Source organism: Saccharopolyspora sp. NPDC045941, from assembly GCF_056431445.1.
Window position 1 is genome coordinate 1 of record NZ_JBWKKU010000051.1, and the last position, 56392, is coordinate 56392.

A 56392-nucleotide genomic window follows, 5' to 3' on the forward strand; every position below is an offset into this window, starting at 1 on the left:
CGGCAACAACGTCGCGAACTTCGCCGCCAGTGACCGCTCGACCTCTACCGCAACCGCCATACCCCATGATGATCGATATCAAGCTAAAAGATCAAGTTATTTCCCGGCAATCCCTAAGGGATTTTTTCAGAATGGGGCTTGCGTGGCGGTGCGGGTAGCGGCCCCCTGCGGGAATTACAGACGCCGTCTGGACTCCGGGATCCCCGACTTATGTATGACCAATACACGGCGCTGGGGCTGTCCTCGCCAAGAACCCCGACGGGGTGGGCGCTGTCTGAGAACCCGCGGCGGTGCGAGCTGAGTCCCACACTTCATGCGGCGCACGCCGCATTCTGAACCCCTAAGGCGAACCGGGGCCGAACCACGTGGTCAGGGCCTCGCGGAGGCTGCGTCGCTCCTGGGCGTCCGGTTGCGCCGAACTCGACGCCCAGGCGACGTAGCCGTCCGGCCGCAGCAGCATCGCGGTCGGCGAAGTCCCGGCGCGGCCGCTGACCGCCTCCACCCGGTCGGTCCAGCCCGCGAGGTCTTCGGACAGCCCGGCGCCTTCGGTCATGTCCAGCAGGAGCGGCCGGGCGTTCGCGGTCAGCTCGGCGAGCCGGACGCTGCCGGTCCCGGTGTCGATCAGCAGGTCGGGCGCCCACCGGCCGATCAGCGGGTGCGTTGCGCTGGTGCCCATCTCGTAGCGGATGTCCGCGCCCGCCATCATGTCCGCGATGTGCTTGATGTTGCGCGGCTCGTGGAGGAGCTCGCCGAAGAGTTCCCGCAGTGCGGTGGTCTCGCCACCGGGCGCGAGCAGCGCCGACTGGGCCTGGGTGTGCATGACCACTCGCCGGGCCACCGGCCGCCGCTCGGCCTCGTAGCTGTCCAGCAAGCCGGGCGGCGCCCAGCCCTGCAGCTCGGCGGCGAGCTTCCAGCCCAGGTTCGCGGTGTCCTGCAGGCCCAGGTTCAGGCCGGGGCCGCCGATCGCCGAATGCACGTGGGCGGCATCGCCGACCAGCAGCACCCGCCGGTCCCGGTACCGGTCCGCCAGCCGGGTGTTGCCGCCCGTCAACCGGCGCGTGAGGTGCGGGCCGTCGCCTTCCGGCGGCTCCAGCGGCAGGTCCACCCCGAGCACCCGGCGTGCGCTCGCGCGCAGTTCGTCCAGCGTCAGCGCGGTTTCGTCGGCCGCTGCCGAGCCCCACTCCATTGTGGACAAGGCCGTTCGGCCGTCGAGGAACGGTGCGTACGCCAGCACTCCTCGCTCGGTGCGGTGGTGCATGAACGGCGGGATGACGCCGTAGTCGGGGACGTCCAGGCCGCCCGTCGCCGGATCGACCAGCGAGCTCGGAATGCTGACGTGCGCGAGGCGCGAAACGACGTTCTCCTTGGTGACACCGGAGAAACCGATGCCGGAGAGCTTGCGCGTCGGGCTGTGCCCGCCGTCCGCACCGACCAGGTAGCGGGCGCGCAGCCTGTAGTGGCCGTCCGGCCCGGCGACGTCGATGGCGACCGCATCGTCGTCCTGGGCCAGCCCGACGAGTTCGTGCCCCCAGCGGATTTCCACACCGAGCTCGACGGCGCGTTCTTCCAGGACCTGCTCGATGCGGCGTTGCGGCATCTGCATCAGGTACATCGGGTTGTCCTCGATGGCGCTCAGGTCCAGCGGCATCGCGCCGAACACGAACACCGGAGCGGGTTGCGGCGGCTCGGGGCTCCCGCTGAAGCGCTGGTGCAGGCCCCGGCGGTCGAGCATCCGCACCACCTGCCCGACCAGGCCGTTGGCCCGCTGCGCGGTCGCGCGCTCCGGGAGGCGTTCAAGCACCAGCGGCTTCGTTCCGGCCAGGCTCAGCTCGCAGGCCAGCATCAGCCCGTTCGGGCCGGCGCCCGCGATCACGACATCGTCGATCACGAGTTTTCTCCTTGTTGTGGCGGAAAAAGGCATGGTCGATCGACCCGGCGGCGCCGGGTTGTCCGGTTGTGGGGTTGTCAGGGAACGGGCAGTCCGTTGGCGAGCTGCTGGAACGCGTCGCGCAGCACCGGAGCCATCGGGGTGGGCTCTTCGGCGCTCAGCCAGTGCTCGATGGATGCGGCGATCGCGACTCCGACGGCTCCGGCCACCAACCGCGGGTAGATGTCGCGCGCCGGGTCGGTGCCGGTGCGCTCGGCGATGGCGGCGGCGAGCTCGGCCTCGGCCGTGGCGTTGGCCCTGATGAACTCGCCCTGCAGCGCAGGTTCGGAAATCATCAGCCGAACGCCGTCGACCCACTGCCGGTCCGGTTGGTCCTCGCCGGTGCCCTGCCCCAGGGAGAAGCGGGCCATCGCGGCGTTGGTGATGGCCTCCCACAGCGGCTCGGATTCCGGCCGCGCGCGCAGTTCCACCGAGATCTGGCGGGCCCGTTCCAGGTGTCGCGCGGCGATGGCCTCGCCCTTGCCGGCGAAGTAGTTGTTGAAGGTGCGCGGGGATACGCCGACCTCGGCGGCGATGTCCTCGACGCGCACGTTGTCGAATCCCCGCTCCACGGCGAGGCGGATGGCCGCCCAGCTCAGGGCGAGGCGGGTCTCCTGCTTCTTGCGCTCCCGCAAGCCCGGCCGCTCGTGCTCCTCTGCACCCATGACGACCACGCTACTGGAATTTTGCGAGCCACGCAAAAATGCGTGATCGGAAAAAATTGTCGCCAGCGTTCACGAGACGGCGCGGCCGTGTGGGAGCGCCGTTTTCGCGCGAAAACGCCGCCCGGCGAGGTGCCGGGCGGCGGATGGGGCCTGGGACCGCGGATCGGGCAGTCCCAGGACGGTCAGGATCGGACGGCTTCCTCGGTGGGCGCGGGTTCGGCCGCCTCGGCCCTCTTCGTCTGGTCGAACAGCGCGCCCACGCCGATGAACAGCGCCCCGGCGACGAACAGCAGCGAGACTCCCCAGGTGGCGTGCGTGGGCGACGCCGTCACCAGCGCCAGCGCCGCGAGCGGGGCGAGGCCGCCGGAGAAGGCCCCGCCGACCTCCCGGCCGGTGCCGAGGCCGGACACCCGCACCTTGGTGGGGAACTGCTGGGAGAGGAACGCGCCCTGCGCGGCCAGCATCGCGGGCACCACCACGCCGGTGGCGAGGATCAGCGCGATCCAGATGTAGAGGCTCTGACCCGAGTCGAGCAGCCAGAAGAACGGGAACGCCAGCGCCGCCGTGGCGATCGCGCCGGTGACGATCACCTTCTTGGCGCCCACCGAGTCGCAGATGCGGCCCGCGATGGGCACGGTGAGGATCGCGCACGCGCTGGCCAGCGAGATGCCGAACGCGCCGACGTTGGCCGCGACGTCGCGGAACTCGCTGAGGTAGGACAGCGAGAACGTCTTGAAGATGTAGCTGACGCCGTTGTAGCCGATGGTGATCGCCATGACCACGGCCAGGCCGCGCCAGTCCGACTTGATCAGCGAGCGCAGCGGCTTGGCCTTCTTGCGGGCCGAGGTGTCGCGCGCGATCTTCTCGAACTCCGGCGTCTCGGGCATCTGGCGGCGCACCCAGAAGCCGAGCGCGACGAGCAGGAAGCTGGCGATGAACGGGATGCGCCAGCCCCAGTCGTAGAGGAACTCGTTGCCGAAGCTCGTCAGCACCGTCACGGTGAGCGACGAGACGAACAGCCCGATGTTGACGCCCAGTGCCGGCCACGAGCCCAGCCGGCCGCGCGACTTCTCGTCGGCGTGCTCGTAGGCCACCGCGATCGCGCTGCCCAGTTCGGCGCCCGCGCCGAGGCCCTGCAGCAGGCGCAGGACCACCAGCAGGATCGGCGCGGCGATGCCGGCCGAGGAGTAGGTCGGCAGCAGGCCGATCAGCCCGGAGGAGATGCCCATCAGCAGGAACGTCGCCGACAGCACGATCTTGCGCCCGTACTTGTCGCCGAGGATCCCGAAGATGATGCCGCCGAACGGGCGGGCGAGGAAGCCGACCGCGAAGGTCGCCATCGCCGCCAGGGTGGCGGTGGTGGGGTTGCTCGCCGGGAAGAACAGGCGCCCGAACACCAGGGCGGCCATCGAGGCGTAGAGGTAGAAGTCGAACCACTCGAGGGCGGATCCGATCACTACGGCGGGTCCGACGGCCTTGCGGGAGGACGGCTCGGGACGAGCCGTCGCGCCATTGTGCAGCGTCATTGCTTGGGTCCCTCTTGACGGGTGGTCGTCGATGCGTGGTCGATCGCGATGTGTGTTGTTCGGATATAGGAACTGCGGCGAATCTAGGAAGTGAACCGGGTCACTGTCAAGCGGTTCGCCGCGGGTAGTCGCCCGACTCCTGATTTGTGCTGGGTTTCGTCGATCTTCATGCGCTTCGAGGCCGCGATCCGACGGTTGACAGACCGGGTGCCGGTCGATCATCGTGTCCCGATAGCTGGATTAGTTGTTCGTATTTAGGAACAGATCGATCGCGTGGCCGGTCCGCGGCCCGGGTTGGTCGACGTGTCGCCGCTGGTACGGGCACCAGGCACGCCGGAAAGGAAAGCGCCATGCACTTCGAACTGACCCCGGACCAGCAGTCCCTGCGGGCGGGCGCGCGCGAACTGGCGCGCAGCTTCCCCGACGAGTACTGGGCCGAGCGCGACGCGAACAACGAGTTCCCGTGGGACTTCTACAACGCCTTCGCCGAGGGCGGCTGGCTGGGCATCGCCATCCCCGAGGAGTACGGCGGTGGCGGGCTCGGCATCCTCGAAGCGGCGCTGCTGCTGGAAGAGGTGGCCGCCTCGGGCGCCGGGATGAACGGCTGCAGCACCATGCACCTGACGATCTTCGGCCTCAACACGATCGTCAAGCACGGCAGCGAGGAACTGCGCAAGGAGGTCCTCCCGGCGGCGGCCGAGGGTTCGCTGCACGTCTGCTTCGGCGTCACCGAGCCCGACGCGGGCACCGACACGACCCGGATCTCCACGTTCGCCAAGCCCGTGCCCGGCGGCTACGTCATCAACGGCCGCAAGGTGTGGATCACCAAGGCGGGCGACTCGCAGAAGATGGTGCTGATCGCCCGCACCACCCGGCGCGAGGAGGTCGACCGCGCGACCGACGGGATGTCGCTGTTCCTCATCGACATCGACCCCGGGCACGTGCACCTGAGCCCGATCCCCAAGCTGGGCCGCAACGCGGTCTCCTCCTACGAGGTCGTCATCGACGACCTGTTCGTGCCCGAGAGCGCCCGCGTCGGCGCCGAGGGGCAGGGCTTCAAGTACCTGCTCGACGGCCTCAACCCGGAGCGGATCCTGCTGGCCCACGAGGCGCTGGGCATCGGCCGGGCCGCGCTCGACCGCGCGGTGCGCTACGCGAAGGAACGCGTCGTCTTCGACCGGCCCATCGGCCAGAACCAGGGCATCGCGTTCCCGCTCGCCGAGGCGGCGACCCGGCTCGACGCGGCCGAGCTGATGGCCCGCAACGCGGCGTGGCGCTACGACCAGGGCCTGTCCTGCGGGCGGGAGGCGAACATGGCCAAGTGGCTGTGCGCCGACGCCGGCTTCCAGGCGGCCGACCAGGCGATCCAGACCCACGGCGGCATGGGCTACGCCCGCGAGTACCACGTGGAGCGGTACTTCCGGGAGTCGCGCATCCTCCGCCTCGCCCCGGTCAGCCAGGAAATGGTCCTGAACTACGTGTCCAACCACGTCCTCGGCCTACCCAAGTCCTACTGAGAACGCGCCGGGGTCGCCTTGTGCGCAGGAAGTTCCGCAACCACTGATCGAAACGGGGATCTTCGCCCATGACCGCTCCGAACGGCAGCCTCCGCGGCGTTCGCGTCCTCGACCTGTCGCGCATCCTCGCCGGTCCGCTGTGCACCCAGATGCTGGCCGACCACGGCGCCGAGGTGATCAAGGTCGAGCCGCCCGCGGGCGACGACACGCGCACCTGGGGGCCGCCGTTCGTCAGCGAGACCATGAGCGCCTACCACACGGGGATCAACCGCAACAAGAACAACATCTGCCTGGACTTCGCCTCGCCGGGCGGGCAGCGGGTGCTCGACGAACTGCTGCGGGACGCGGACGTCGTGGTGGAGAACTTCAAGGCGGGCACGCTGGCCAAGTGGGGCTTCTCCGACGAGGCGATCGCGGAGCGCTGCCCCCGCCTGATCCACTGCCGCATCACCGGTTTCGGCGTCGACGGGCCGATGGGCGGCATGCCCGGCTACGACGCGATCCTGCAGGCCTACGGCGGGCTGATGAGCATCAACGGCGAACCGTCCGGGCCGCCGCTGCGCGTCGGAGTGCCCATTGTGGACATGGTGACCGGGATCTACGCGTTCTCCGGCGTGCTGCTCGCGCTCCACGACCGGCACGCCACCGGGCGCGGCCAGCTGGTGGACTGCACGCTGCTCGACACCGCGATTTCGTTGCTGCACCCGCATTCCCCGGGCTGGCTGGTCTCCGGGAAGCTCCCGCAGCGCACCGGATCGGCGCACCCCTCCATCGCCCCGTACGACACCTTCGAGGCCGAGGACGGCCAGATCTTCATCGGGGTCGGCAACGACCGCCAGTTCCGCCACTTCGCGGAGCTGCTCGGCATCCCGGACATCGCCGAAGAAGCGCGGTTCGCGACGAACGCCGACCGGGTCCGCAACGTCGCGGAGCTGCGCCCGCTGATCATCGAGCGGATCGCCGTCCACCGCCGCCACGACCTGGCCCGCAGGCTGCTGGACCGCGGCGTGCCGGCGACGCCGGTGCACGACGTGGGCGAAGCGCTGACCGATCCGCAGGTGCTGCACCGGAACATGGTGGTGGAGCGGGACGGCTACCGGGGCACCGGAATCCCGATCAAACTCGGCCGAACGCCCGGCGAGGTCCGCACCGCGCCGCGCGAGAAAGGTGCGGACACCCGCCGGATCCTCGCCTCCCTGGGTTACACGCCCGACCAGATCGCGGAGCTGATCGAGGCCGACATCGCCCGGAGCACCGACGCCTAGTTGACGGCTCAAGCGGCGGTCGCGCGTGCCACCGGGCTAGTCCGCTCGTGCGGTGGCAACGGGTTGGCGGATGTGTTCGAGCGCCTGCCCGAGCGCGGCCCGGTTCTGCGGGTTGAACCACCTCGCTCGTAGGGCCTCGTTGTTGCCTCCGGGGGTTTCGTGTGCTCGACCGAGCTCGGGCAGGTCGGTGCGTTCATCGGCGAGGGCTGCGTTGACGCCCGAGAACATGCTGCGCACGTAGCCCTCCGCCGCGCGGGAATCCACTCGTCAACACCGAGCACGCCCCGTCCTTGGCGCAGGCGCTCGTCATGCTGACCCTGGTCGAGGAATCCCTCGACCATCACCGGCGCATCGCGGACCGGCTCCGGGCGCTGCCGGAGGTCCAGCAGTGCTACGCCCTCTCGGGCCGATGGGACTACGCCGTGCTGCTCACGGCCGCATCGATCCGAGACCTCAGGGACTTGAGCGACGACCTGTTCAAGAGCGACGACAACATCCGGCGGTACGACACGATGTTCGTCCTCGACACGGTGCAGAGCGGCTCCGCGCTGCCGGGCGCGTTCCTGCTCCCTTGACATCTCCGATCCGGAGCGGTGGCGGTTGCGTGAATCAACAACGGGAAATCACGACGAAGATCGCGGTTCGCGACCGGGCTTTTCCGGGGCTAGCCTGGTTCTCGTCTTAGTTCGACTGCCGGTGATCGGTCTTTCGCCGGGGTGCGCCGGAAATTCGGGGGGATGATTCGGAAATGGCAAGGAAGAACAGGATTCTCATCGTCGTCACGAATGTTCCGGAGTACCGGAAGGCCGGGATGCGGACCGGTTTGTGGCTCGGGGAGCTGACGCATTTCTGGGACGTCGCCGAACGGGCCGGTTTCGAGATGGACATAGCGAGTCCGGCGGGCGGGATGGTCCCGCTGGATCCGGAAAGCCTGTCGCACGAAGTCCTGTCCGAACTCGGTACCGAGCGGCACTACCGGGACCGGGAGTTCATGGATCTCCTGGAGGACACGAAGCGGATTTCCGAGGTCGACTTCGACGACTACGACGCGATCTACCTGACCGGCGGGCACGGCGTCATGTTCGACTTCCCGCAGAGCGCCGACCTGGAGGGCCTGATGGCCCGGTTCTACGAGGCGGGCAAGGTGGTCTCCACCGTCTGCCACGGCGCGACGGGCCTGCTCAACGTCCAGCTCTCCAGCGGCGAACCGCTGATCAGGGGCAAGCGCGTCACCGGCTTCTCGTGGCCGGAAGAGGAATTGGCGAATCGCGCCGACGCCGTGCCGTACAACCTCCAGGAAGAACTCGCGAAGCTCGGCGCCGATTACCGCACCGCGGACGAACCGTTCGAGTCCTACGTCGTCGAGGACGGCCGGCTGATCACCGGCCAGAACCCCGGCAGCGCCAAAGCCGTCGGCGAGGCGGTGGTCCGGCAACTGGCCGAGGTGTGACGCCGGGTCGATGCGACTTCCCGGTGACCTCGGTCACCGGGACTTCCGGACCGAATATCACGATTTGACCCGTCATTCCGATTCCGGAAATGATGTGCGTCGTGCCCAGCGCTTATCTGCTGCCGATCAAAACCGCGGTGATCGTCTTCCCGCTGCTCGCCCTGGTGTTGTTCGTGCCCGCGGCGGTGGTGACATACCGCCGGCACGGCGTCATGACCAGTTGGCGGACGTTGTCCTTCTACAGCTTCCTGTTCTACTCGCTCACCGCGTTCTTCATGACCGTCGTGCCGCTGCCCGGCCCGTCGGTCGACGTGTGCGCGAAGTACCCCAGGGTCGCGCATCCGCAGCTGGTGCCCGGCAACACCTTCGCCGACATCTGGAAGGAGGCGGAGGGACAGGTCAGCCTGAGCGCGCTGGTGATCCACAACCCGGCGGTGCTGGAAACCCTGCTCAACCTGCTCCTGCTGCTCCCGCTGGGCGTCTACCTGCGCTTCCACTTCCGGCTGAACTTCGCCGCTGCCGCGGCGATCGGCCTCGGCACCTCGCTGTTCTTCGAGTTCACCCAGTTTTCCGGGCTGTGGGGCGTCTACGAGTGCCCGTACCGGCTGTTCGATGTGGACGATCTCATCGTCAACACCGGCGGAGCCATGATCGGCTGGGCCATCGCGGGGCCGCTGACCCGCTGGCTGCCGACCCTGGACAACCTGGACGACGCGGCGCTGGCACGACGTCCGGTGCCGCTGGGCAGGCGGTTCCTCGCGCTGCTGATCGACCTGTGCGCGCTGCCGTTCGTCATGCTGTTCACCACCCTGCTCTGCGTGGTGGTCTTCGACTCGTCCAGCTGGCTGCTCGGCATGGTGCTGGCCGTGGCGCTCTGGTTCGTGCTGCTGCCCTGGTGGCTGGGCGGCACGCCGGGCAAGAGGCTGCTGCTGCTCAAGCTGGTCGGCCCGGACGGGAAGCGGCCCGAGCTGTGGCGGCTGCTGCTGCGGGCCGCGGTGCTGGCCATCCCGATGCTGCCGATCCCGGTGGTCACGAGCTTGGCGGTGCTGGTCACCGCGGCGGCGTTGTTCCGCGTGATGGGGGCCGGCCTGGACCGCTTGTCCGAGGTGCCGTCGCTGGCGCTGGACCTGATCAGCGGGGATCACGTGGTGGAAGTGCTGGTGGCCGCCGCGATATTCGGGCTGGTCTGCCTGCTGCCCGTGGTGTTCTTCATCGCCCTGTGGCGCCACCCCGAGCACCACGGCCTGCACGAGCGGTTCTCTGGGGTGAGCAACGTCGCCATGCCGCACAAGCGCGCACGCACTCCGCAGCCCGCCTCCGACGCCGACGCCGACGCCGACACCGGTGCTGACACCGGCGCCGAGAAGACCACGACGATCGAGCGCTGACGCCCGGCGTCAGCCGTCGGCGGCGGTTTGGTGCCGGCGCGATGGCGGGTAGGCCGAGGTCGGGACTCACGTGTGGTGGGGAGGGATCGGCATGGCTGAGCGGATGCCCGCCCGGCGCGGCGAACGCCGGGAGTGGGGTGGGGCGCCGGATGCGTGGCAGGAGCCGTTCCGCGAGCTGGAGGAGCTCTGGGACCGCATGGGGCAGCTCTTCGATCCCGGGTGGGCCATGACGCGGACCGGCGTCGCGTGGCAGCCGATGGTCGACGTGGAGGAGACCGAGAACGCCTACTTGTTCGATGTGGATCTGCCCGGCGTGGCGCGGGACGATATCACGGTCGAGGTCCGCGGCCAGGAGTTGTGGATCACGGGCGAGCTGAAGGAGAAGGAGCGCACGGGGGTGCTGCGGCGCAAGATGCGGCGCACCGGGAGCTTCTCGTTCCGCGGCAGCCTGCCCGGCGAGGTCGACGCGGACGAGATCGAGGCCAACCTCGTGGACGGCGTGCTCTCGGTGAAGGTGCCCAAGAGCAAGGAGAGCACCTCGCGCCGCATCGAGATCAAGTGACCCGGCGTCTACATCGGACTGATTCCTTCCGGACACCGCAACGTTCTGGCTCCACGAGGATTCTGCGGGCCACCGCTCGCCGCCGAGTTTCGCTTGAGGATCGCGAGTCCTGCGCGGACATCCGACCGGTCATGCCTCCATGTGGTGCGGGTCGGGCTGCGCGGACGCGGCGGGAGGCGTCGAGCGGCGGGGCATCAGCAGCAGCGCGATCAGCGAGATGACCGCGCAGAGCACGATGTACCAGCTGATCCCGGTGCTGGAGCCGGTGGACTGCAGGAGCGTCGCGGCGATCAGCGGTGCGGGGCCGCCCGCGATGACCGAGGCGAGCTGGTAGCCGAGGCCGGCGCCGCTGTAGCGGATGTTGGTGCCGAAGCTCTCCGCGATCAGCGCCGCCTGCGGGCCGTACATGACGGCGTGGACGATCAGGGACACGACGATCGCCAGCAGCACCAGGCCCGAGGACCTGGTGTCCAGCAGGGCGAAGTACGGGAAGGCGTACAGGCCGGCGCACACGATGCCGATGCCGTAGACGAGCCGGCGGCCGAAGAGGTCCGACAGGTGGCCGAACAGCGGAACGCTGATCAGGCCGACCGCGGCCGCGACCAGCGTGGCGTTGAGCAGCTCGCTGCGCGGCATTTCCAGGTGCTTCGTGCCGTAGGTCAGCACGAACGTGATGAACAGGTAGAACGGCGCCTGCTCGGCCAGCCGCACGAACGCGGAGGTGAGGATCTCCCTCGGGTGCTTCCGGATCGCGGCCCACACCGGCTGCCGCTCGACCGCCTGCTGTCGCTTGACCTCGGCGAAGTCGGGGCTCTCCAGCACCCGCAGCCGCACCCACAGACCGACCGCGATCAGGACGACGCTGAGCAGGAACGGCACCCGCCAGCCCCAGGTCTCGAACGCGTCGCCGGTCGCCGCGCTGGACACCCCCACCGCGGCGGTGGACAGCAGCAGCCCGAGCGGCACGCCGACGTGCGGCAGGCTCGCCATCAGGCCGCGGCGGGACGCGGAGCCCCATTCCATGGACATCAGCACCGAACCGCCCCACTCGCCGCCGACGCCGATGCCCTGCGCGATGCGCAGCACGACCAGCAGCACGGGTGCGACGAAGCCCAGCGTGGCGTACCCGGGCAGCACGCCGATGAGCACCGTGGCGATGCCCATGACCAGCAGCGTGGTGACCAGGGTGGCCTTGCGGCCGATCCGGTCGCCGTAGTGCCCGAAGATCGCGGCGCCGACCGGGCGCGCGGCGAAGCCCACGAACAAGGTGCTGAACGATTCGAGCACGCCGGCGCTGGGGGAACTGCCCGGGAAGAAGATCTTGGGGAACACCAGGGCGGCGACGGTCCCGTAGAGGAAGAAGTCGTACCACTCGATCGTCGTGCCGACCGTGCTGGCGATGACGGCGCGGCGGCGGTGCGTCCGATAGGAATCGGTGCCCTTCGACATGGCGAGCCTCCATTGGCCGAGCCACTCAACCAACTTTGGATCGAAAGCCTGCAATCCCGCACCCGGACTGTCAAGCACGCCGAAGACCCGTATCCGACTCGTTGCGATCGGGTGCACCGCGGCCTCCGCGTCCCCGCACCGGCGGCGCGGAGGTGCACGAGTGTCCTCAGCGGATCAGTGGCGCGTCAGCTCCCGGCCAGGCGTTCGCGGAGCCCGGCCAGCTGCTCCTGGAGGGTGCGGGGCACCTTTTCGCCGATGGTGGCGAACCACTCTTCGATCAGCGGGAGTTCGGCCCGCCACTCCGCCGCGTCGACCGCGAGCGCCGCTTCGACGTCGGCCGGGTCGGTGGAGAGCCCGGTCAGGTCGAGGTCGGCCGCCGCCGGGACCAGGCCGATCGGGGTCTCCGCGGCGTTCGCGGTGCCCTCGACGCGGCCGACGATCCACGCCAGGACCCGCGAGTTCTCCCGGAACCCCGGCCACAGGAAGCGGCGGTCCGCGCCGCGGCGGAACCAGTTGACGTGGAAGATCTTGGGCAGCTTCGCCGGCTCGGCCCGTGCGCCGGTGGTCAGCCAGTGCCCGAAGTAGTCGCCGGCGTGGTAGCCCATGAACGGCAGCATCGCCATCGGGTCACGGCGGACGACGCCGACCTCGCCGGTGGCGGCGGCGGTGGTCTCCGAGGACAGGGTGGCGCCCATGAACACCCCGTGCGTCCAGTCGCGCGACTCGGTGACCAGCGGAATCGTGGTGGCCCGGCGGCCGCCGAAGAGGATCGCCGAGATCGGCACGCCCGCGGGGTCGTTCCACTCCGGGGCGACGATCGGGCACTGCTCGATGGGGGTGCAGAACCGGGAGTTGGGGTGGGCGGCCGGCTCGCCGCCGCCCGGCGTCCAGTCGCGGCGCCGCCAGTCGGTCAGGTGCGCCGGGGGCTGCTCGGTCATGCCTTCCCACCAGACGTCGCCGTCGTCGGTGAGCGCGACGTTGGTGAAGATGGTGTTGCCCTGCTCGATGGTCCGCATGGCCACCGGATTGGTGTGGTAGCCGGTGCCCGGGGCGACGCCGAAGAACCCGAACTCGGGGTTGACCGCGCGGAGCCGGCCGTCGTCGTCGAAGCGCATCCAGGCGATGTCGTCGCCGAGCGTTTCGGCCGTCCAGCCGGGCACGGTGGGCTGCAGCATCGCCAGGTTCGTCTTGCCGCACGCGCTGGGGAACGCTGCGGCGATGTAGTGGACGGTGCCGTGCGGCGACGTCAGCTTGAGGATGAGCATGTGCTCGGCCAGCCAGCCCTCGTCGCGGGCCATGGCCGAGGCGATGCGCAGCGAGTAGCACTTCTTGCCCAGCAGCGAGTTCCCGCCGTAGCCGGAGCCGAAGCTCCAGATCGTCCGCTCCTCGGGGAAGTGGCTGATGTACTTCGTCGGGTTGCAGGGCCACGGCACGTCGGCCCGGCCCGGGTCCAGCGGCGCCCCGACGGAGTGCAGGGCCTTGACGAACTCGCGTTCGCCGCCGTCGCGACCGATGAACTTCTCCAGCGCCCCGGTGCCCATCCGGGTCATCACGCGCATCGAGAGCACCACGTAGGCGGAGTCGGTGATCTCCACGCCCAGCTTGGGGGCCTCGGCGTCCAGCGGGCCCATGCAGTACGGGATCACGTACAGGGTGCGACCGCGCATGCAGCCCCGGTAGAGCTCCGCCATGGTCGACTTCATCGCCGCCGGGTCCATCCAGTTGTTGGTCGGCCCGGCGTCCTCCTCGCGCCGCGAGCAGATGAAGGTGCGGTCCTCCACGCGCGCGACGTCGCCGGGGTCGGAGGCGGCCCAGAACGAGTTCGGCTTCGCCGCCAACCGCACCAGGGTGCCTGCCGCGACGAGCTCGGTGGTCAGCCGGCGCCACTCCTCGTCGCTGCCGTCGCACCACACCACCTGCTGCGGGGTCGTCAGTTCGGCCACTTCCCGCACCCACGCCACGAGGGCCCGGTGGGTGGTCGGTGCCTGGTCCAGGCCGGGGATCGCGGTGGTGGTCATCGTGATTCTCCTTGCGGCGGCGCGATAGTGCACTGTGGACGATGGCGCCCGCCGTCGGTGCCCAGATCGTCCAGCGGTCGACGCCACCGGTTCCGGGCCTTCGCGGTCATCGTCCCCACAGCTCGTCGAAGCTCCGCGGAACGGCGCTTTCATCATCTGCGCGCTCGACGAACATCGCAAATGCTTCCGGTCGCACCCGCGTTCGCCTCGCCCGCCGCAGCCGTCACGGTCGTGCGGCTGATCGTTTCCCCTTGCGTGGCAATGCGTTTCCGCTCGTCGGATCGGCTTACGAAAGCCGCTGCGGCAGAGCTATCCTGCATCTGCAATGGGATCCACGCGACGGGGAGGTGTCGGGTGGCCCAGGCGAGGTCGGAGCATGCCGGTTGCGCGAGGCAACCGGTGTCGAAGGCCCTGCGGCATTTCCCGGCCGTCCCGTTCGTCCGGCGCGCCTTCGCGCCTTCCGGGAACTTATCGACGGCGGTCGATCCTGCGCTGGGGGTCCGCCACCGTGAACCGGGTGCACGGGCGTTGCCTCGGTGCTAGGAGGTGAATGCGATGGCGACCGCCTCAGGGGAGCTGTCGGCACTGGTGAGCGAACTCGGGTTGGACAAGCAGAACGGCGCGTCGCTGGGGCGGCTGGTCGCCCACGGCGGCCTCGGGCACGCCGAGGAGGACTCCGAAGGCCGCATGCACGCGCGGGTCCGGATCCCGGTCGACGAACTGATCTGGGACCCGTCGATCCTCGTGCTGCCGCACGGCGGCGACCTCGAACTGGAGCTCGTCAACGACGACCAGAACACGCACTGCGCGCTGCTGCCGAGCAACGGCGACCGGCAGTTCATCTGGTTGCCGGTCCAGTCGCGCGGCACGGCGAGCATCAACCTCGACGGCCCGGGCTACTACTGGTACACGTCCCCCATCGGCAACGACGAAGGCCGCGGCCTGGTCGGCGTGATCGCCGTTCTCGGCGACGTTCCGGAGCACGCCCGCCTCGACCGCCCGGCCCAGCCACGACCCTAGGAAGGAGCGGGTGATGGCGGAATACGTGCAGGCAGGGCATGCCGTGAGCCAGGCGTCGCTGAGCGGCCTGGCCGGGACTGCGCCGCCGGTGGTCCAGAACGTCACGTACGAACGCATTCTCGAGGCCCGCTCGGAGCCGCAGAACTGGATCACCTACTACGGCGCCTACGACGGCCAGCGGTACAGCCCGCTGGACCAGATCAACGCGGAGAACGTCCGGCGCCTCGTGCCGGCCTGGGTGTTCCAGTCCGGCTCCGCCGGGATGCACGCGGGCGCGTCGACCTACTCCTTCGAGGCCGCCCCGATCGTCGTGGACGGTGTCATGTTCGTCTCCGGCTGGGACGGCTGGGCCTGGGCGCTGGACGCCCGGACCGGGGAGGAGCTGTGGCGGTACAAGCACGAGGTCCCGTACGACACGTCGCTGTGCTGCGGCAACGTGAACCGCGGGGTCGCGGTCGCGAAGGGGAAGGTCTTCTTGGTGACCCCGAACGCCCACCTGCTCGCGCTCGACGCCACCAACGGCAGGTGCGTCTGGGACGCGACGTACGGCGACGTGCGGGCGGGGGAGAGCGCGACGCTCGCCCCGCTGGTGGTGAAGGACCTGGTCGTCGTCGGCAGCTCCGGCGGCGAGTTCGGCGTGCGCGGCCACATCGACGCCTTCGAGCTGGAGACCGGGCGGCACGTCTGGCGGACCTACACGGTGCCGAAACCGGGCGAGCCGGGCTCCGAGACCTGGCCGGACGGCCCGGCCTGGACGCGCGGCGGCGGGAACTGCTGGGTCACCGGCAGCTACGACCCGGAGCTGAACCTCATGTACTGGGGTACCGGCAACCCGGCGCCGGACTTCGACGGTGCCGTCCGCGAGGGCGACAACCTCTACACCGACAGCGTCATCGCGGTGAACCCGGACAACGGCGAAATCCGCTGGCACTACCAGTACAACCCGCACGACCTGTGGGACTACGACAGCACGATGGAGCACATCCTGTTCGAGCTGGACGACCGGAAGCTGATGGCCCACTTCGACAAGAACGGGTACTTCTTCGTCCTCGACCGCACGAACGGCGAACTGGTCCGGGTGGCGCCGTTCGTGGATCGGATCACCTGGGGCGAGATCGAACCCGACGGCAAGGTGACCCCCAAGATCTACCCGGACGAGGAGGGGGTGGAGGTCCGCTTCTGGCCGGGACCGGCCGGCGGCAAGGAATGGACGCACGCGGCCTACAGCCCGCGGACGGGGCTGTTCTACGTGCCGGTGCAGGACGTCGGAGCCCTGGTCACGCGGCGGCGCAGGGAGTTCAAGGAGAGCATCCCCTACTGGGGCGCGAGCGTCACGGTGGATTCCGGTGACATGGCGGGCTCGGTGTCGGCCTTCGACCCGGCCACCGGCCGGGAGGCGTGGCGCTGGCGCAACGAGGTGCCCATGTGCGGATCCGTGCTGGCCACCGCCGGTGACGTGGTGTTCGCCGGGGAACCGACCGGGGAGTTCAACGCGTTCGACGCGCGCAGTGGCGAGCTGCTGTGGCAGTTCCAGACGGGCAGCGGCCACCACAGCAACCCGACGACCTACAGCGTCGACGGCAGGCAGTTCGTCGCGGTGCCGGTCGGCTGGGGCGCGTGGGTCGAGGGATTCCTGCCGGGGATGCTGGGAGCTCCGCACGGCGACGCCCTCTTCGCCTTCGCACTGCCGCAGGACTAGGGAGAGTGTTTCGAAATTGTTTTGCGTAGCGGTGCGGGTAGCGGCCCCCCTGCGGGAATTACCGCTGCCCCCTCGCTGTGGGATCCCCGACATCATGAATGCCAATTCACCACGTCGGGGCTGTCCTCGCGAGGAGACATCTGAGGACCCGCGGCGGTGCGAGTTGAGTCCCGCACCGCAAGCGGCTACCGCCGCTTCTAAGACACGACCAAGCTGCCCGGAGTGGTAACGCCGTGACCGCTGACGTCGACGGCTTCACCGCCGCGCTGCGCGCCCAGGCGCAGCGCTACCACGACCAGCACCCGTTCCACATCAGGATGAACGCGGGTCTGCTGGGGCGGCAGCAGATCCGGGGATGGGTGGCGAACCGCTTCTACTACCAGGAGAACATTCCCCGCAAGGACGCCGCCATCCTCGCCAACTGCCCTGACCGCGAGGTCCGGCGCCGCTGGGTCCGGCGCATCCTCGACCACGACGGCACGGCGGGCGGGGAAGGCGGCATCGAGGCGTGGCTGCGCCTGGCCGAGGCGGTGGGGCTGAGCCGCGAGGAGGTGCGATCCGAGCGTCATCTCGTCCCCGGGGTGCGGTTCGCGGTGGACGCGTACGTCACCTTCGCCCGCACGCGGCCGTGGACCGAGGCGGTGGCGTCCTCACTGACCGAGCTCTTCGCGCCCGATCTGATGTCCGAGCGCCTCGCCGCGTTCGAGCGCTGCTACCCCTGGATCGACCGCGACGGCCTCGGCTACTTCCGCGACCGCCTGACCCAGGCCCCTCGCGACGCCGAGCACGCCCTGCGGGTGGTGGTCGAACGCTGCCGGTCCGCCGACGAGCAGGCGCGCGCCGTGGCGGCGCTTTCGTTCAAGTGCGACGTGCTCTGGAGCATCCTCGACGCCATCGACCACGCCTACCCGGACTGACCGTCACGACTCGACCGGAATGCCGCCGAACACGGCGAAGCTGACGGCCCAGTAGGCGGCGTAGCAACCGAGCAGCGCGAAACCGTGCCACCGCTTCAACCGGCCGGTGTGCAGGAAGTACGCGGCGAGGACGGTCATGGCGACGAGTACCGGCAGGTGCCACCGGAGCACGTCCGGGCCGACCGTGATGCTGCCGCCCGAGAGCACGATGACGCCGAGCTTCGCCGTGACCGAGAAGACGAGGCTCCCGATGACGTTCCCGATCCCGATCGCCGGCACGCCCTTGCGGATCGGCTCCACGGTGAGGAAGACGTCCTCGATGGTCAGCACGAAAGTGACGATGGTCGCGCCGAACACGGTGCCCGCGATCCCGTAGTCCTGGAGGATGTCCTTGGTACCGGTGCTCATCGCCGCGGCGCCGACGACGAGCCCGGCGAGAGCGAGCACCGCCAGCCCGAGGTTGGCCCAGCCGGGCCGTTCGCGGGCCGCGGCGAACGGGATCTCGGCGGAGAAGGATTCCCCGCTCGGCCGGGCGTTTCCCTCCGCCGTTTCGCCGCACACCTCGGTGTTGCGGAACGTCGGTGTTTCCCGCCGGAATTCCTGCACGAGGATGTAGCCGAGGAACAGCGCGAAGAGCCCGAGCAGCAGCACTCCCTGGACGGCCGTGAGCGGCGCGGTCAGCGCGAACGCGGCCAGCACCAGCGGCGCGGCCGCGAAGATGGCGAGGTAGTCGAGGGGGACGCGCACTGCGGCGGGAGTGATGATCGCGGCGAGCGCGAGCACGATTCCGGTGAACGAGATCGCGGTCCCGAGCACGAGCCCGAGCGACACCTCTTCGAGGTCTTCGAGGTTCAGCGCGACGCCGAGGACGATGTCGTCGAACTCGATGCCGGTGAAGACGACGGCGAGGAAGAACACCGAGATGCTGAGCAGGGAAGCGGCGCCGGCGAGGTACCCGATGAGCTTCTCGGCGCTGCAGATCAACAGCACCGCCCCGGCGACGAAGAGGAATGTCGAGGCCATGACGGAAAGCGCCTCCTGCCACCGCTGCGCAACACCCAGTCCACCACGCCCGACGACACCCCGAAAGTCGAGCGGACTCGAACTGCCGGTCGAGGAGCGCAAACGTTTCCGCGGGCAGAAGGTCGTGAGCGGTTTGGAGCTCTACAGCAGACCAAAGCACTCACGACCTCGGGGCCAGGCCGTGCCGGACTTCGGCGGCTCGAACCCCGCGAGATCCGGAGTGGGCGGTCTTCGACCGTGTGTGCGGTTCCCGGACGACGACATCGTCCATTGTGGAGTTCGAAGTGCGCTTGCCGCGTAGATCTCCGGCTTCGGCGCGGCGATAGGGCGCTGGGATCCGGGTACTCCCAGGGCGATGGGTTGTCGACGACAGGGAGCATCCGATGGGCACCGCGCACCGCATTCCCGGCTACACCTACGGCGAGCCGCAGGTCGAGCACTCGCCGGTCACGATCGCCGAGCTGGACGCGCTGAAGGAGACGCTGTTGTGGACCGACTCGGACGACGAGGCGCTGCGCATGGCCGGTGACGTCCTCGCCGACCAGGTCGGCGACGTCGTGGCCACCTGGTACGACTACGTCGCCGCGCATCCGCACCTGGTCGCCTACTTCGGGCCTCCCGGCGGCGCGCCGGACTCGGAGTACCTGGAGCGGGTCCGCGCGCGGTTCGAGCAGTGGATCCTCGACACCTGCAGGCGCCCGTACGACGGCGTCTGGCTCGACTACCAGCAAGAGATCGCGCTGCGCCACACCCCGGCGAAGAAGGACCAGACCGACCACGTCGATGCGGTCGACCGGGTGCCGCTTCACTACATCATCGCCTTCATCTACCCGATCACGGCAACGATCCGGCCGTTCTTGAGCGCGAAGGGGCACGGCGAAGAAGACGTCGAACGCATGTACCAGGCCTGGTTCAAGGCAGTGACGCTGCAGGTCGCGTTGTGGAGCCGCCCGTACGCGCGCGAAGGCGACTGGTGAACCTCAGGATCTTCCTGAGCCTGCACGTGCTGATCGCCCGCCGCCGAGTAGGTCCGGCCACCACGCGCGGGCTCGAGCAACGCGGTGCTGACGGCCAATTTCATCGGCGTGGCCCTCGCTGAAGGGCACTGGCCGCCGGCCGAGCGCGGCACCGGAGCGTCATCCCGCGGGGGCGTGGCCGGGCGGGGCGATGATGTAGGCGATGCCGCCGGGGGCGTCGGCGACCTTGCCGGCGGCGTCGCGGCGTTTCGTGCGTTGCCAGACGTTCTCGAACTGGGCGCGGGGGTAGATCGTGCGGACCGCCGAGTTGTCGGAGGAGGCGGGATCGTTGGCGATGACGTCCCCGTCGGCGGTGAACCCGACGATGACCATGATGTGGCCGTCGGTGTCGTAGCCGGCGCCGTCGAGCTCGTCGGCGCGGAAGGATTGCGACGTGATCACGGGAATGCCGTTGCGGATGTACCGTTCCGCGTCGGCCAGCGAGGGCAGCCGGGTGATGTGCGCCTCCAGCCCGTAGGTGGCCGCGTACGCGGTGTTGAACGGCCAGTTCCCGGTGCCGTCGTAGGCGTAGTCGTAGGTGTGGCGCGCGGCGTGCTCGACGGCGGGATCGGGGTGCTGCGGATCGACCCAGGCCAGTTCCTGCGCGGACGGTCGCCTTCCCCAGTACTCGATGACCATCTCCGTCGACGTGGGGCTGCACCACGCCTCGCCGCCACCGCCGTACTGCGGATAGTGTCCACTGTGGATGTTCTGGGAATAGCGCGGCACCGGGAGTTCGACGCCCCAGGCGCCGCCGGGCCCGGAGGTGGGTACCTCGAACCGGTCCGGGACCGCCGACGCCATCGCGCCGACCATCGACAGCTCCGGCGAGGCCGGAGAGCCGGTAGCGCGGTACAGCGTGGCGCGGAGCTGGTACTCGGACAGCGTCGTCCCAGGGCCGGCGGTGAAGGTGTCGACGTTGACGGTGCCGTCGGCGTCGGACTGGCCGTCGACGCTCGTGCGGTGGATGTCGGCATCGCCGGACGCCCACCGGCCCAGCACGTACCAGCCGGTTTGCGCGCCCGTGCCGGTCCGGCCCCGCATCTCCACCTGCAGCCAGGTCCCGGGCGGGGTGGCCGCGTTCCAGGACGCGACCAGTTGGGTCGCCGCGAAGCCGATGCGGTGCGGCGGGGACGTCCACCGCGCGTACTCGTACTCGCGCGTCGTGCCCCCTTCGGCGGCGGGATGCCCGACGCTGCCGATCGGCTGATCGATGCGGATGCCCGCCCCGTCGCCGCGGATGCCTTCGGCGTTGCCGGACTGGAAGTCCGCCGCGGAACGCCACCGGTGGAAGTCGATGGCGGACCGCTCGTCGACCGGCGCGGGTTGCGAGCAGGAGACCGCGGTCGACGCCAGCACCCCGACGAGCCAGATCTTTCCCGGATTTCGCATCGGACACCTCAAATCGGCACCGCCCGCGCGGTTCGCCCCGATCCTCCGGAGTGTAGGTTTCCGGCCCGGTGTCGACCATGAGACTTTCGGTGGTGGGGCGAACGCGGAGCGTGATCGCGGTTTGTTAGGGTGCGAACCGCCGGTGAGGGCGGGATAGGCCGGAAAGCGCACCTGGGGATTCTTGAGCCCGCTAGTCCGGGCCCCGGCCGAATCCGACTGCTGTCGTCAACGGTGCTCAACCGTGTCGGTGTGGGGTTGCGGCGACATGGCCTGGGAAGTGCTGGGGAGAGCGACGAGCGCCGTTCGCGGAACTGACCAGCGGAATCATCGTCACCACCGTCGTGCGGAACGTCCTTGTCCTGCCCGGAGAACAGGGGCGGAAGGCGCTTGCGCGCGATGCGGCGGAGACGAGATCTCCAATCCCTGCCACGACGCGGAATTCCGGAATCGAAGAGATGGAGCTGCCGGCCTGGCCGGGACGGCGCAGGCGCGGCTGCGGAGGTGGGTTCGATGGACGCGATGGATTACGACGTAGTGGTGATCGGGGGCGGCGCGGCCGGTTTGACCGGTGGGATGGTGCTCGCGCGGTCCCGTCGGCGGGTGGCCGTCGTCGATGGCGGTGAGCCCCGCAATGCACCGGCCGATCACCTGCACGGGTTCCTGTCGCGGGACGGCATGGCCGCGGCGGAGCTGTACTCGGTCGGCCGCGACGAGGTGGCGCGCTACGGGGGAGAAGTCATCGGCGACCAGGTGCAGGGCGTCGAACGCGGTGCGGAGCGCGGATTCGTGGTGCGCACCTCCGACGGGCGGGAACTGACGACCCGGGCGGTCCTGATGGCCACCGGCCTGCGGGACGAACTGCCCGACATCCCGGGGCTTCGCGAGCGGTGGGGCCACGACGTGCTGCATTGTCCGTACTGCCACGGTTACGAGGTGCGGGATCTGCCGCTGGGAGTCGTCGGCGGCGAGAACCGGCCGTTCACCGTGCACCAGGCGCAATTGGTGCGGCAGTGGTCGTCCGACGTGGTGTTCTTCCCGAACCGGATCGTCCTGGCGGACGAGGAACGCGAGCGGTTGGCGGCCCGTGGCGTGCGGGTCGTGGAGGGTGACGTGGCGGGTGTTCTCGCCGACGACAACGGCGTGTGGGGCGTGGAGCTGGCCGATGGCGAGGTCGTGCCGCGGGCGGTGGTGTTCGTCGGTCCCCGGTTCGTGCCGCAGGACGGGTTGCTGAAGGGCTTGGGCTGCGAGCTGGGGGAGAACGGCTGGGTCTCCGTCGATCCCTCCGGGCGCACGAGCGTGCCGGGGGTGTGGGCGGCGGGCAACGTCATCGACAACCCGGCCCAACTGCTCAACGCCGCCGGCGCGGGCACGACCGCCGCCATCGCGCTGAACCACTACCTGCTGGCGGAGGACGTCGAACGGGCCGTCGCGGAGCACCGTTCGAACCGTCCGTGACGAACCGGTTCTCGGCCGGGGAGTGATCGAGGATTGCCGGGCCGCGTGCCGGAAATCGGTGCGCCGGCCCGCAATTCCGCCGCGAGGCGGAGATCGCATCGCCGGAGATCGGCAAATATGAGTCGGTTTTGCAATGAGGTTTTTCCATCCTCGTTTTGCGTGGCGGTGCGGGTGGCGGAACCTCAGCGCCCGCCTGGCTGTGGGTGCCCTGACTGATGTATGCCCAATACACGGCGTCAGGGCCGTCCTCGCCAGGCGAACGCTGAGAACCCGCGGCGGTGCAAGCGTCGTAGGTGGGCTATGCGCCTGCGGCGCATGCGACACCTCATCGACGTTTCACCTTTGCGGCCCGCGGCTGCGGGCGGATCAGGATGAAAAACGCTCAATTGTTGCCGGCCTGCCGGGTGTTACTCGATGGAGGCTTGTTCGGCGAATCAGGTTGCTGCTCGATTACCGCCTGGATACACATGGATCCGGCGGAAATCGAGAAAAGGGCAGCATGGACGACTTCTTGTCAGCTACCGAAGAACTCCTGGCCGGCGGCGTCGAACCCGCCGGAGTGGCCGCGCTCTTCTCCGGCGAGCCCCCGGACATGACCGAGCTGCGAGAGCGAGTGGCCGAGCGCTGGGGCCCGTTCTCCCGGCTGCGCCGGGTGCTTCCCGCCCAGGAGAGCCGCCTGCGACGCCGGCGCTGGACCGCGCTCGACAGGTTCGACCCGCGGCAGCAGGTCGTCGAAGGTGACGACCTGGAACTCGAAGCCCTCCTCGGCTCCCTCGTGGTCCAGCCGCTGCCGCGGGACATCCCGCCCTGGCGGCTGCACCTGGTGCGCCGGCCGTCGGGCGACGGATTCGCCCTGGTCCTGATCGCGCACCACGCGGTGCTCGACATGGAATCCTGCAAGATCCTCTTCTGCCACCTGCTGGACGGCCCCGCGCCCCGCGCTCGGGCCAGAACCGGCGCCCCGCCCGAATCGCCGTCCTTCCGGCGAACCGCGATGACCACCTTGCGCAACGTGCTGGTCGGCGGGCGAAGCCTGCCCGCCGCCGATGCCGAACCGGAGCTGGCCTGCGCGTCGGTCGATGCGGGACAACTGCGAGCCGTTCGCAGTGCGCTGCCAGGCGAAGGCGTGACCCCGACGGAAGTCCTGCTCGCCGGCGCGACCGGTGCCGTCCGCAGCGTGTTCGGCCGGCCGTACAACTGGCCGGGCAAGCCGGGCGAGTTGTACGCCGTGGTGCCCAAGAACCGCCGAACCGGGCAGAACGCGCAGGAACTCGGCAACATCCTCACGGGCGTGCGCGTCCCGCTGCCCGTCGCGGAGGACCGCCCGGAAGTGCGCCTGGCAGCGTGCCGGGGAGTGCTCGGTCGCGCGGACTCCGTGGACGGGGCCGCGCGGCTGCTCGACGCCGCGCTGACCCTCGGGCCCTGGGCGCTCCGCGCCGCCACCGCGCTCCTCACCTCGGCCAACTTCGCGTCGGTGCAATGCACCACGCTCCGGTGGACACCTGGCGCTTGGGCCCTCGGCGGAGCGCCCCTGCGACGCGTGGTCGCGATGCCGGACATTCCCGCGCCGGGGGCGATCAGCGTTTCCCTCGTGGGCTTCGCCGACTCCCTGAGCCTCAGCGTGCTCAGCAACACCCGCCCCGGCGACGCCCGGTCGCTGGCGGACGCCGTCGAGCGGGAGATCGCGCTGCTGGCCGACATCGCGGCGCGGGTCGGACCGGACAGGTGAGCGGAAACCCTTCGGAACAGGAGTTGGACATGCGGAACGAGGCTGCCCTGCACGAAATCCTGCAGGGACTCGGCGTGGCGGACGAGGAGATCCAGGCGGACACGCGACTGCAAGCGGATCTGGGCCTCGACTCCACCGAGATCACCGCGCTCGAACTGGAGCTGGAGCGCCGGTTCGGCGTGCGGATCGACCTGTGGAGCGCGACGGACTTCTCCGTGTCCGACCTCGACGTCCTCATCGAAGGGCGTTGAAGTGCCCGGCATTCCGGAAGAACGCGCACGCAGCTATCGCGAGGCCGGGTGGTGGCGGCCCGAGACCGTGCACGAACTCGCTCTGCGCCATGGGAAAGGCCTTCCGCACAAGTGCGCGCTGGTGTCCGGCGACCGGCGGATGACCTACGGGGAGCTGGCAGCCTCCGTCGATCGCGCGGCCGGAGGGCTCTCGGTGCGAGGTTTGCGGCGCGGCGACACGGTTGCGGTGCAACTGCCCAACGGCATCGAGTTCGTCGTACTCCTGCTCGCCCTGCTGCGGATCGGCGCGCTGCCGATGCTCCTCCTCCCGACGCTGCGGTCGTACGAGGTCGAGCGCATCCAGAAGTTGACCGGCAGCCGCGCAATGGCCCTGCCGCACCGGACGCGGCGGTTCGACCACCTCGCGATGGTCCGAGAACTCCGCCCTCGGCACCCGAACCTCGAGATGCTGCTGCTCACGGGCGAAGAACCGCCGTCCGGAAGCGACATCGTCGACCTGTCCGATCTGTGCAGCCCAAGCGCTTCCGGCTGCGACGCGGCACCCATCGACCGGCCACGGCAGCAGCACGCGGCTGTGCTGCTGCTCTCCAGCGGGACTTCCGGGCCGCCCAAGGTGATCGCCCGCACGCACGAGTCCCTCGGCCACATCATCCGGACCACCTCGGCGGTGACCCGGATCGACGCGAGCACCGTGTACCTCGCGGTCATGCCCGTCGCGCACGGGTTCGCCTTGTCCTGCCCGGGAATTCTGGGCGTCCTCACCGCCGGCGGGACGGTCGTGCTCGACAGCGCGGAGCACCCGCGCCGTGCGCTGCGCCTGATCGAGCAGGAGCGGGTGACCCATTTCGCCGCGGTGCCGGGGTTGCTCGGTCAGTGGTTGGCGGTGCTCGACGGGGAGCGCTTCGACACCTCAAGTCTCGTCGCGGCCCAGATCGGGGGCGCCAAGCTGGAACCCGATGCGGCGGAGCGGGCGCGTTCGGTGCTGGGGCCCGTCGTGCAGCAGGTCTACGGCATGACGGAAGGCTTGATCAACGCGACCAGGCTCGACGATCCGGCGGACGTGGTGTCATCCACGCAGGGGCGGCCGGTCTCGGCCGCAGAGGAGGTGCTGGTCGTCGACGACGGGGGCGCACCCGTTCCGCCCGGGCAGCCCGGGCAGCTGCTGACGCGAGGCCCGGCGACGATCGGCGGCTACTACCGGGACGCGGCGGCCACCGAAAACGCTTTCACCGCAGACGGTTTCTACCGGACCGGCGACCTCGTCCGGCAGCTTCCGAGCGGTGATCTCCAAGTCGTCGGGCGGATCAAGAACGTGATCAACCGCGGCGGCGAGAAGATCTGCGCCGAGGAGCTGGAACAGCTCGTCCGGGAGCTGGACAACGTCGCCGAGGTCGCGGCCGTCGCCGGCCCGCACCCGATGCACGGCGAGATCGTGTGCCTCTACGTGGTGCCGGCCGGCGACGTGGTCCCGGAACTGCGGGAGGTGCGCCTGCACCTGGAATCCCGCGGGGTGGCCCGGTACAAGATGCCGGAGCGGCTGGAGCTCGTCGACGCGATGCCGTTGATCGGGATGGGCAAGCTCGACCGCGCCGCGCTGCGCGAAGCCGCGGCGGCGCGGTCATAGCCCGTTCGCGGCGGTGATCTCCAGGAGCTGGAAGGTGACCGGGGCGTTCCCGGCCCGGTTCGTCGCCCGCTGCATCTCGGTGGCGCGCAGGCCCATCAGCGACGCGAGGGCTCGCAGCCGGGCGATGTCACCGAGGCTGTTGAAGCCCAGGAAAAGCCGCCCTTTCTCGGTCAGCCGCGCCAGTCCTTCCCGGAGGTAGCGGTCGTGCGCGGCGTAGCCGGCGTCGAAGATCGCCCGCTGCGTGGGAATGGTGTAGTCGAAATCCGCCGGTGCCGGGACCACATTGGAGTTCCAGAACACCACGTCGAAGCGCTCGTCGGGGTCCAAGGCGTCGAAGATGTCGCCGCCGAGCACCCGGACCCGGTCCGCCACTCCGTGGCGGGCGGCGTTCAGCTCGGTGTTGCGCACCGCCGCCGGGACGATGTCCACTGCGGACACCGAGGAGCAGCCGCGCAAGGCCGCGTTCACCGCGACCACCCCTGTGCCACAACCTATTTCGAGGAAGCTGCCGTCGTTCGGGTAAGGTAGCCATCGGGCGAACAGCTCGGTGGACGCGGTGTGGATCGGCGCGAAGACCCCCGGCAGAAGATCCCACCGGAGCCCGATCAGGTCGAACTCCGCCGGCCGGCCTTCGAGTTCGCCGTGCCGCTGCACCAGCCGCATGCCCACGTCGAACGATGATTGCTGAACGACCCCGGGCACCCGGGGCAATTCTCCCGTGGACATCTGGGAATTCTCCTAACGCACTACGGCGATTGCGATTGTTTTTTGCGTTCTTGCCCGGATCGGGCAGGAGAGGTCGGGTGGTACTCATCCTTGAGCACCACCCGCCCCGCTTCAATCATCCGAGAGCATGAAAATCGTTCCCAGCTGGCGGATTCGAGCCGCCACGCGTCGCGATCAGGAGGTGTGCGCGAGGATCGCCCGGGCGAGGGATTCGTGCACCCGCGACGGCAACGTGTGGCCCATGCCCTCGACCAGCAGCAGCTCGGCGCCCGGGATCTCCTCGGCGATCAGCGCGCCGTGGCCCGGCTTCACCGGTTCGTGGGTGCCCTCGATGACCAGCGTCGGGGCCTCGATCCGGGCGAGCACACCGACCGGTTCGAAGGCGGAATCGGTCATCGCGGCGTGCCGGTGGTTGGCGACCGTCGCGGGATCGCGGTCCCGGTCGAAGATGCGCTCCTCCAACCGCCGCTGCTCGTCCTCGTCGAACGGGATCGCCGGGCCGTGCAGCACCCGCGCGGTCTCGATCGCGAAGTCGATCTGCGACCGCCGGTCGGGCGCGGGCGGGTTCACCGCGGCCTTGCCGAAGTGCTCGACGAACTCCCGGGTGGGACGGGGGAGCTCGCCCGGTTGCGGGTCCTCGCCCATCAGGGCGCGCACCAGCGTGACGCCTTCCCCGCGGCCGAGCGGCGAGGACCCGATCACGGTGAGGGACAGCACCCGCTCCGGCCGCTCGGCCGCGATCCACTGGCCGAGCAGTCCGCCGGCGGAATGACCGACGATGTGCGCCCGGTCGATCCCGTACGCGTCGAGCACCGCCAGGACGTCGTCCTTGATGTCGGCCCAGGTGTAGGGATCGGCCTCGAAGTCGATGGCGCTGGACTTCCCGGTGTCGCGGTGGTCGTACCGGATGACCCGGCGCCCCGCCGCGGTGAGCCGGCCGACGAGCCCGTCCGGCCAGAGCACGCCCTGCGACATCGAGCCCATCACCAGCAGCACCGGCGGGTGGCCCGGATCGCCGAACTCCTCGGTCCACAGCTCGACGTTCCCGTTGGTGATCATGCGTTCGGTCATGCGCAGCTCCTTCGCGTTCTCGGTGAGGAGAAGCTTGGTCCAGCGCGCCACCGGTGCCATCCGTAGGACCACTGGGCACGTGCCGGCCAGTACCGGGATCGGCTCACCGGGCGGCGTTGACCAGGCGCGATAGCTCCGTGCGGGAGGCGACGCCGAGCTTCGGGTAGACCTTGTAGAGGTGGTATTCGACGGTGCGCGGGCTCAGGAAGAGCCGGGCCGCCACCTCCTTGTTGGACACGCCGTCCGCGACCAACCGCGCGATGCGCAGCTCCTGCGGGGTGAGCGTGCTCAGAGCGTCGGACTCGTGCCGGGCAGCGGACTCACCGGCGGCGCGCAGCTCACCATGCGCGCGAACTGCCCACGGTTCGGCGCCGAGCCGCTGGAAGGTCTCCAGTGCGGTGCGCAGCGGCAAGCGCGCATCGCCTCCCCGATGCGCGCGGCGCAGGCGTTCCCCGTAGAGGAGCGAGGTCCGGGCCTCCTCGAACGGCGAACCGCCGTCCCCCGCGTGCAGGCGCAGCGCCTCCTCGTACAGCGGAAGTCCCTCGTCAGCGCCCTCGGTGACGAGCGCACGGCAGCGGGCGAGCAGCGCCTGCGACTCCGAAGTGCGCGCGTTCGCCATCCAGCGCTCGTACGCCTCCAGCGCGGTGCGTGCGGCAGTCGGCTCGCCGCAACCGATCGCGGCCTCGACGCGGTCAGGAGTCGAGCGCAGGGTCGTGACCGGATGCCCCGCCCCAGGCCCGGCGCCCGCCATCGACTCGAAACGGCCGTGCGCCGCCGCGAAACGCCCCAGACCGAGGTCGAGGAGTCCCAAGGCGTAGGCCGCGACGCTCGCCTGCAGCCCGACCCGGTGCGGGATCGCGATGGCCAGGGCCTCCCGGGCGTAGCGCTCGCAGTCGGCTTCCCGGCCCCGGACGGCCGCGACAACCGCGAGGTTGGCCAGGTGACCGGCGGTGGAGTTGGTGTACCCGGCGTCGCGCGCGAGCGCGAGCCCTTCCTCGGAGATCGCGGCGCCGAGGGCGAAGCGGCCGCTGATGCGCTCGGCCCGGGCCACGAACTCCAGGACCACCGGCAGCTGCCCGGTCATGCCGGAGACGCGGGCCACCTGCCCGGCGCGGATGATGTACTCGGCCGCGCTGTCGATCTCGCCCAGCTCACCGGCCGCGACGGAGGCCCGCAACAGCCGGTCCGCACGGCCGAGCCCATCGGTGCCCGCGAGCGCGCCGCGCAGCAGCGGCACGCCCCGCTCGGCGTCGCCGGTGTGCATCGCCGCCACGCCGACGAGGATGGCCCGCAAGAACGGATCGGTGTCCTGATAGGACTCCGCGAACCGGCCGATCTGCACGGTCGCGGCGACGTCACCGACGTTGGCAGCGGCCTCGGCGGCATCGCCGAGCATCTGAAGAGCGCGGGCGGGATCAGCGTCCTTGGCACGCTGCGCGCCTTCGGTGAACACGCGCTGCGCCGCGGCGGCATCGCCCGAGCTGAGCTCGAAACGGCCGTGCAGCTGTGCGAGTTCGGCGAGCAGGCGCGGGTCGTCGGTCAGCTCGCGAGCTTCGGCCAGGCAGCTCTCCGCCCGCCCCGGCAGCCCGCCCAGCCAGGCCGCCGTCGCCGCATCGGTGAGCCGCCGGGCCCGCACCGGAGGTTCGGGCGTGAGCTCCGCCGACCGCGCCAGCGCGGCCGCCGCGTCGGCGAAACCGCCCCGCGCCCTTGCCCTTTCGCCTGCCTCGGCGAGCCGGTCGGCGACCTGCGCGTCCCGCCCGGCCGTCGCGGTGGCCCGGTGCCAAGCCTGCCGATCGAGCTCCCCGGCCTCCGCCAACGCCTCCGCCAGCGCCGCGTGCACGGCCTGCCGCTGCGCGAAGGTCGCCGCCGCGTACACGGCGGACCGGACGAGCGGATGCCGGAACCGGACCGATGAGCCCTCGACGGTGATCAGCCCGGCGGTCTCGGCCGCCTCCAGCGCGGCCGTCGACTCGTTGCCGAGCCGGGCCGCCGCACCTAGCACCCAGCCGAGCTCGCCGGAACCTTCGGCGGCCGCGACCAGGAGCACGAGCCGCGTCGACTCGGGCAGTTCCGCCACCTGGCTGCCGAACAGCTCGACCCCGGCGCCGACCGGCAGCGGATCGGGGAGCGGCACCCGCCCGGCGAGCTGGTCGGGCGTCAGCGCCCCGGCCACCTCCCGAAGCGCCAGCGGATTGCCGCCGGTCAACGCGACCAGGCGCTCTTCCACGGTCGCCGAGGGAACAGCGGCGGAACACCCGGCGAGCAGCTCGCCGGAGCTCTCCTCGTCGAGGCCGCCGACGCGCAGTTCGGGGATGTCGCGCACGATCGGTCCAGCGCTGTCGCGGACGGCGATCAGCACCGCCACGCCGTGGGTGTGCAGCCGCCGGACCGCGAAGAGGATCGCGTCGGCCGACGCCCGGTCGAACCACTGGAAGTCGTCGATGAGGCAGAGCAGGCCGCCGTCGGCGGCGGCCTCGGCCAGCAGCGAGAGAACTCCGGCGGAGACGAGGAACCGTGCGTCCTCCGCGGGCGGAGCCGCCAGTCCCAGCGCGCCCCGGACGGCATCGCGCTGCGGCTCGGGCAAGGCACCCAGCAGATCGGTCACCGGAAGCAGCAGCTGGTGCAGGGCGGCGAAGGCCAGATCGGCCTCCGGCTCGGCCCCGGTGGCCCGGAGCACGCGCAACGGCGCAGCGGCCGCGTAGTCCAGCAAGGCCGACTTCCCGGCGCCGGCCTCGCCGCGCAGGACCAGAGCCCGGCCGGTGCCGCCCCGAGCCGCGCTGGTCAGCTCGTCGATAGCGGCCTGCTCCACCGCGCGCCCGTACAACATGAGGCGATTTTCCAGCAGGTGACCGACCCGACGATCCGGAGGTACCAGGATGCGGACACGGCGACGCCGCTCGACCCCACCGGCCGACTGCGCTCGGCTCCAGCCCGGCACGAGCAAGATCGCTATCGTTCGTCCAGGGGGCTGCGCGCCTCGGAACTCCCAGCCATGCTCCTCCTCGGATCGGACGTCTCCCCGTTGCCCCAGCGGGGCGGCATCTACGAGGAGAAGAAGCTGATCTCCGTCCTGAACTCGATGAACGTCCCAGGATGGCGAGCGGGCAAACCGGACTTCCTGCTCACCGAAGACGACGAGGAGCAGCGATGTCCGGTCTGGCATCGGGCGGCTCCGGGATGAGCTTGCCCTGAGCCTTGTCGAGCCCGCACCCTCAGCCGTACCTCTTGCCGGTTCGTCGCTCGTAGTCGGTCAGCTGCACCGCTACGGGCCACATGCTTCGGTCGAGAGCCCCCAGGAGCTGGTTCTCCAGGAGGGGAGGGCGTTCGAGCGGCGCGAAGACGGCCTCCCACGCCGGTGTGAAGTAGATGAGCCCCCGGATCCGTGATGCGACGACCGGCCGTCCGGCGTAGTCGGGCAGCGATGGCGGCTTCCAGCTGGTGCCGGTCTCCCGTCGCACCGTCTCGGCCTGCTCCCGCAGTCCGGCTGCCACGACCTCCCTGCACCGGTCGTACTCGTGCTGCGGCATGGTCACGAGGAGCAGCAGCCGCTGGGGCGGCAGACTCCGCATCGCCTCACCCAGTTCCCACAGCGTCCCCGCTCCGCGACCGAGTACGAGGACCACGAGGCTCGCGCCTCGCATCACCTCCCGCACCGGCTCCTGCCAGCCGTCGAAGGGCAGGTACATGCGCGGAACTCCGACGTGCGGTGCTCGTTCTCCCGGCCGTCCCACGCTCACCGGGAGCCCGGCCCACGCGAGCGCGTCGGCGAGCCGCTCCTCCTCCGGATCGCCGGTTGTGAAGAAGCCGCGCACCAGCGAGCCCGGCCGGGGAATCCGGTGCAGCCGAGCCAACTTCGCGTCGTCCTCGAACGATCGGAGGTACAGCGCGTACGAACCCGCCACCAGGTCCTCCGGCGAGGAGATGATGCGCTGGACGTGCCGGCCGCCCACGCGGAGCAGACCGTTGCCTCCCGCCATCAGCGCTATCCCGAGAACCAACGGGAAGACGGAGACCAACGGCGACGCCCCTTGGCCCGCAACGAGTTCCCACGTGTACCGCAGACCGATCACGATCCCGGCGCAGCCCAAGCCGCAGGCTCCCAGCCCACCTGCGGCCATCAACCCGATGCCCGTTCGGCGCGTATGCCGGGGCATGGCGCGGTTCAGCGCAGCAAGGCTCTCCGTGCGCTGGGGGAACCCGTGCTCGTCCCGGTACGCGCTGATTCGGGACAGCATGATCTGGCCCATCCAGCGGAGGTTCTCGCCCCGCTCGAACACGAGCATCCCGGCGGCTCCGATCAGAGAACCGACGAGAAGAGGCGCAGGGTCGACCCCGAAGCCAAGATCTCGTGGATCGCTGGGAAGAGCGGTCAGCACGTACAGCTCCGCTGCAACCGTTGCGGCCGCTCCCACGAGACACCTCAGCCAGCCTCCCCAAAACGCGAGGATTCCCGGCTGCCAACGATCTGCGGGCAGGGGGTAAGCGGCCCACCCCGTCGCGCGCACTCGGTTCTCGCGGGCGGCGATCGACCGGGTGAATGCGGTGGCACGGGCCATCAGCCTGACCACACCGCTGGTGACGAGCAGCACGGTGAGGAGGTAGAGCACGACGGCCCCCGGGACGAGCAGCGCGATCAGCACGGCGCCGACGAGGCGTACCGCGCGCGAGCCGACGAGCGGCTTGGCGCCCGTTACCGCGAAGGCGAGCACGAACATCGCGGGGATCACCGAGTGGGTGACGACAGGCCAGTCCCGGGAGCTGGTCATCACCACCGTGAACACGCTCTTCCCGAGGTCGATCTCGGCGAAGGTCAGCTCACCTCGGTGCTGTTGCCAGCCCAGCACGGTCACCAGGACGAGAATCGCCGAGCCCAACAGGAGTGCTCGACGCGCGAGGAGCAGCAGCAGGTGCCGCCCCCTGAACAGCTCGCCGTGCACCAGATGCATCGAACTCGGATCGTCACCCGCATGAGCCCCGAGCCGCGCGAACACCTTCCACTGCGACCGCACTTCGAGGACGGCGAAGGGGACGAGGAAGGCGCTGATCACCAACGAGGCCAGCACGACCGCGGGCCCGTACGACGGCCACACCTCGTACGCCCACCGGAATAGCGCGGCGACCAGATCCCGCACCTGGCCCCCTAGTCGCTTCCCGAGCACGATCGTGGTGACGTCAACAAGGTACGCCGAGCACAACCGCAGCGGAACCTGTTGCTCGGCAAACGCATTCAGCCGCAGCGTGTGCAGGCGGAAGACCGGCCGTCCTGGCCGTACCTCCTCATCCGGGCTCGCGATGCTGCCGCGACAACGGCGCTGCCCCAGGTCTTCAGCGGAATGCCGGGTGTTCGCGAGGTCAAGACCGCCACATCGGGATAAGGGTCGCTTCAGCATGGTTCGCGGGTGCGCCTGGGGCGCTGATTTCGCGCGAAACCGCCACCGGTGTCAGGGCATTCTGAAACGACCTGCAAGAGTCGCTCGCCCCAAGGCGTTTCCCGCAACGGTTGCGGCCACTTGGCGGGGCGTCGGCCCGATGACCAGGTCCCTGCGGCGGATCGACGCGATCCGGCGCTGCTGCCAGGCTTGTCGGGGCATCGCGATCCAGGGGAGTGGTTCCTATGCGCCGGGCGCCCGGATGGCTGGTCGTGTTGTGCGCTGCCGTGGTCGTCGGCAGCACGGCGAGCGCCACGGCGAGCGAGGATTCGGGTAGCGGTCGAGGAGACTGGCCGAGCTGGCAGGGCGATCTCGCCGGGTCGCGGTTCAGCCGCGCGGAGCACCGGATCACGCCGGACACCGTCGGTGGGCTGAAGCTCAAGTGGGCGTTCGCGTATCCGAAAACCGAGGCGTGGGTGAAGAGCCAGCCCGCCGTGGTCGGCGATGATGTGTTCTTCGGCGGGCCGGACCAGCAGTTCTACGCGGTCGATGCCCGCAGCGGACAGCTGAAGTGGCGGTTCGACCTGACCTCGGTGGCCCCGGGGCCGGTGGACGGGGTCGCGTTCAACGGGGCGACCGGACCGGCCGTCGCCGAGGGCAAGGTCTTCTTCGGCGACAGCCGGGGCTACGCGTACGCGCTGGACCAGCACACCGGGAAGCTGATCTGGGCGGTGGACACCGAAGACCACCCGCGCGGTTGGCACACCGGTTCGCCGCTGTACTACCAGGGCCGGATCTACCTCGGTGCCGCCAGCGCCGAGCACGGCGTCGGCCCGGACTACCCGTGCTGCACCTTCCGCGGGCACATCGACTCGCTCGACGCCGCGACCGGGGCGCTGATGTGGCGCTACCACACCGTTCCCGAACCGCAGGCCGTCGGAACCTGGCCCAGCGGCGCGACCCGTTACGAGCCCTCCGGGGCGGGTGTGTGGGGTTCGCCGGTGATCGACGAGACGACCGGCACGCTGTACGTGGGCACCGGGCAGAACTACTCGGGGAACGGCGGCGACTTCGACACCCTGCTCGCATTGGACGCCCTCGACGGCGAACTGAGGTGGAAGCAGCAGGTCACCGACGCGGACAGTTGGCGGGATCTGTGCAACGTCCCCGATTCGGAGGGCTACTGCCCCGGCCTGAAGGACAACACGGCACTGGACTTCGACCTGGGCGCGGCGCCGAACCTCTTCCCGGTGCAGGGGCGGATGCTGGTGGGCGTCGGCCAGAAGAGCGGCGTCTACCACGCCTTCGACGCGCAGACCGGTGAGGTGCGCTGGCGGCGGCAGTTGTCGGTCCCCTCGCCGCTCGGCGGGGCCACCGGCATCCAGTGGGGAAGCAGCTACGATGGTCAAAACCTCTACTTGGCAACCTATTTCGCCGAACCCGGCACTCTGAACGCCCTGGACCCGGCCACCGGAGAGGTCGTGTGGACAACGCCCAACCCGGCCAACGGCTGCGATTGGGGCGGCGCGGCGGCGTATCCCGACCAGTGCGTGCTGGCGCACACGCCGGCCGTAACGTCCAGCCCGGGACTTGTCTACGAAGGCAGCACCGACGGCAAGATGCGGGTGTACGAGGCAGGCACGGGCGAAGTGCTGTGGGAGTACGACACCGTCCGGGATTTCGTCGGTGCCAATGGGTTGATCGGACGCGGAGGCTCGGTCTCCGGCAACGGTGGCGCGGTCGTCGCCAACGGAACGCTCTACGTCCAGGCCGGGTACTACCCGATGTACCCCAGCGACCACGGCAACGTGCTACTGGCATTCGACGTGCCCTAGATCCCGCTCCGCCGATGCATGCCGACCGCGAGCCGCAGCCCGGGAATCGAGGCATCGGAACTCCTCGCGGAGTAGGTGGGTGAGCCTCCCACAACGTCGATTGCGGAAGTGGCACAGTCCGCACCGTGTCGTTGGGTGATCTGCCGGACTGGTTGCCGGCCTGGTGCGTGGACCAGTTGGGCGACGAGCCGGTCGGTGTTCTGTTCGAGGTGCGGTCGATCTCGGCGGTGTTCGGACTGCGGTTGGCCGGCGAGCGTGACGTCGTGGTGAAGGCGCGGGAGGACGACGGCCGCGCCGCGTCGTGCGTTGCCGCGCAGGCCCGGTTGGCGGAACGGGGATTTCCGTGCGCCCGGCCGCTCACGCCCGCGGTCGGCATCGGTGCGCTGGCCGTTCACGCCGAGGATTCCCGGCCCGGCGGTGAAATGCTGCGCGGCGATTCGGAGGGCGTCGCCGTGCGCTACGCGGCGGTGTTCACCCGGCTGATGGCCGAGCTGGCCACCGTGACCGTCGCGCCGCCGCTGCCGAACCCGCGCTGGGTGCGTTGGGACCACGCTGATTCCGGGCTGTGGCCCGCGATCGAGTTCCTCGATGAGCGAGATCAGAGCGCCGTGCCCGCGTACGTCGTCGACGCGGCCGAGCGGGCCCGCAAGCGGATGCTGGCCACCGACCTGCCGTGCGTGCTGGGCCACGCCGATTTCGAAGCGCAGAACCTCCGCTGGCGCGACGGCCACGTGTGGGCCGTGCACGACTGGGACAGCCTGGCGTGGCAGCCGGAGGCGGCGCTGGTGGGCGCGGCGTCCGGGGCGTTCGCCAATGCCTCGCCGCCGACCCTGGCCCCGATCGAGAGCTCCGCCGCGTTCCTGGCGGCTTACCAGGACCTCCAGGGGCGCCGGTTCACCGCGGAGGAGCAGGAGATCGCGTGGGCGGCCAGCCTGTGGCCGGCAGCGCACAACGCCCGCTGGGAGGCCCTGCACGGCGACGCGCCGGTGTGTTGTGACGCCGTCCGCGCCCAGTCCGCGGAACGCCTCCGCCGAGCGAAGGCCTGATCACGCCGAGCTCGTGGTGTTCCGTGCAGCCCGGTCGCGGAAAGCATCGTGCCGCTCAGCCGCGGTGTGCTGTGATGTGGCTGCCAGTGGCCGATGAGGGGAGCGGGAATGCGCTGGGGCGAGTCCAACGCCAACGGCAGGCGGGCGTGCGAGGAGTGCGGGCACGCGCGCAGCGAGCACAGCACGCAGGGCTGCATGGCGGACGTGCCGTTCACCAGGGTCGACGGTGTGGGCCGGGTGGACTGCCCGTGCGGGCTGCACTGGACGAACGACTACACCAGCGTGGTGGAGTGGCCCTGCAGCTGCGGGCACCGCAAGCACGGCGGCGAGTGCCGGTACCCGGGCTGCCGATGCGGCCACGAACGGCCGGTGTGGCAGATCGACCCCGGCCAGGGGATATGACGGCGCCATGGCGCCAGGTTCGCACGGGGGCGTTCGCCGTTTCGGGTGATCACTTCGGACTTCTGCGGCGGTCGCGGCGAATCACGAAGTAGCGCGGTGGACGAGCAACCCGCGCCCAGCGGCTGAGCCGGACGCTGCAGATCTGGCAACCCGGAATCGTCACCGTGCGGTTGAAACCTGCGCGTAGCTCCCGCGGGGACAAGCCGCACCGACCGGCTCGGAAGCCGTCGAAACCGCATTGACGAGATTTCGGTTCTGGCGCTTGCCAACGGCGCATTCTCGAAGTCGGGAAGTATCAAGGCGTTCTTCGCATCGGTCGTAGGTCGTTCCGCGCCGTGCCTTCGTTCCGTTTGAGGATCGATGCCTTGGGGGTCCACTTGCCCGCTCGTCCGTAGGTGTTCCGAGGGCGGCCGTGTCGGACGCGGTGGGTTCGGCGTCGGCAGTGCGCCGCCGGCGCGGAGCCCGGACTTCGGGGATCTGAAGTCTGCGCGCCGGACGCTTTTCCACTCGCTGCTCGTACTGGTGAACGAGTGCTTGGTGGGTTACGCTTCAGCTCCTTCCGCGATTCAATAGGGTTATTCCGGATTGCGGAATTCGTTGGGCTCAATTCTGTCGCCGGCTGTCTGCGGACGGCCCTCGTCATGCGACGACGCATCGGAGGTAGCGCTGTGGAAACGGCATCCGGCCGGTCTCAACGATCACCCGACGGCAAGGTCACGTTCTCCGATCAGATCGAGAACGCTTACGACCGAATCGGCGTCACCAGTGCGCACAAGCAGATCTTGGTCATGGTCCTCCTTGGCATCTGGTTCGACGCCCTGGAGCAGAACGCGGTCGGCCTCACCGGTCCGGTGTTGAAGGAGTCCTGGGGACTCGGTGGGGCCGAGATCGGCTCCCTCAACACGATGACCTTCACCGCGACCGCCCTGGGGCGGCTGGTCACGGGCGTGATCATCGACCGGTTGGGCCGGCGGACCATGCTGATGGTCAACCTGATCATCTTCGCCTGCGGTTCGTTGCTGTGCGCCCTGGCGCCGAACTACGCGGTGCTGGCGGCGGGCCGCTTCATCGTCGGTTTCGGGCTCGGCGGTGAGATCTCGGTGGCGGTCATCATGATGGCGGAGTTCTTCGCCGCCCGGCACCGCGGCACCGCGGTCGGACTGATCAACGTGACCGCGGCCGGTCTCGGGAACATGCTGGCGCCGCTCTTCGGCATCCTGGTGTTCGCGGTCTTCGATGGCCCGGACAAGTGGCGCTGGATCTTCGGCCTGCTGTTCCTGCCGGCCATCCTGATCATGTTCTTCCGTCGCTACGTCCCGGAGACTCCCCGGTTCCTGGCCGCCAGCGGGCGGATCGACGAAGCCAACATCGTGATCAACCGGCTGGCCCGGGGCCGGCTGAGCGGGCCGATCGAGAACCCGGAGCAGTTCCTGACCCAGACCGGCGCGCAGGAGCCGGGGCAGCAGCCTCGCGCGGACTGGCGCGCCGTGCTGCGGGGCCGGCTGCTGCGCCGCACGTTGCTGCTCACCGTGGCCGTGTGCATGTCCTACGCCGCACAGATCTCGATGCTGACCCTGATGCCCACGATCCTGGTGGCCACTGGCTACGACCTCACCTCCAGCCTGGGCTTCACCCTGCTGATGCAGTCCGGTTCGCTGGCCGGCGCGATCGTCGCGGCACTCGCCGCCAGCCGGCTGCCCCGCAAGAAGGTGCTCACCGGCGGTGCCGTCCTCGGCTGCCTGGCCGGTCTGTCGATCGCCCTGTTCTCCAGCAGCATCGTGCTGGTGCTCGTTTTCGGCTTCCTGTTCAACTTCGCGTTGATCATCCTGAACACCACGATCTGGTTGTTCGCCCCGGAGCTCTACCCGACCCGGGTTCGGGGCATCGGAACCTCGATCATCCTGGCGATGGGATCGCTGTCCGGCGGCCTGTTCCCCCTGGTGTCCGGCTTCGTCTTCGACGCCAGCGGCCTGACCGGCATGTTCGCGATGCTGGCCGCGCTGTTCGTGGTTCTCGGCATCGCGGTCCAGTTCCCGCCGGAGACCTTCGGCAAGCCGATGGAGGAGGACGAGCAGATTGTCCACGCCTGAGACCGCACGGATACTCCTGGTCAATCCGAACACCAACCGGGCCACCACCGAGATGATGCGCGCGCTCGCCGCGAGATCGCTGCGCGGCAGCGGGCTCGGCGTGGACGGGATCACGGCGGCAGCCGGCCCGTCGATGATCGTCGACCCGGTGGCGTTGAAGGAGTCCGAGAGCCACGTTCGTGATGCCGTGATGCGGGCGCTGGATGCCGCCGAGGGGGAAGGGCGCCGGTATCTCGCCGTGATCGTCGCCGCGATCGGGGACCCGGGCCGCAGTCGGCTCGACGAGGAGCTCGACCTGCCGGTCGTCGGTATCGGCCAGGCCGCCATCCGCGCCGCGGGCCAAGCGGGACGCCGGTTCGGCATGGCCACCAGCACGCCCCTGCTGGTGGACTCCCTCGCCGCTCAGGTCGCAGAACACGGGATGTCCGAGGGGTTCACGGGGGTCCGGTTGACCGAGTCGGAGCCACTCGTGCTGGCGGCCGACCCCGAGCGGCAGTTCGCCGAACTGGCCGCGGCGGTCGACCAGTGCACGGCGGCGGACGGCGCCGACGCGGTGATCATCGCGGGTGGGCCGCTCAGCGAGACGGCCCGCCGGATCGCCGACTCCCGCACCTGCGAGATCGTGGAACCCATCCCGAGCGCAGCCGGGCAGGTGTTGCAGGAGCTGGGACTGCCCGGGGTCTGAACGGGCCTGGCTAACCGCGGTTGAGCGGAGGCGGTCGTCTCCCGCCGTTCTTCGGCAGGGGACGACCGCCTCCTCGCTCGCCGGTTCGGGGCCGAGTCATCAAGCGTCCCGCCGCTCCTGGTTCGAGCAATGTGGCGCACCCGCCGGTGGCAGACCTAGATGGACAGTCCTGTTCGGACTATTCGGGTGCGTGATCCGGTGGGGTGAGGTTGATCGGCTCCCGGTGGTGCGATGGGCACCGCGCTGCTCAACACCGTTGCTGCCATCGCCACCGCCGGCTACCTCCACGACCACGGACCCGTCGACCACATGGCCGCGACGGTCGAGGGATACACGACGGCGATCGCGGTGGGGGCGGCGATTCTCGCCGCAACAGCGATCCTCACGGCAGTGACCATGCCGGGTCAACTTCGGACCGCTGCGCCGCGACCGAGGTGAAACCACGATCAGCGGAGTTCACCCGCGGCGAGCCGCCCGCGCACTTGTTGGTGCGCGTGCGGCTCGTTGCGTTGTTCCACCGCCCCTGCGCCCTCGACGGAGCGCAAGCGGAACAATCGCAGGACTCACCATGTCGAGCCCTGTTGACGTCCTGGACGGGGGAGGAGCCCAGGACGTACCGCGAGGATGGAACGTCACTTAGATCCTCGCTTGGGGGAAGCTAGACCTGTCGGGGGTAAATTGCACATTTGCGTTACCCACGACGGTGGTGGTATTGAGGCCGGCTTCGAGCTTCCGCCAAGTCCGTCAGGACGCAGAATCCATCCTCGCTCATCTTGACCGGGCGGTGCTCTCCGCGAACTGCGACGCCTGCTCGACGCCGAAGGTGTCGCCGAAGGAACTCGGCACCACGCTCACCGGTCGAGGCCTCCCGGTCGGTTCGCCTGGCCGCAACTGTCGCGCGGCAACTTCGACCGGGCCCGCAATCGGGGCCGTGCGAGGTTTTGCTTCAACAGTCGAACACCGACCAGCAGATGTCGTTGCGCAACCTCTGGTCATCGAGTACGAGCTCGCGGATCGACTCCGGGAGCTGATCGCGCTGCCACTGGCACTCGAGTCGCCCTGCGGCCTCGCTCAGGCCTTCTGGCGCCGCTGCACGGGCAGCTTTGATCGCGTAGGCGGCCGCGCCGAGCTCGTGCGCGGCGACGTGGGCGACGACCCCGGCCTGACCGGCGGCGTACGCGGCATGCCGTGCGGCCCCGCGCAGGTCTCTGGCTGCCCCCATCGCATGGCCGCCCGCCGCGCGAGCCTGCATCATCTTGACCTCGCCGCGCACCCAGGCCCGGGCGTGCTCGATCGCCTCGCGCGGTCGCGGGTCCCCAGGCCGGGCCGACTCGAAGAGGTCGAGGACGTGCTCTGCGCACGAGGCAGCCCATAGAGCGAGGAGATGGTGATCCGCATCGGTGAGAGTCCCGCCCCGGCGGATCGTCACGAAGCGAGGGTCCCGGACCTTCGGGAGGATCATGCCTTGCGCTCCTTCCTGCGCGCATCGGCGCGACTCCCAGCGGTGTGCCCTGGCGGCCGGTCAGCCGCCTGGCGCAGGGAACGATCCAGAGCGCTCATCAGCTGGGCGATGCGATTTCTGCCGATCGCCGCGGGCGGGTAGCGGCGGAGCACGTCGATGAGCGCCGGTGTCGCACGCTGCCGCGACTGTTCCAGCAGGGCATCCCCGATCGCGGGGTCACCGCCCGCCTCCAGCTCCCCGATGCGCGCAGCGCTCGCGGAGGCTCGCAGGATGTGGCCGATCTGACTGGCCTGGGCGATGGGGTGCAGGTATGCGGCCGATGCGGCGTCGCCGGCGGATCGCGCGGCCAGTCGCGCGGCTTCGGACGGTGCGGACCGGGCGGCTCGATGAGCGTCGAGGGAAGCGATGCGCTGCAATTTCGTCCTGTTCGCACCGTTGATGAACGCCCAGGCCGCGTCGATCGCCGCCCGGGGGCGCGGGTCGTCGGGAACGGCTTGCTCAAAGACCGGCAGGACGTCCTCTGCGTGCCGGACCACGTAACGCGCGACGACGCGCAGCTCGTCCATCGTCAGGTCGAAGTCCCCGGACACGGTGTGCGTGCTCTGTGCCATGCCCCTGAATCATATCCTTGAAAGCCCGGTGGAAACTCTGCGACGAATCCTCCACGAACATGCGCCGGAAACCCTCAACCGGAGATCACCTGATCCCGGCTTTCGCCGATGGGTGCCCTCGCTCGAAGTCAACCGAGGGCTCTGGTACGCGGTGGCGCGCACCAGCGGATGCCGGAACGACACGCGTCCTTCGGCGAAGTGCGCCAGGTGTGCGCGTTCGGCGGGCTCCAGGTCCGAAATGGACACTCCGAGTCGCCGGGCCGCGGCGAACACGACGGCCGGGTCGTCGGAGTCGTCGGCGGCGGCTATCGCGAGCAGCTTCTGCGTGGATGCGGGCAGGGCGGTGATCCGATGGGAGAAGGTCTGCTGATCCTGCCGATGTGCCCATGATCCGGTAACCAGCCGTGTTGCGGGCAATTCCAGTAGAGCCAACGCAACCCGTGCGTCGGAAGGGGAACGAGCGTGGGCAAACGGCTCGGCGGGCGAATGTTGATAAGCCGCATCCATCAATGACGCATTGGGGCAGGGCGCGGAAGCCGGTGCTGCGCGGACCGGCGGAGGAGTAGGGGATTTCTTCAGGGACCAGCGTGAATCCTTCACCTGCCAGGGGGCAAACGCGCATTGTTCGCCTTCGACCAGGTCCGTAGCGTTCCGATATCGAGCTGGCGGTGTGCGCGGTCACCCGCGCATCCGCAGCGGATCCGCGAAGGAGCTGCGCGACCGCGGTCGACCAGAAGGAGAGCGGCCATGCCGTTGGAGCACTCGCATTCCCCCGCACCAAGTTCGCCCGTCCCGGAACCGTCCATGGTGGACACCCTCGCCCGGCGCCGGATGCGACTGGTGGCCGTGTTGTCCGTGTTGATCTGCGTGGTGTTCTTCCCGCTGCCGGTGCTCGGTCAGTTCACCGGCGCGCTCGACGGCTTGACCGGCGGGGGACTGACCTGGGCCTGGATCTACGCCTTCGCGCAGTTCCCCGCCGCACTCGCCGTCGCCGCGTGGTACGCCGCGCGGGCACAGCGGCTCGACCAGGCCGTGGAGCTCGTCCGGGAGGGCCGGTCGTGAACATCTACACCGCCACGATCTTCACGGCCCTGGTCGTGCTCACCCTGGTCATCACCTACGTCGCGGCGCGGCGAAGCAAGTCGGCCGCCGACCACTTCGTCGCCGGCGGCCAGCTCACCGGCAGGCAGAACGGTGTGGCCATCGCGGGCGACTACATCTCGGCGGCGTCGTTCCTCGGGGTCACCGGGGCGATCGCGCTCACCGGGTTCAACGGCTTCTACCTCGCGGTGTTCGTCCCGGTCGCTTACGTGCTCGCACTGCTCCTGGTCGCCGAACCGCTGCGCAACCTGGGGCGTTTCACCTTGGCCGACGTGTTGGCCGCTCGCTTCGGCGGCAGGGACGTCCGGGCCGTCATGGCCACCAGCACGGTGGTGGTGAGCACCCTCTACCTCGTGTCGCAGTTCGTCGGAGCCGCCCTGCTCGTGCGGTTGCTGTTCGGCCTGGACTACACCGTCGCCGTGCTTCTCATCGGTGGCCTCACCACCGTGTACACGATGCTCGGCGGCATGCTCGCCACCAGCTGGATCCAGATCGTGAAGACCACCCTCATGATGGGCTGCGCCGTCGCGCTGTTCGTGCTCGTCCTGGTCCGCTACGGCGGCAATCCGCTGGGGGTCTTCCAGGACGCGCTGGACACCTTCGGCGCCGCGGCGGTCGCGCCGAACCGCAGTTCCGCCCTCGCCGGTTTCGACCAGCTGTCCCAGGTGTTCGGCCTGGTGTTCGGGGTGCTCGGGCTGCCGCACGTGATGATCCGGTTCCTCACCGTGCCGGATGCCCGCGCCGCGCGGTCGTCGGCGATCACGGCGATCTGGGTGTTCACCGTCTTCTACCTGATGATCCCGGTGATCGGCTACGGCGCCGCCAAGCTCGTCGGGCGGGACGAGATCACGGCGCAGAGCCCCGCGGGCAACCTGGCGGTGGCGCAGCTGGCCGAAACGTTGGGCGGTGGCCTCCTGCTGGCACTGGTCGCCGCTGTCTCCTTCGTGACCATCCTCGCCGTGCTGTCCGGCCTGGTGATCGCCACGTCCGGGGCGATCGCGCACGACCTCTACACCCAGGTGATCAAGCGGGGTGCGGTGAGCCCGCGCGGCCAGCTGACCTCGGCGCGCATCGCGACGCTCGCGACCTCCGCGACCGGTGTGGTCCTCGCTCTGGCGGCGGAGAAGCAGAACGTGGCGTTCCTCGCGTCGCTGGCGTTCGCCGTCGCCGCCAGCGCGAACCTGCCGGCGTTGTTGCTGACCATCTACTGGCGACGGATGACCGCCCGCGCGGTGCTGTCCGGCATGGTCGTCGGGCTCGTGGCGTCGGTCGCGATCATCTTGCTCAGCCCGGCCGTGCACGGGCCGTCCGCGCCCCTCGGGTTCAGCAATCCCGCACTGGTGACGGTTCCGCTGAGCCTGCTCGTCTCGGTCGTCGTGGCCCTGGCCGCGCCTGCCCGGGGTGAAACGGCGGCCCGCGACCGGGCCACGTTCGGCGCGCTGCGCACGAAGGCTCTGACCGGTCGCAGCCCTGCGGACCTTCCTGCGGCCACCGGGCAACCGACCTGAGGCGCGCATGGCCGAAGGGATAGCGGGGCCACGCAGCTTGCTGCGGCGGGGGTGGGAGTCCAGCGGCCGGCAACTCGGTTGCGAGGGAGTTCTCGCCGATACCGTCATCATCATGTGAACCGCAGGGAGTGGGGAGTTTCATGACCAGCGATGCCACTGTCGCCGCCTTGACGCGGCGGATCGAGGAACTGGAGGCCGAGTCGGAGATTCGCCGCCTCCAGGCCCGCTACATGTTCCTGTGCGACACGCCGAACCCGGAGTTCGGCGTGCGCGACGACGCGCACCGCATCGATCTGATCATGGAGCTCTACAGCGACGATGCGGTCTGGGAAGGCGTGGGCGAGTACTACGACGGCCAGTTCGGGCGGGCCGAGGGCGCCTCGGCGATCCGTGCGCACTTCGAGCGGTTCTGGAGCGAGGAGCGGGCCCCCGCGTTGGTGCTGAACGCCCACTACCTGACTTCGGAGCAGATCCACGTCGACGGGCACGAGGCGACCGGCCAGTGGATCCACGTGCAGCCGTGGCTGTTCTCCGACGGGAAGGCCCTGCTGCGGTCGAGCCGCCTGAACAACTCCTTCCGAAAGGTCTCCGGGACCTGGAAGATCACCCGTACGCGCACCGAGAACGTGTTCGTCGCGCCGCTGGCACCCGGCTGGGCGAGCGACTACCCGTCGACATCGGTGCTGATGAAACCGTAAGGGAGGCGGTGGCGGTCATGACAGCCTCGGACCCCGTGGTCCACATCGTCGACGACGACGAGGACCTGCGGCAGTCGCTGATCTTCCTGCTCGAAAGCGTGGGAATCCAGGCGCTGAGCTACCCGGACGCGAGCTCGTTCCTGGCCGAGTTCGACCCGGACGAATCGGCGGTGGTCATCGTCGACATCCGGATGCCCGGGGTCAGCGGCTTCGAGCTGCAGGAGCGGCTGCTGCAGCTGGGCTATCCGGCGCCCGTCATCTTCTGCTCGGCGCACGGCGACATCCCGATGTCGGTGCGGGCGATGTCGCAGGGCGCGGTCGATTTCCTGGAGAAGCCCTACCAGCCGCAGAAGATGCTGGAGATCGTGCAGAAACAGCTGCTGGAGGCGAAACGGCGGTTCGCCGATCACACCTGCCGTCGTGACGTCCTCCGGCGGCTGGACGTGCTGACGCAACGCGAACGAGAGGTGCTTCGGCTGGTCATCGACGGGTTGCCCAGCCAGCTCATCGCCCGCCGGCTGGGCACCAGCGTCAAGACCGTGGACGTCCACCGCGCCCGGATCAAGGCCAAGACCGAAGCGGACACGCTCGGCGCCCTGGTGCGGGACATCCTGCTGCACCAGATCACCGTCTGAGGCCTGTTTCCGGGCTCGTTTCGCGTGGCGGTGCGGGTGGCGGCCCTGCGGAAGTCACGGCCCTCGCCTGGACTCCGTCCTCCGCAATTTCCATTGAAATCGAAGGTTCGATTTCAATGGAAATTGCGGACCCCCCGATGCGCGGAGCCGGGGACTGGCCTCGCGGCCGACTCACGGGCGCAGGGCGGCTTCGACCCAGCAGCCGGTCGCGAGGAGCGCGGACTCGTTCCGCGCGGGCCCGACGAGCTGGAGGCCCAGGGGGAGCCGGGTCGCGCTGCGCAGCCCCGGCACCGCCACCACGGGCAGTCCGAATGCCTGCCAGGCCCGGCTGAGCACCGGGTCACCGGTGGCTGCGAGACCAGCGGGTGCCATCCCCGGGGCGGCCGGACCCAGCACCGCGTCGTACGAACCAAGCACGGCCGACACCTGGGCGCCCGCGTCGGCCACCGTCTGGAGTGCGGCCTGGTAGTCGCCGTCCCGGGTGGTCGCTCCGGTCTGGAGGAGCTGCGCCAGCGGTCGGCTCAGCCGAGATGCCTGCGCCAGTTCCGCGGCGCGTTCCCGGGCCGCCTCGTAAGCCATCACCACCGGGTGCGCGGCGGTCGCCTCGGCAACCAGCGCTTCCGCCGGGAAGGCGTCGACCACCGCACCCCGGGCGCGAAGCCGCCGCGCGGCGCCGGACAACGCGGCCGCCATCTCGGGACCGACCACGCCGAGTGGCTCGGCGGTCCACAGCAGCAGGCGCGGCGGGCGGCCGGGGAGCAGCCCGCCGTCCGGTTCACCGGTGAGCGCCGACCAGGCCAGCGCCAGATCGGACGCGGTCGCGGCGTACGCGCCGTGGCTGTCCAGGCTCGGGCTCAGCCCGGTGACCCCTTCCACGGGGAACCGGCCGCGGGTCATCACGAGGGAGGCGACACCGCAGTACGACGCCGGCCGGGTCACCGAGCCCGCGGTCTGGGATCCGAGCGCCAACGGCACCTGGCCGGACGCGACCGCGGCGGCGGACCCGCTCGACGAGCCGCCAGGGGTGTGACCGGGCGCGGCCGGGTTCCGGGTGGGACCGGGCGCGAAGAAGGCGAATTCGGTGGTGACGGTCTTGCCGATCGGCACCGCGCCGGCCCGGCGCCATTCGGCGACGATCGCCGCGTCGGCCTCGGCGGGCGGGGCTTGCGCGCGCAACTCCGAGCCGCACCGGGTCGGAAGTCCGGCGACGTCGATGATGTCCTTCACGCCGAGCGGCACGCCGCCGAGCGCACCTGCGGCGGAGGCGAGATCGGGTGCGGGGTCCGGCGTCACCCACGCGCGCAGATCGGACTCGGTCTCGGCGATGCGGGCACGGCTGCGAGCGAGCGCTTCGGCGGGGGTGGTCGTTCCGGCGGCGAGTTGACCGGCGAGCTCGCGCAGGGACCACGGCCGCCACACCGGGGTGCTCACGCCTCGGCCCAGGCCGCGTCGGCCACCCAGTAGTCCATGCCGCTCGCGCTGACGCCGTGGCGCCATTCCGAGGTCCGCCGCAACAACGGCTCGACCGCTGCGGTGACGGTGTCGGCCGCCTCCGGGCCGTCCGCGTGCACCTGCCAGTGGACCCAGTTCAGTTCGCGTCCCTCGGCGTCGTGGACGAACAGGTCGACGTGGCGCCAACCATAGCCGTGGGTGTCGTTGTAGCAGGTCAGCGTCATGGTGTCGCCGGCGGCTGACGGTCGGTTCACGGGTGGTCTCCTCCTCATGCGCTCAGCGGCGCGGCGTCCAGGCTGTGGAACCGGCGCTGGAAGTAGACCAACGCGCCGCTGTCCTGCTTGGTGCGGACCTTCTCGACCTCGACGAACAGCACCGAATGAGAGCCCAGGGTGCGTTCGGACACGATCCGGCCGATGACGGAGGCGATCGCGTTGCGGAGCACCGGAACGCCATCGACGTCGAGGTCCCACGGGCCGTCGGCGAACCGCTCTGCGGTGGGGACCTTGGTCGCGCCCGCGAAGTGCATCGCCAAGTCGTCCTGGTCGGCGCCGAGCACGTTGACGCAGATCCGGCCGTTGGCCACGAGGATGTCGTGCGAACGGCTGGACCGGTTGACGCAGACCAGCACGGTCGGCGGCGAGTCGGTGACCGAACAGGCGGCGCTGACGGTCATCCCGGCCCGGCCGCGCGGGCCGTCGGTCGTGATCACGTTCACCGCGGCGGACAGATTCGCCATCGCGGCGCGGAACTCGCGCTGGGTGCGGGTCGGCTCTGACACGATTCCTCCTGTGACGGACGCGGGCGGGAGGCTTGCTCTGCTCCGACGGTACGTCCGCGATCACGGGCGGAATATCGAGACTTCCACCGGCCGGCCTGAGGATTTCCCCTACGCCGGCGGGTGGTGTTCCCGGGCGAGCGGCAACGTGAAGCCGAAACGGGAGCCGCCCTCGTCGCGGCGCTGCGCCCAAATGGTCCCGTGCTGGCGCGTGATGATCCGGTAGCTGAGCGCAAGTCCGACGCCGCTGCCGTGTTCCTTGGACGTGAAGGATTCCTCGAAAGGGTCGTGCGGCAGGCCGCGGCCCTGATCGTCGACGGTGAGGACCCCGGCGTCGTCGTCGATGCGCGTCGTGATGGTGATCCGCCGCCGGTCGGGGTCGCAGGCGGCCATCTCGTCGATGGCGTTGAAGCAGAGGTTGAGCACGACCTGCCCGGTGAGCACGCGTTCGCACCGGACGGCCACCGGTTCCGGATGGCGGCGCACCGCCACCTGCACGCCCAGCGGGGCCGCGCGGAGCCGGACGAAGTGCAGGCACTGCTCGACCACGTCGTTGAGGTCGACGACCTGCTCGACGTGTTCGAGGTGACCGACGAAGGCGCGGACGGCATTGACGATCGTGCTGGCCCGTTCGATCTGCTTCTCCGCGCTGTCGAGCCCGAAAGCCAGCCGCGCAGCGGACTCGGACGGCAACTCGCCCGAGTTCCCCAGCGCCTGGCTGCGGGCCCGCACCCCGGCGAGGTAGTTGCCCGCCGCGGCGAGCGGCTGACCGAGTTCGTGGGCGATCGCCATCGCCATGTCGCCCATCGCGTTGTAGCGCGCCAGGTAGTTCTCCCGGTGCAGTTCGCGTTCCCGGCGAGCCTCCTCCTGCACGCGGTCGGAGACGTCGTGCAGGATCATCAGCAGGGCTTCGTCGTCGGTGTCCTTCAGGCGTTCCAGGCTTCCTTCCAGCCACACCGGCTCACCGGCGTCGCGGGGGATTTCGAGCCTGATCGCGGTCACCGGCTCCGCCCGCGCGGCCACCTCGTCCCAAGTGGACGCGCGGCCGTCCGACCACAGCCGGCCGTACTGCGTGAGCGGGCCGAGCGGCTCGGTCGGGCGCGCGCCGATGAGCGCGACCGCGGTGTCGGTGGCGAACCGGAGGGCGCCGGTGGCGTCGAGCATCAGCGCGATCGTCGAGGTGTGGTGCGCCAGCGCGTCGATGTAGGACGTCGTCAGCCGCAGTTCGCGCTCGATCTCCTGTTCCCGTTCGATGTCGCGGAACTGCACCATCACCGCGGGTCCTTGGGCCAGTTCGACCCGTACGGCGACCGCTTCGCTGGGAATCACCCGGCCCGACTTGGCGCGGTAGTGCCATTCGATGCGACTGGCGCCCTTGTCGACCGCTTCCTGCAGCCAGGCGCGTCCGAGCACCCGGTCGTACTGCTGCGCCGAGCTGCTCATGTCGTTGGCCTTGAGCGGGCGCAGCTCGGTGACGCTCCAGCCGAGCATCTCGCACGCGGCGGGGTTGGCCCACAAGATGTTCTTGGTGGCCGCGTCGTGGATGAGCACGCACATCCGGCTGGCGTTCAGCATCGCCACGAAGTCGTTCGCGGCGAGCTCGGGGGCGCGCGGGTCGACCTGCATGAGGCCAGCGTAGTTCGGTCCGAGGCCGGGGACTGCTGAAGAAATCCCCTAGACCGACGCCGGGCACTACCAATACCGCGAGCAAATCCCGCTTCCTACCGTCGGATGCAGGCCGGAACGATGAGGAGGACCAATGGTGCACACCCAGGAGGCGGCCCCAGGGGCGACACCCCGTTTCGCGGATGCCGCCGTCACCTTCGACGACGTTCTGGCAGAGCTCGCGCGGCGGCGGGCGGAGTTCCGCGAGCAGCGCTACGTGCCGAAGGACTTCGTCGATCGGCTCAAGCGGACCGGGCTCTACCGCGCCGCCACCCCGGCCAGGTTCGGCGGCGAGCCGCTGCCGCCGGCGGAGTTCCTGGACCGGATCGAGCGGATCTCCGTGGTCGACGGTTCCACCGGCTGGGTCGCCAGCTTCGGCTCCGCGCTGATCTACTTCGCCGCACTTCCGGTGGAAACGCAGGCGAAGATCTACCGGGACGGCCCGGACGTCGCCTTCGCCGGCGGGCTGTTCCCGATCCAGGCGGCCGAGCCCACCGACCGCGGGTTCCGGGTCGACGGACACTGGAAGTTCGCCAGCGGCTGCATGGGCGCCGACATCCTCGGCGTCGGCATCCCCGGCGACGAGTCCACCGCCGGCAAGCCGCGGACCGCGCTGCTGCGCCCGGACCAGGTCGAGATCGTCCAGAACTGGGACGTGGCCGGCATGCGCGGCACCGGCTCGTTCGACCTGGTCGTCCGCGACGTCGAGGTCCCCCGGGAATGGACGTTCATCCGCGGCGGAGAGCCCACAGTGGACGAGCCGCTCTACCGCTATCCGACGATCGCCTACGCCGCGCAGGTTCTGGCCGTGGTCGGCGCCGGTGTGGCGCGGGCTGCTCTCGACCACGCCGAGGAGGTCGGCAGCGGATACGCCGGCGTGACCGGCGCGCCGAAGCTGGCCGACCGGCCCTACTACCGCGCGGAGGTCGCCGCCGCCGAGGCCGCGCTCCGCTCGGCCCGGGCGTGGTTCTACGAGCTCAGCAACGAGGTCTGGGAGACCGTGGTCGCCGGCGATCCCGCCACCGACGAGCAGAACGCGCATCTCCGCCTCACCTCGGCGCATCTGGCCAGGACCGCGTCGGAGGTGGTCGGCAGGCTCGTCGAGATCTCCGGCACGGCACCGATCTACCGCGACCATCCGCTGCAGCTGTTGCTCGGCGACGCCTTGGTGCCCAAGCAGCACGCCTTCCTCGGGCCCGCGATGTACGACGCGGCCGGCGCCGTCCTCATGGGACTACCGCCCACGACGCCCGGTTTCCGCTGAAAAGTGATTTCTTCAATGGACTTGCGCGGCGGTGCGGGTAGCGGCCCCCCTGCGGGAATTACAGACGCCGTCTGGACTCCGGGATCCCCGACTTATGTATGACCAATACACGGCGCTGGGGCTGTCCTCGCCAAGAACCCCGACGGGGTGGGCGCTGTCTGAGAACCCGCGGCGGTGCGAGCTGAGTCCCACACCGCATGCGGCTGCCGCCGCATTTTGAACGGACCCTGAGCCGACCACCGACGACAGGAGACGAGCATGACCGCGCAGCCGCTTCGCGTGCTGTTCTGCATCGGCATCAACCAGAACTTCTTCGACCTGCCCTCCGGCGGCATCACCTCCGGTGATGTCTGGCAGGCGTTCGTGTCCATGATGGACCAGCTCAAGGCGCTGCCCGGGGTGAGCTTCATCGGCGACATCGACGACGACTCGCACCTGGTCGGCCCGTCCGACGGCTGGCCGTGGACCTGCTACATCCTCGCCGACGTCGACACCCAGGACACGGTCAAGGCCGCCTGCAACCTCTTCCGCACCACCCCGGTGGGCAGCAGCGAGTTCAAGCTCTGGCGGTTCGCCAAGATCGAGGCCCGCATCGGCCGTGCCCTCACCGTCCGCGACGACGTCGAGCTTCCCGACTGATCCCCGGAAAGGTTCCAGACCCATGACCGAGAACGTCTTCGACGTCGCGCCCGCCGACCTGGTCTCCGGCGATCGCGTCGCCGGCCGCCTCTACACCGACCCCCAGATCTTCGAGCAGGAGATGACCCGGATCTTCGAGCGCACCTGGGTCTGGGTCGCCCACGAAAGCGAGGTGCCGAAGCCGGGCAGCTTCAAGTCGACCTACGTCGGCCGCCAGCCGGTGATCGTGACCCGCGACCGCAAGGGCGACATCCACACGTTGCTCAACCGGTGCCGCCACCGCGGCGCGAGCCTGTGCGAGAAACCGAAGGGGCAGGCCAACGGCTTCACCTGCCCGTACCACGCCTGGTCCTACGGCCTGGACGGGAAGTTGCGCGGCATTCCCTATCCCGACGGCTACGAAGGCGTCGTGGACAAGACCGAGCTGTCGCTGAAGAAGCTGCGCACCGAGTCCTACGGCGGCATGGTGTTCGCGACCTTCGACGACGGCATCGAGCCGCTCGACGAGTTCCTCGGCGACGCCAGGCTGTGGATCGACCGGTTCATGAAGCAGGGCGGCGGTTACCCGATCAAGGTGCTCGGCAAGCACCAGTTCAGGTTCAAGGGCAACTGGAAGATCCAGCTGGAGAACACCACCGACGGCTACCACTTCCCGATCGTGCACCGGTCGTGGATGGCGTCGGTGGATGCCGAGACCGCCGACATGATGTCGTTCATGACCGACCCCGAGGCCATCACCCACGACCTCGGCCAGGGCCACAGTGTGATGCAGATGGTGCCCGAGCACTCCGATCTCGACGCGGACGACGGCAGCGAGCCGCTGCAGGCCCGGTTCGGCCACCTCGTCGAGGAGCTGTCGAAGACCCTCGACGCCGCTCAGGTGCGCAAGCTGATCCGCGCCATGCACGGCACCGGCTTCAACCTGAACCTCTTCCCGAACGTGTCGATGTCGGCGGCGTTCTTCCGCGTGCTGCGCCCGGTCGCGGTGGACGAGACGGTGATCGAGCACATCGCCATCGGCCCGGACGGACCGCCCGAAGTGGACATCGTCAACCGGGAAAGGCTGCGCATCCACGAGCACTTCCAGGGCCCGTTCGGCTTCGGCACCCCGGACGACGCCGAGGGCTGGGACCGCGTCCAGCGCGGCGCGCAGGGCGCCCCCGAGATGCCGATCATGGTCAATCGCGGCCTCTCCCGGGAGAAACCGAGCCCGGAAGGCTGGCCCACCTCCCACGTCACCGATGAGACCGGCATGCGCGCGGCCTACGACCAGTGGAAGCAGATGATGAGCGATGACTGACGCGACGCCCACGCTCGCCCTGATCCCGACGACCGATCCGCGGGTGGCCCGGGCGATCGACCTGGTTTGGCGCGAGGCCGACCTGCTCGACCGCGAGGAGTACCAGGACTGGAACGAACTGTTCGCCGAGGACGGGATTTACGTCATCCCGATCGAGCCGGACACCGAGGACTTCGCCAGCACGCTCAACATGGTCTACGACGACGCCCGGATGCGGCAGATGCGCGTGACCCGGATGACCGAGGGCTACGCGATCGCGGCCGTGGACGCCGCTCGCACGGTGCGCACGGTGTCGCGGTTCGTGCCGGAATCGGTCTCCGACGAGGAAGTCGTGCTGCGCTCGGCGCAAGTGCTCGTCGCCTACAAGCGCGGTGATCACGACATCTGGGCCGCCGACCTGGAGCACCGGATCCGCCTCTCGACCGACGGCCCGGCGGCCGACCGGATCGCGCTGAAGGTGGTGCGGCTCGTGGACAGCGAAGCTGCCGTTCCCGCTACGGGATTCCTGCTGTGACCGCCGGGCAGCTCGCGGTCGTCACCGGTGGTGGCAACGGGCTCGGCGCGGCCATCGTGCGCCGGCTGCACGCGAACGGCTACCGCATCGCGATCGCCGACCTCGAGGGCTCCGCCGCGGCGATCCTCGCGGAAGAACTCGACGGCTCGGGCACCACGGCGAGGGGGTACGCGGTCGACGTGAGCGAACGAGCGGCCCTGGAACGGCTGCTCGCGGACGTGCTGGCCGATTTCGGCGCGGTGCACGTCCTGGTCAACAACGCGGCCCGGACCCAGGCCAAGCCGCTGCTGGAGATCACGCCCGCCGACCTCGACTCCGTCATGGCGGTGAACTTCTCGGGCACGTTCCACGCCTGCCAGGTCTTCGGCTCCCACTTGGCGGAACGGGGCTACGGCCGAATCGTGAACATGGCCTCGCTGGCCGCGCAGAACGGCGGCACCGCGACCGGCGGCCACTACGCCTCGTCCAAGGGCGCGATCCTGTCCGCGACGAAGGCATTCGCCCGCGAGCTCGCCCCGCGCGGAGTCACGGTCAACGCGGTCTCGCCCGGGCCGCAGGACACGCCGATGGTGCACTCGATCGTCGGCGAGGACAACCTCGAGAACTACCTCACGAACATTCCGGTCGGCCGGCTCGGCGACCCGGCCTTCATCGCCGAGATGGTCGCCCTGCTCGCCTCTCCGGGCGCCGCCACCGTCACAGGCGCTTGCTGGGACGCCAACGGCGGCCTCTACCTGCGCTGACGACGGGAGCGACGATGACGAACATCCTGGTCCGGGTCGCGGAGATCACCGAGGAGACCGCCGAAATCCGCACGCTGCGACTGGTCCGAGACGACGGCGAGCCGCTGGGGCCGTACGAGGCCGGCGCGCACATCGACGTCGCGGGCCCGACCGGATTGGTCCGGCAGTATTCGCTCTGCGGCCCGCCCAGCGAAGTGTCGTCGCTGCTCATCGCGGTCAAACGCGAGCCGGAGTCCCGGGGCGGTTCGGAGGCGCTGCACACCGTGTCCGCGGGGGACCACCTCAAGATCGGTGAACCGCGGAACCTCCTGACCGTGGCCGGCGACGCGGACAGGCACGTCCTCGTCGCCGGCGGCATCGGCATCACGCCGCTGCTGAGCATGGCCTACGAACTGGCGGGCCGGTCCGCCGACTTCGAGCTGCACTACTTCGCCCGTTCCCCGGACGAGGCCGCCTTCGTCGAACTCCTGGAGAACCGGGTGGAGTTCCGCGACCGGGTACGCCTCCACTTCGGACTACCTCGCGCCGACCACCCCGCCCCGCTCGCCGCGGTGGTCCCCGGGCTGACACCCGCCAGCCACGTCTACACCTGCGGACCGCAGGGTTTCATGGACCAGGTCACGGCGATCTTCGCCCCGGCCATCGGCGAGCACAACGTTCACATCGAGCACTTCACGGCCAACGAGATCGACACCAGCGACGACCTGCCCTTCACCGTCGAACTCGACACCGGCGAGGTCTTCGGGATTCCCGCGGGAAAGTCGATCCTCTCCGTCCTCACCGAAAACGGGATCGACGTCGCGAAATCGTGCGAGGAAGGAATTTGCGGCTCTTGCGTCTCCGGAGTCCTGGAGGGTGCGCCTGATCACCGCGACCAGTGCCTCTCGGCGTCCGACAAGGCCGCAGGCACGGAGATCGCGTTGTGCGTCTCCCGAGCCCTGAGCGACAAGCTCGTGATCGAGCTGTACTGAGGGCAGCAGGCACTGAATCCGGAGTGACCGCGTTCCTCCGGCGGGTCACCAGGTCAGTCCCACATGCCTCCGACCCGCGCTGATACTCACAGATCGATTGCAGGCTCATCGCGCGTGACCGCCCACTCCAGCAGGCCGCGGTCCCGCAGTGGACCTGCTGGGCAGTCGCAGGCGCACGCGCTGCCGCAGCACCACCATCAGGCGCGGAGGAGTTCGGCGAGACGTTCGCCGATGGTGGAGATGCTGGGGGTCGGTTCGCGATCGAAGAAGGCTTTCTTGCGGCGGCGGAGCAGTTCCTCCCCGTCACGCTCCCAGGAGAAGCCGGGTTTGCGCAGCAAGGTGCGGAAGACCTGGTCGGCGCCGTCGGGATGGCGGTGCACGAGCCGGCGGATCGCCAGTGGTGAGACCGAGCCGTCGTTCAGGTACTCACGTAGCTGGGTGAGGTAGGTGCGGTCGCGGGCCAGCCCGGGGTTGGCGAACAACGCGTCCAGGCGGCCGAAATCGCGGTAGTAGTTGAGTCCTTCGACCTCGTCGTAGATCAGTGCGATGCTGTCGGCCGCGAGCAGTTCCTCGGGCAAGAGCGCCAGCTGCTCGGGTGCTGGACCGGTTTTCGCCGCTGGCTTGGGGGTTCTGGCGCCGAGGTTGGTCATCGCCCGCTGCCGTTGGCGGCGGTAGTGCTCGCGCAACGCCTTCTGGGCCTCGTCTGGTGGCAGCACGATCATGTCGGCGCCGACCTGGTCGATGAAGTCCGCGCGGTGTTCGGCCTGGGTCTTCCAGGCCTTCCGGAGCATGGCCGGGTTGCGGTGGAGCAGTTCCGGATGGGTGGTGAGCTGTCCGGCGGCGGCCTGGGCGATCTGCCGCCGCGCCGACTTGGGGAAGGTGGAGAAGCTCCCGGTCACCAGCCAGGCGTCGGTCGCGGGGTGCAGCGGCACGACCCGTCCGACGACGAACATGTCCGCACGGAGCTTGCCGAATACCTTTGGTCCCATGTTCGAGTAGACGCGGTAGACCACATCGTCGAGGAGGTTGTGCAGGAGGATGGCGTCCCCGTCGAACCGGCGAACCTCGAAACACGCCTCGACGACGTCGCGCCACCCGAGCAGCATCTCCCGCTCGGCATCCGCCAGCGGCGGCCGCCGCTGCGCGACGAACCGCTCAAGCACAGTACGTCCGTCGGACAAGCGGTGCTGCAACGCGAAGCTGTCGATGGCGAGGATCGCCCTGCTCTCGTCGAGATAGCCGTATCGGTCGGCCGTCTCGGACAGCACCGCCTTCAAACGCCGCGCAAAGCGAGGGCCTTGGGCAAAAGCCACGAGCTCGCCCTTGAGATCCCCAGCGCGAGCAAGCAGATCGTCGATCGAGAAGTCGCTATCGGTGGAAGACGTCGTCTGTGAGGTCATCGCGGTAACCCTATCGACCTGTAGCTGGACACGGCGCGACCGCTCTACGGTGTGCTGTGTGGACGACGATCTCCAGTCGGCCGGACCGGTGGTGGCGCGTCACCGGAGACCGCACGGCCGGGTGCTCTCGGCGGCATGCGCGTGGGGGGTGCCGGGCCGTTTACCCCCGGTGGCCGGTGTGCGGCCGTGGCGCATGCGCGAGGACCCCAGGAAGACGATGGTCATGGTGAGTTCAACGCTGCGGGAGCCGAACTCTGCGGCGATCTCCTGGAGCCCCGGGCTGATCAGGTTGAACTCGAAGGAGGAGGGTTCGGTGACGAACAGCAGGACAACGACGATGCGCAGATAGCGGCCATTGCCCCGCCAGGCCGAGCCCGTGCGCAGGCCCTGGGGCCGGGAAAACCGTTCACAGTGCCCTCTTCTCAGGAAGTGACCCGCTCCGCGTCGCGCAGCGGCCAGCTCCCGTCGTAGAACTCGCGGGTGGGGGAGAAGAAGCGGAGCAGCAGGCAGAACGTGCGGCCTGGCTCGGTCTTG

52 protein-coding genes (1 of these 52 cut by a window edge) are annotated in these 56392 nt (G+C 69.7%); 32 read left to right on the plus strand and 20 right to left on the minus strand.

Annotated features, from left to right (window positions below; all coding sequences use genetic code 11):
- Positions 1–340: 340 nt before the first annotated feature.
- The 3 genes from AC07FN_RS32390 to AC07FN_RS32400 form a co-directional block, all read right to left on the minus strand.
- Positions 341–1885, minus strand: a complete 1545-nt coding sequence (locus AC07FN_RS32390) for an FAD-dependent monooxygenase (RefSeq protein ID WP_478399094.1) — start codon at positions 1883–1885, stop codon at positions 341–343.
- 80 nt (positions 1886–1965) lie between these two features.
- The gene (locus AC07FN_RS32395) at positions 1966–2592 is read right to left on the minus strand and encodes an acyl-CoA-like ligand-binding transcription factor (protein WP_478399038.1); all 627 of its coding nucleotides are present in this window, start codon (positions 2590–2592) and stop codon (positions 1966–1968) included.
- 182 nt (positions 2593–2774) lie between these two features.
- Positions 2775–4118, minus strand: a complete 1344-nt coding sequence (locus AC07FN_RS32400; RefSeq protein ID WP_478399039.1) for an MFS transporter — start codon at positions 4116–4118, stop codon at positions 2775–2777.
- Between the two features lie 350 nt (positions 4119–4468).
- Between AC07FN_RS32400 and AC07FN_RS32405 the strand changes: the two genes are divergently transcribed.
- Both AC07FN_RS32405 and AC07FN_RS32410 read left to right on the plus strand, forming a co-directional pair.
- Positions 4469–5635: an acyl-CoA dehydrogenase family protein gene (locus AC07FN_RS32405; protein ID WP_478399040.1), complete on the plus strand. Its 1167-nt coding sequence runs from the start codon at positions 4469–4471 to the stop codon at positions 5633–5635.
- 68 nt (positions 5636–5703) lie between these two features.
- Positions 5704–6900: a CaiB/BaiF CoA transferase family protein gene (locus AC07FN_RS32410; RefSeq protein ID WP_478399041.1), complete on the plus strand. Its 1197-nt coding sequence runs from the start codon at positions 5704–5706 to the stop codon at positions 6898–6900.
- A 36-nt stretch (positions 6901–6936) separates the two neighbouring features.
- Here the strand turns inward: AC07FN_RS32410 and AC07FN_RS32415 are convergent, their stop codons facing one another.
- Positions 6937–7164 (minus strand): hypothetical protein, encoded by a 228-nt coding sequence (locus AC07FN_RS32415; RefSeq protein WP_478399042.1) that lies wholly within the window; start codon positions 7162–7164, stop codon positions 6937–6939.
- 26 nt (positions 7165–7190) lie between these two features.
- Between AC07FN_RS32415 and AC07FN_RS32420 the strand changes: the two genes are divergently transcribed.
- The 4 genes from AC07FN_RS32420 to AC07FN_RS32435 all read left to right on the plus strand — a co-directional run bounded on the left by AC07FN_RS32420 (position 7191) and on the right by AC07FN_RS32435 (position 10300).
- A complete protein-coding gene (locus AC07FN_RS32420) occupies positions 7191–7475 on the plus strand; it encodes an Lrp/AsnC family transcriptional regulator (protein ID WP_478399043.1) in 285 nt (94 codons plus the stop codon).
- A gap of 173 nt (positions 7476–7648) precedes the next feature.
- Positions 7649–8350 (plus strand): type 1 glutamine amidotransferase domain-containing protein, encoded by a 702-nt coding sequence (locus AC07FN_RS32425; protein ID WP_478399044.1) that lies wholly within the window; start codon positions 7649–7651, stop codon positions 8348–8350.
- Positions 8351–8439: 89 nt separating this feature from the next.
- Positions 8440–9738, plus strand: a complete 1299-nt coding sequence (locus AC07FN_RS32430; RefSeq protein WP_478399045.1) for a VanZ family protein — start codon at positions 8440–8442, stop codon at positions 9736–9738.
- A 91-nt stretch (positions 9739–9829) separates the two neighbouring features.
- Positions 9830–10300 carry an Hsp20/alpha crystallin family protein gene (locus AC07FN_RS32435; RefSeq protein WP_478399046.1) on the plus strand — a complete coding sequence of 157 codons (471 nt, stop codon included), beginning with the start codon at positions 9830–9832 and terminating at the stop codon, positions 10298–10300.
- 129 nt (positions 10301–10429) lie between these two features.
- On the opposite strand, the gene AC07FN_RS32440 is transcribed toward AC07FN_RS32435, so the two are convergent.
- Both AC07FN_RS32440 and AC07FN_RS32445 read right to left on the minus strand, forming a co-directional pair.
- Positions 10430–11749: an MFS transporter gene (locus tag AC07FN_RS32440; protein ID WP_478399047.1), complete on the minus strand. Its 1320-nt coding sequence runs from the start codon at positions 11747–11749 to the stop codon at positions 10430–10432.
- Positions 11750–11934: 185 nt separating this feature from the next.
- Positions 11935–13767 (minus strand): phosphoenolpyruvate carboxykinase (GTP), encoded by a 1833-nt coding sequence (locus AC07FN_RS32445; protein ID WP_478399048.1) that lies wholly within the window; start codon positions 13765–13767, stop codon positions 11935–11937.
- A gap of 555 nt (positions 13768–14322) precedes the next feature.
- Here AC07FN_RS32445 and AC07FN_RS32450 point away from each other — a divergent pair.
- From AC07FN_RS32450 to pqqC, 3 genes are all read left to right on the plus strand, one after another.
- A complete protein-coding gene (locus tag AC07FN_RS32450) occupies positions 14323–14787 on the plus strand; it encodes an MSMEG_3727 family PQQ-associated protein (RefSeq protein WP_478399049.1) in 465 nt (154 codons plus the stop codon).
- Between the two features lie 13 nt (positions 14788–14800).
- Positions 14801–16486 (plus strand): PQQ-dependent dehydrogenase, methanol/ethanol family, encoded by a 1686-nt coding sequence (locus tag AC07FN_RS32455; protein WP_478399050.1) that lies wholly within the window; start codon positions 14801–14803, stop codon positions 16484–16486.
- A gap of 233 nt (positions 16487–16719) precedes the next feature.
- Positions 16720–17403, plus strand: a complete 684-nt coding sequence (pqqC, locus tag AC07FN_RS32460; RefSeq protein WP_478399051.1) for a pyrroloquinoline-quinone synthase PqqC — start codon at positions 16720–16722, stop codon at positions 17401–17403.
- Between the two features lie 3 nt (positions 17404–17406).
- On the opposite strand, the gene AC07FN_RS32465 is transcribed toward pqqC, so the two are convergent.
- Positions 17407–18426: a sodium:calcium antiporter gene (locus AC07FN_RS32465; RefSeq protein ID WP_478399052.1), complete on the minus strand. Its 1020-nt coding sequence runs from the start codon at positions 18424–18426 to the stop codon at positions 17407–17409.
- A 383-nt stretch (positions 18427–18809) separates the two neighbouring features.
- On the opposite strand from AC07FN_RS32465, the gene AC07FN_RS32470 reads away from it, so the two are divergent.
- Positions 18810–19403, plus strand: a complete 594-nt coding sequence (locus tag AC07FN_RS32470) for a protoglobin domain-containing protein (RefSeq protein ID WP_452616786.1) — start codon at positions 18810–18812, stop codon at positions 19401–19403.
- 159 nt (positions 19404–19562) lie between these two features.
- Here AC07FN_RS32470 and AC07FN_RS32475 read toward each other — a convergent pair whose 3' ends face one another.
- A complete protein-coding gene (locus AC07FN_RS32475; RefSeq protein ID WP_478399053.1) occupies positions 19563–20834 on the minus strand; it encodes a C39 family peptidase in 1272 nt (423 codons plus the stop codon).
- 510 nt (positions 20835–21344) lie between these two features.
- Between AC07FN_RS32475 and AC07FN_RS32480 the strand changes: the two genes are divergently transcribed.
- The 4 genes from AC07FN_RS32480 (at position 21345) to AC07FN_RS32495 (ending at position 25893) form a co-directional block, all read left to right on the plus strand.
- Positions 21345–22289, plus strand: a complete 945-nt coding sequence (locus AC07FN_RS32480) for an NAD(P)/FAD-dependent oxidoreductase (RefSeq protein WP_478399054.1) — start codon at positions 21345–21347, stop codon at positions 22287–22289.
- 499 nt (positions 22290–22788) lie between these two features.
- Positions 22789–24018 carry a wax ester/triacylglycerol synthase domain-containing protein gene (locus AC07FN_RS32485; protein ID WP_478399055.1) on the plus strand — a complete coding sequence of 410 codons (1230 nt, stop codon included), beginning with the start codon at positions 22789–22791 and terminating at the stop codon, positions 24016–24018.
- A 29-nt stretch (positions 24019–24047) separates the two neighbouring features.
- A complete protein-coding gene (locus tag AC07FN_RS32490; RefSeq protein ID WP_478399056.1) occupies positions 24048–24269 on the plus strand; it encodes an acyl carrier protein in 222 nt (73 codons plus the stop codon).
- Between the two features lies 1 nt (position 24270).
- Positions 24271–25893, plus strand: a complete 1623-nt coding sequence (locus AC07FN_RS32495; RefSeq protein WP_478399057.1) for a (2,3-dihydroxybenzoyl)adenylate synthase — start codon at positions 24271–24273, stop codon at positions 25891–25893.
- Here AC07FN_RS32495 and AC07FN_RS32500 read toward each other — a convergent pair.
- The 3 genes from AC07FN_RS32500 to AC07FN_RS32510 form a co-directional block, all read right to left on the minus strand.
- Complete coding sequence (locus AC07FN_RS32500) at positions 25888–26619, minus strand: methyltransferase domain-containing protein (protein ID WP_478399058.1); 732 nt, start codon at positions 26617–26619, stop codon at positions 25888–25890. The genes AC07FN_RS32495 and AC07FN_RS32500 overlap by 6 nt on opposite strands.
- 174 nt (positions 26620–26793) lie before the next feature.
- Positions 26794–27690: an alpha/beta fold hydrolase gene (locus AC07FN_RS32505; RefSeq protein ID WP_478399059.1), complete on the minus strand. Its 897-nt coding sequence runs from the start codon at positions 27688–27690 to the stop codon at positions 26794–26796.
- A gap of 103 nt (positions 27691–27793) precedes the next feature.
- Positions 27794–30517, minus strand: coding sequence for a LuxR C-terminal-related transcriptional regulator (locus tag AC07FN_RS32510; RefSeq protein WP_478399060.1), 2724 nt, complete (start codon positions 30515–30517; stop codon positions 27794–27796).
- Between the two features lie 18 nt (positions 30518–30535).
- Between AC07FN_RS32510 and AC07FN_RS32515 the strand changes: the two genes are divergently transcribed.
- Positions 30536–30871: a hypothetical protein gene (locus tag AC07FN_RS32515; protein ID WP_478399061.1), complete on the plus strand. Its 336-nt coding sequence runs from the start codon at positions 30536–30538 to the stop codon at positions 30869–30871.
- Between the two features lie 31 nt (positions 30872–30902).
- On the opposite strand, the gene AC07FN_RS32520 is transcribed toward AC07FN_RS32515, so the two are convergent.
- Positions 30903–32822: a hypothetical protein gene (locus AC07FN_RS32520; protein ID WP_478399062.1), complete on the minus strand. Its 1920-nt coding sequence runs from the start codon at positions 32820–32822 to the stop codon at positions 30903–30905.
- A 482-nt stretch (positions 32823–33304) separates the two neighbouring features.
- Here AC07FN_RS32520 and AC07FN_RS32525 point away from each other — a divergent pair, with 482 nt between their 5' ends.
- The 6 genes from AC07FN_RS32525 (at position 33305) to AC07FN_RS32550 (ending at position 39555) form a co-directional block, all read left to right on the plus strand.
- Entirely contained in the window at positions 33305–34894 is a 1590-nt protein-coding gene (locus AC07FN_RS32525) for an outer membrane protein assembly factor BamB family protein (RefSeq protein ID WP_478399063.1), read from the plus strand.
- Between the two features lie 125 nt (positions 34895–35019).
- Entirely contained in the window at positions 35020–35940 is a 921-nt protein-coding gene (locus AC07FN_RS32530; protein ID WP_478399064.1) for an aminoglycoside phosphotransferase/kinase family protein, read from the plus strand.
- 108 nt (positions 35941–36048) lie between these two features.
- Positions 36049–36342 (plus strand): hypothetical protein, encoded by a 294-nt coding sequence (locus AC07FN_RS32535; protein ID WP_478399065.1) that lies wholly within the window; start codon positions 36049–36051, stop codon positions 36340–36342.
- Positions 36343–37010: 668 nt separating this feature from the next.
- Positions 37011–38432: an MFS transporter gene (locus AC07FN_RS32540; protein WP_478399066.1), complete on the plus strand. Its 1422-nt coding sequence runs from the start codon at positions 37011–37013 to the stop codon at positions 38430–38432.
- Complete coding sequence (locus AC07FN_RS32545) at positions 38419–39117, plus strand: aspartate/glutamate racemase family protein (protein WP_478399067.1); 699 nt, start codon at positions 38419–38421, stop codon at positions 39115–39117. Before AC07FN_RS32540 ends, AC07FN_RS32545 begins: the two co-directional genes overlap by 14 nt.
- A gap of 231 nt (positions 39118–39348) precedes the next feature.
- Positions 39349–39555, plus strand: coding sequence for a hypothetical protein (locus AC07FN_RS32550; protein WP_478399068.1), 207 nt, complete (start codon positions 39349–39351; stop codon positions 39553–39555).
- A 508-nt stretch (positions 39556–40063) separates the two neighbouring features.
- Here AC07FN_RS32550 and AC07FN_RS32555 read toward each other — a convergent pair.
- Entirely contained in the window at positions 40064–40579 is a 516-nt protein-coding gene (locus AC07FN_RS32555) for a putative immunity protein (RefSeq protein WP_478399069.1), read from the minus strand.
- Positions 40576–41169 carry a putative immunity protein gene (locus tag AC07FN_RS32560; protein WP_478399070.1) on the minus strand — a complete coding sequence of 198 codons (594 nt, stop codon included), beginning with the start codon at positions 41167–41169 and terminating at the stop codon, positions 40576–40578. The genes AC07FN_RS32555 and AC07FN_RS32560 overlap by 4 nt, the downstream gene beginning before the upstream one ends.
- A 189-nt stretch (positions 41170–41358) precedes the next feature.
- On the opposite strand from AC07FN_RS32560, the gene AC07FN_RS32565 reads away from it, so the two are divergent.
- From AC07FN_RS32565 to AC07FN_RS32585, 5 genes are all read left to right on the plus strand, one after another.
- A complete protein-coding gene (locus tag AC07FN_RS32565; RefSeq protein ID WP_478399071.1) occupies positions 41359–41580 on the plus strand; it encodes a hypothetical protein in 222 nt (73 codons plus the stop codon).
- A 357-nt stretch (positions 41581–41937) separates the two neighbouring features.
- Positions 41938–42252 carry a DUF485 domain-containing protein gene (locus AC07FN_RS32570; protein ID WP_478399072.1) on the plus strand — a complete coding sequence of 105 codons (315 nt, stop codon included), beginning with the start codon at positions 41938–41940 and terminating at the stop codon, positions 42250–42252.
- Positions 42249–43799, plus strand: coding sequence for a solute symporter family protein (locus tag AC07FN_RS32575; protein ID WP_478399073.1), 1551 nt, complete (start codon positions 42249–42251; stop codon positions 43797–43799). Before AC07FN_RS32570 ends, AC07FN_RS32575 begins: the two co-directional genes overlap by 4 nt.
- Positions 43800–43939: 140 nt before the next feature.
- A complete protein-coding gene (locus tag AC07FN_RS32580) occupies positions 43940–44497 on the plus strand; it encodes a nuclear transport factor 2 family protein (RefSeq protein ID WP_478399074.1) in 558 nt (185 codons plus the stop codon).
- A 17-nt stretch (positions 44498–44514) separates the two neighbouring features.
- Positions 44515–45132 (plus strand): response regulator transcription factor, encoded by a 618-nt coding sequence (locus AC07FN_RS32585; protein ID WP_452616767.1) that lies wholly within the window; start codon positions 44515–44517, stop codon positions 45130–45132.
- Between the two features lie 171 nt (positions 45133–45303).
- Here the strand turns inward: AC07FN_RS32585 and AC07FN_RS32590 are convergent, their stop codons facing one another.
- The 4 genes from AC07FN_RS32590 to AC07FN_RS32605 all read right to left on the minus strand — a co-directional run bounded on the left by AC07FN_RS32590 (position 45304) and on the right by AC07FN_RS32605 (position 48988).
- On the minus strand, positions 45304–46563 hold the full coding sequence (locus tag AC07FN_RS32590) for an amidase (RefSeq protein ID WP_478399075.1): 1260 nt from the start codon (positions 46561–46563) through the stop codon (positions 45304–45306).
- A complete protein-coding gene (locus tag AC07FN_RS32595) occupies positions 46560–46838 on the minus strand; it encodes a hypothetical protein (protein ID WP_478399076.1) in 279 nt (92 codons plus the stop codon). The genes AC07FN_RS32590 and AC07FN_RS32595 overlap by 4 nt, the downstream gene beginning before the upstream one ends.
- A gap of 14 nt (positions 46839–46852) precedes the next feature.
- Positions 46853–47365: a flavin reductase gene (locus tag AC07FN_RS32600; RefSeq protein ID WP_452616764.1), complete on the minus strand. Its 513-nt coding sequence runs from the start codon at positions 47363–47365 to the stop codon at positions 46853–46855.
- Positions 47366–47473: 108 nt separating this feature from the next.
- The gene (locus AC07FN_RS32605; RefSeq protein WP_478399077.1) at positions 47474–48988 is read right to left on the minus strand and encodes a PAS domain-containing sensor histidine kinase; all 1515 of its coding nucleotides are present in this window, start codon (positions 48986–48988) and stop codon (positions 47474–47476) included.
- A gap of 133 nt (positions 48989–49121) precedes the next feature.
- Here AC07FN_RS32605 and AC07FN_RS32610 point away from each other — a divergent pair, with 133 nt between their 5' ends.
- The 6 genes from AC07FN_RS32610 (at position 49122) to AC07FN_RS32635 (ending at position 54458) form a co-directional block, all read left to right on the plus strand.
- Positions 49122–50291 carry an acyl-CoA dehydrogenase family protein gene (locus tag AC07FN_RS32610; protein WP_478399078.1) on the plus strand — a complete coding sequence of 390 codons (1170 nt, stop codon included), beginning with the start codon at positions 49122–49124 and terminating at the stop codon, positions 50289–50291.
- Between the two features lie 258 nt (positions 50292–50549).
- Complete coding sequence (locus AC07FN_RS32615; protein WP_478399079.1) at positions 50550–50930, plus strand: hypothetical protein; 381 nt, start codon at positions 50550–50552, stop codon at positions 50928–50930.
- A gap of 22 nt (positions 50931–50952) precedes the next feature.
- Entirely contained in the window at positions 50953–52230 is a 1278-nt protein-coding gene (locus tag AC07FN_RS32620; RefSeq protein ID WP_478399080.1) for an aromatic ring-hydroxylating oxygenase subunit alpha, read from the plus strand.
- Positions 52223–52744 (plus strand): aromatic-ring-hydroxylating dioxygenase subunit beta, encoded by a 522-nt coding sequence (locus AC07FN_RS32625; protein WP_478399081.1) that lies wholly within the window; start codon positions 52223–52225, stop codon positions 52742–52744. Before AC07FN_RS32620 ends, AC07FN_RS32625 begins: the two co-directional genes overlap by 8 nt.
- Positions 52741–53487 carry an SDR family NAD(P)-dependent oxidoreductase gene (locus tag AC07FN_RS32630; protein WP_478399082.1) on the plus strand — a complete coding sequence of 249 codons (747 nt, stop codon included), beginning with the start codon at positions 52741–52743 and terminating at the stop codon, positions 53485–53487. The genes AC07FN_RS32625 and AC07FN_RS32630 overlap by 4 nt, the downstream gene beginning before the upstream one ends.
- A 14-nt stretch (positions 53488–53501) precedes the next feature.
- Positions 53502–54458, plus strand: coding sequence for a PDR/VanB family oxidoreductase (locus AC07FN_RS32635; RefSeq protein WP_478399083.1), 957 nt, complete (start codon positions 53502–53504; stop codon positions 54456–54458).
- Between the two features lie 197 nt (positions 54459–54655).
- Here the strand turns inward: AC07FN_RS32635 and AC07FN_RS32640 are convergent, their stop codons facing one another.
- Both AC07FN_RS32640 and AC07FN_RS32645 read right to left on the minus strand, forming a co-directional pair.
- A complete protein-coding gene (locus tag AC07FN_RS32640) occupies positions 54656–55858 on the minus strand; it encodes a hypothetical protein (protein WP_478399084.1) in 1203 nt (400 codons plus the stop codon).
- A 422-nt stretch (positions 55859–56280) separates the two neighbouring features.
- On the minus strand, positions 56281–56392 hold the end of the coding sequence (locus AC07FN_RS32645) for a DUF1214 domain-containing protein (protein ID WP_478399085.1). The gene runs 1286 nt beyond the window's last position; 112 of the gene's 1398 nt are visible here — the last part of the coding sequence; its start codon lies beyond the right edge, outside the window — the gene reads right to left on this strand; the stop codon is at positions 56281–56283.

What these genes read in the sequence shown, in the direction of transcription:
- AC07FN_RS32395 (WP_478399038.1), bottom strand. Translation starts at nt 2,592, where the DNA reads ATGGGTGCAGAGGAGCACGAGCGGCCGGGCTTGCGGGAGCGCAAGAAG.
- AC07FN_RS32400 (WP_478399039.1), bottom strand. Translation starts at nt 4,118, where the DNA reads ATGACGCTGCACAATGGCGCGACGGCTCGTCCCGAGCCGTCCTCCCGC.
- AC07FN_RS32405 (WP_478399040.1), top strand. Translation starts at nt 4,469, where the DNA reads ATGCACTTCGAACTGACCCCGGACCAGCAGTCCCTGCGGGCGGGCGCG.
- AC07FN_RS32410 (WP_478399041.1), top strand. Translation starts at nt 5,704, where the DNA reads ATGACCGCTCCGAACGGCAGCCTCCGCGGCGTTCGCGTCCTCGACCTG.
- AC07FN_RS32425 (WP_478399044.1), top strand. Translation starts at nt 7,649, where the DNA reads ATGGCAAGGAAGAACAGGATTCTCATCGTCGTCACGAATGTTCCGGAG.
- AC07FN_RS32430 (WP_478399045.1), top strand. Translation starts at nt 8,440, where the DNA reads ATGATGTGCGTCGTGCCCAGCGCTTATCTGCTGCCGATCAAAACCGCG.
- AC07FN_RS32435 (WP_478399046.1), top strand. Translation starts at nt 9,830, where the DNA reads ATGGCTGAGCGGATGCCCGCCCGGCGCGGCGAACGCCGGGAGTGGGGT.
- AC07FN_RS32440 (WP_478399047.1), bottom strand. Translation starts at nt 11,749, where the DNA reads ATGTCGAAGGGCACCGATTCCTATCGGACGCACCGCCGCCGCGCCGTC.
- AC07FN_RS32445 (WP_478399048.1), bottom strand. Translation starts at nt 13,767, where the DNA reads ATGACCACCACCGCGATCCCCGGCCTGGACCAGGCACCGACCACCCAC.
- AC07FN_RS32450 (WP_478399049.1), top strand. Translation starts at nt 14,323, where the DNA reads ATGGCGACCGCCTCAGGGGAGCTGTCGGCACTGGTGAGCGAACTCGGG.
- AC07FN_RS32455 (WP_478399050.1), top strand. Translation starts at nt 14,801, where the DNA reads ATGGCGGAATACGTGCAGGCAGGGCATGCCGTGAGCCAGGCGTCGCTG.
- AC07FN_RS32465 (WP_478399052.1), bottom strand. Translation starts at nt 18,426, where the DNA reads ATGGCCTCGACATTCCTCTTCGTCGCCGGGGCGGTGCTGTTGATCTGC.
- AC07FN_RS32470 (WP_452616786.1), top strand. Translation starts at nt 18,810, where the DNA reads ATGGGCACCGCGCACCGCATTCCCGGCTACACCTACGGCGAGCCGCAG.
- AC07FN_RS32475 (WP_478399053.1), bottom strand. Translation starts at nt 20,834, where the DNA reads ATGCGAAATCCGGGAAAGATCTGGCTCGTCGGGGTGCTGGCGTCGACC.
- AC07FN_RS32480 (WP_478399054.1), top strand. Translation starts at nt 21,345, where the DNA reads ATGGACGCGATGGATTACGACGTAGTGGTGATCGGGGGCGGCGCGGCC.
- AC07FN_RS32485 (WP_478399055.1), top strand. Translation starts at nt 22,789, where the DNA reads ATGGACGACTTCTTGTCAGCTACCGAAGAACTCCTGGCCGGCGGCGTC.
- AC07FN_RS32490 (WP_478399056.1), top strand. Translation starts at nt 24,048, where the DNA reads ATGCGGAACGAGGCTGCCCTGCACGAAATCCTGCAGGGACTCGGCGTG.
- AC07FN_RS32500 (WP_478399058.1), bottom strand. Translation starts at nt 26,619, where the DNA reads ATGTCCACGGGAGAATTGCCCCGGGTGCCCGGGGTCGTTCAGCAATCA.
- AC07FN_RS32505 (WP_478399059.1), bottom strand. Translation starts at nt 27,690, where the DNA reads ATGACCGAACGCATGATCACCAACGGGAACGTCGAGCTGTGGACCGAG.
- AC07FN_RS32510 (WP_478399060.1), bottom strand. Translation starts at nt 30,517, where the DNA reads ATGTTGTACGGGCGCGCGGTGGAGCAGGCCGCTATCGACGAGCTGACC.
- AC07FN_RS32525 (WP_478399063.1), top strand. Translation starts at nt 33,305, where the DNA reads ATGCGCCGGGCGCCCGGATGGCTGGTCGTGTTGTGCGCTGCCGTGGTC.
- AC07FN_RS32535 (WP_478399065.1), top strand. Translation starts at nt 36,049, where the DNA reads ATGCGCTGGGGCGAGTCCAACGCCAACGGCAGGCGGGCGTGCGAGGAG.
- AC07FN_RS32550 (WP_478399068.1), top strand. Translation starts at nt 39,349, where the DNA reads ATGGGCACCGCGCTGCTCAACACCGTTGCTGCCATCGCCACCGCCGGC.
- AC07FN_RS32555 (WP_478399069.1), bottom strand. Translation starts at nt 40,579, where the DNA reads ATGATCCTCCCGAAGGTCCGGGACCCTCGCTTCGTGACGATCCGCCGG.
- AC07FN_RS32565 (WP_478399071.1), top strand. Translation starts at nt 41,359, where the DNA reads ATGCCGGAACGACACGCGTCCTTCGGCGAAGTGCGCCAGGTGTGCGCG.
- AC07FN_RS32570 (WP_478399072.1), top strand. Translation starts at nt 41,938, where the DNA reads ATGCCGTTGGAGCACTCGCATTCCCCCGCACCAAGTTCGCCCGTCCCG.
- AC07FN_RS32580 (WP_478399074.1), top strand. Translation starts at nt 43,940, where the DNA reads ATGACCAGCGATGCCACTGTCGCCGCCTTGACGCGGCGGATCGAGGAA.
- AC07FN_RS32585 (WP_452616767.1), top strand. Translation starts at nt 44,515, where the DNA reads ATGACAGCCTCGGACCCCGTGGTCCACATCGTCGACGACGACGAGGAC.
- AC07FN_RS32605 (WP_478399077.1), bottom strand. Translation starts at nt 48,988, where the DNA reads ATGCAGGTCGACCCGCGCGCCCCCGAGCTCGCCGCGAACGACTTCGTG.
- AC07FN_RS32610 (WP_478399078.1), top strand. Translation starts at nt 49,122, where the DNA reads ATGGTGCACACCCAGGAGGCGGCCCCAGGGGCGACACCCCGTTTCGCG.
- AC07FN_RS32615 (WP_478399079.1), top strand. Translation starts at nt 50,550, where the DNA reads ATGACCGCGCAGCCGCTTCGCGTGCTGTTCTGCATCGGCATCAACCAG.
- AC07FN_RS32620 (WP_478399080.1), top strand. Translation starts at nt 50,953, where the DNA reads ATGACCGAGAACGTCTTCGACGTCGCGCCCGCCGACCTGGTCTCCGGC.
- AC07FN_RS32625 (WP_478399081.1), top strand. Translation starts at nt 52,223, where the DNA reads ATGACTGACGCGACGCCCACGCTCGCCCTGATCCCGACGACCGATCCG.
- AC07FN_RS32635 (WP_478399083.1), top strand. Translation starts at nt 53,502, where the DNA reads ATGACGAACATCCTGGTCCGGGTCGCGGAGATCACCGAGGAGACCGCC.
- AC07FN_RS32640 (WP_478399084.1), bottom strand. Translation starts at nt 55,858, where the DNA reads ATGACCTCACAGACGACGTCTTCCACCGATAGCGACTTCTCGATCGAC.